42 protein-coding genes and 2 pseudogenes (1 of these 44 only partly in view) are annotated in these 57671 nt (G+C 65.9%); 13 read left to right on the top strand and 31 right to left on the bottom strand.

The features are described from left to right. Positions 1 to 369 precede the first annotated feature (369 nt). The 4 genes from ACYQML_RS01425 to ACYQML_RS01410 form a co-directional block, all read right to left on the bottom strand. Positions 370 to 1461: a TRAP transporter substrate-binding protein gene (locus tag ACYQML_RS01425; RefSeq protein ID WP_461234471.1), complete on the bottom strand. Its 1092-nt coding sequence runs from the start codon at positions 1459 to 1461 to the stop codon at positions 370 to 372. Between the two features lie 79 nt (positions 1462 to 1540). Continuing rightward, on the bottom strand, positions 1541 to 3424 hold the full coding sequence (locus tag ACYQML_RS01420) for a TRAP transporter large permease (protein ID WP_461234470.1): 1884 nt from the start codon (positions 3422 to 3424) through the stop codon (positions 1541 to 1543). A gap of 51 nt (positions 3425 to 3475) precedes the next feature. Then, positions 3476 to 4120, bottom strand: coding sequence for a TRAP transporter small permease subunit (locus ACYQML_RS01415; protein ID WP_461234469.1), 645 nt, complete (start codon positions 4118 to 4120; stop codon positions 3476 to 3478). Between the two features lie 644 nt (positions 4121 to 4764). Further along, positions 4765 to 6255, bottom strand: coding sequence for a diguanylate cyclase domain-containing protein (locus ACYQML_RS01410; protein WP_461234468.1), 1491 nt, complete (start codon positions 6253 to 6255; stop codon positions 4765 to 4767). Between the two features lie 190 nt (positions 6256 to 6445). Here ACYQML_RS01410 and ACYQML_RS01405 point away from each other — a divergent pair. Continuing rightward, positions 6446 to 6898, top strand: a pseudogene (locus ACYQML_RS01405) (hypothetical protein); the annotation flags it as partial. A gap of 94 nt (positions 6899 to 6992) precedes the next feature. On the opposite strand, the gene ACYQML_RS01400 reads toward ACYQML_RS01405, so the two are convergent. Further along, positions 6993 to 8105 (bottom strand): FAD-binding domain-containing protein, encoded by a 1113-nt coding sequence (locus ACYQML_RS01400; RefSeq protein ID WP_461234467.1) that lies wholly within the window; start codon positions 8103 to 8105, stop codon positions 6993 to 6995. A 95-nt stretch (positions 8106 to 8200) separates the two neighbouring features. Here ACYQML_RS01400 and ACYQML_RS01395 point away from each other — a divergent pair. Then, positions 8201 to 8509: pseudogene (locus tag ACYQML_RS01395) on the top strand (integrase core domain-containing protein); the annotation flags it as partial. A 1027-nt stretch (positions 8510 to 9536) separates the two neighbouring features. On the opposite strand, the gene ACYQML_RS01390 reads toward ACYQML_RS01395, so the two are convergent. The 10 genes from ACYQML_RS01390 to ACYQML_RS01345 form a co-directional block, all read right to left on the bottom strand. Beyond that, complete coding sequence (locus tag ACYQML_RS01390; RefSeq protein WP_056454188.1) at positions 9537 to 9938, bottom strand: c-type cytochrome; 402 nt, start codon at positions 9936 to 9938, stop codon at positions 9537 to 9539. Next, a complete protein-coding gene (locus ACYQML_RS01385; RefSeq protein ID WP_461234466.1) occupies positions 9928 to 10863 on the bottom strand; it encodes a cytochrome c oxidase assembly protein in 936 nt (311 codons plus the stop codon). The genes ACYQML_RS01390 and ACYQML_RS01385 overlap by 11 nt, the downstream gene beginning before the upstream one ends. After that, positions 10860 to 11261 (bottom strand): hypothetical protein, encoded by a 402-nt coding sequence (locus tag ACYQML_RS01380; protein ID WP_461234465.1) that lies wholly within the window; start codon positions 11259 to 11261, stop codon positions 10860 to 10862. Before ACYQML_RS01380 ends, ACYQML_RS01385 begins: the two co-directional genes overlap by 4 nt. Continuing rightward, the gene (locus tag ACYQML_RS01375; RefSeq protein WP_461234464.1) at positions 11258 to 11908 is read right to left on the bottom strand and encodes a cytochrome c oxidase subunit 3; all 651 of its coding nucleotides are present in this window, start codon (positions 11906 to 11908) and stop codon (positions 11258 to 11260) included. The genes ACYQML_RS01380 and ACYQML_RS01375 overlap by 4 nt, the downstream gene beginning before the upstream one ends. Then, entirely contained in the window at positions 11905 to 13821 is a 1917-nt protein-coding gene (gene ctaD, locus ACYQML_RS01370; RefSeq protein WP_461234463.1) for a cytochrome c oxidase subunit I, read from the bottom strand. Before ctaD ends, ACYQML_RS01375 begins: the two co-directional genes overlap by 4 nt. Continuing rightward, positions 13818 to 14834, bottom strand: coding sequence for a cytochrome c oxidase subunit II (coxB, locus tag ACYQML_RS01365; protein WP_461234462.1), 1017 nt, complete (start codon positions 14832 to 14834; stop codon positions 13818 to 13820). The genes ctaD and coxB overlap by 4 nt, the downstream gene beginning before the upstream one ends. Then, entirely contained in the window at positions 14831 to 15394 is a 564-nt protein-coding gene (locus ACYQML_RS01360) for a c-type cytochrome (RefSeq protein WP_461234461.1), read from the bottom strand. The genes coxB and ACYQML_RS01360 overlap by 4 nt, the downstream gene beginning before the upstream one ends. Beyond that, on the bottom strand, positions 15391 to 16224 hold the full coding sequence (locus tag ACYQML_RS01355; protein WP_461234460.1) for a substrate-binding domain-containing protein: 834 nt from the start codon (positions 16222 to 16224) through the stop codon (positions 15391 to 15393). The genes ACYQML_RS01360 and ACYQML_RS01355 overlap by 4 nt, the downstream gene beginning before the upstream one ends. Continuing rightward, positions 16205 to 17962, bottom strand: coding sequence for a PQQ-dependent dehydrogenase, methanol/ethanol family (locus tag ACYQML_RS01350; RefSeq protein WP_461235635.1), 1758 nt, complete (start codon positions 17960 to 17962; stop codon positions 16205 to 16207). The genes ACYQML_RS01355 and ACYQML_RS01350 overlap by 20 nt, the downstream gene beginning before the upstream one ends. A 136-nt stretch (positions 17963 to 18098) precedes the next feature. Next, positions 18099 to 18932, bottom strand: a complete 834-nt coding sequence (locus tag ACYQML_RS01345; RefSeq protein ID WP_461234459.1) for a Crp/Fnr family transcriptional regulator — start codon at positions 18930 to 18932, stop codon at positions 18099 to 18101. Positions 18933 to 19345: 413 nt separating this feature from the next. Here ACYQML_RS01345 and ACYQML_RS01340 point away from each other — a divergent pair, with 413 nt between their 5' ends. Then, positions 19346 to 20323 (top strand): NAD(P)/FAD-dependent oxidoreductase, encoded by a 978-nt coding sequence (locus ACYQML_RS01340; RefSeq protein ID WP_461234458.1) that lies wholly within the window; start codon positions 19346 to 19348, stop codon positions 20321 to 20323. 30 nt (positions 20324 to 20353) lie between these two features. Here the strand turns inward: ACYQML_RS01340 and glf are convergent, their stop codons facing one another. Next, positions 20354 to 21511 carry a UDP-galactopyranose mutase gene (gene glf / locus ACYQML_RS01335; protein ID WP_311276713.1) on the bottom strand — a complete coding sequence of 386 codons (1158 nt, stop codon included), beginning with the start codon at positions 21509 to 21511 and terminating at the stop codon, positions 20354 to 20356. Between the two features lie 84 nt (positions 21512 to 21595). Continuing rightward, positions 21596 to 22789, bottom strand: coding sequence for a glycosyltransferase (locus tag ACYQML_RS01330; RefSeq protein WP_461234457.1), 1194 nt, complete (start codon positions 22787 to 22789; stop codon positions 21596 to 21598). A gap of 312 nt (positions 22790 to 23101) precedes the next feature. Here ACYQML_RS01330 and ACYQML_RS01325 point away from each other — a divergent pair, with 312 nt between their 5' ends. Genes ACYQML_RS01325 through ACYQML_RS01315 form a run of 3 tightly spaced genes read left to right on the top strand, consistent with a single transcriptional unit; the run spans position 23102 to position 28250 of the window. After that, on the top strand, positions 23102 to 25267 hold the full coding sequence (locus ACYQML_RS01325; RefSeq protein ID WP_461234456.1) for a family 1 glycosylhydrolase: 2166 nt from the start codon (positions 23102 to 23104) through the stop codon (positions 25265 to 25267). Next, positions 25264 to 26430 carry a beta-glucosidase gene (locus ACYQML_RS01320; RefSeq protein WP_461234455.1) on the top strand — a complete coding sequence of 389 codons (1167 nt, stop codon included), beginning with the start codon at positions 25264 to 25266 and terminating at the stop codon, positions 26428 to 26430. Before ACYQML_RS01325 ends, ACYQML_RS01320 begins: the two co-directional genes overlap by 4 nt. Then, positions 26427 to 28250 (top strand): ABC transporter ATP-binding protein, encoded by a 1824-nt coding sequence (locus ACYQML_RS01315; protein WP_461234454.1) that lies wholly within the window; start codon positions 26427 to 26429, stop codon positions 28248 to 28250. The genes ACYQML_RS01320 and ACYQML_RS01315 overlap by 4 nt, the downstream gene beginning before the upstream one ends. Before the next feature lie 273 nt (positions 28251 to 28523). Here the strand turns inward: ACYQML_RS01315 and cyoD are convergent, their stop codons facing one another. The 5 genes from cyoD to ACYQML_RS01290 all read right to left on the bottom strand — a co-directional run bounded on the left by cyoD (position 28524) and on the right by ACYQML_RS01290 (position 35277). After that, positions 28524 to 28910, bottom strand: coding sequence for a cytochrome o ubiquinol oxidase subunit IV (cyoD, locus tag ACYQML_RS01310; protein ID WP_419951340.1), 387 nt, complete (start codon positions 28908 to 28910; stop codon positions 28524 to 28526). Next, entirely contained in the window at positions 28907 to 29593 is a 687-nt protein-coding gene (gene cyoC / locus ACYQML_RS01305; protein ID WP_461234453.1) for a cytochrome o ubiquinol oxidase subunit III, read from the bottom strand. Before cyoC ends, cyoD begins: the two co-directional genes overlap by 4 nt. Continuing rightward, complete coding sequence (locus tag ACYQML_RS01300) at positions 29590 to 31596, bottom strand: cbb3-type cytochrome c oxidase subunit I (protein WP_461234452.1); 2007 nt, start codon at positions 31594 to 31596, stop codon at positions 29590 to 29592. Before ACYQML_RS01300 ends, cyoC begins: the two co-directional genes overlap by 4 nt. A 2-nt stretch (positions 31597 to 31598) precedes the next feature. Continuing rightward, positions 31599 to 32522 (bottom strand): ubiquinol oxidase subunit II, encoded by a 924-nt coding sequence (cyoA, locus tag ACYQML_RS01295; RefSeq protein ID WP_461234451.1) that lies wholly within the window; start codon positions 32520 to 32522, stop codon positions 31599 to 31601. A 388-nt stretch (positions 32523 to 32910) separates the two neighbouring features. Then, positions 32911 to 35277, bottom strand: coding sequence for an FdhF/YdeP family oxidoreductase (locus ACYQML_RS01290; protein ID WP_461234450.1), 2367 nt, complete (start codon positions 35275 to 35277; stop codon positions 32911 to 32913). 738 nt (positions 35278 to 36015) lie between these two features. On the opposite strand from ACYQML_RS01290, the gene gltX reads away from it, so the two are divergent. Further along, the gene (gltX, locus tag ACYQML_RS01285) at positions 36016 to 37362 is read left to right on the top strand and encodes a glutamate--tRNA ligase (RefSeq protein WP_461234449.1); all 1347 of its coding nucleotides are present in this window, start codon (positions 36016 to 36018) and stop codon (positions 37360 to 37362) included. Between the two features lie 284 nt (positions 37363 to 37646). On the opposite strand, the gene ACYQML_RS01280 is transcribed toward gltX, so the two are convergent. The 5 genes from ACYQML_RS01280 to ACYQML_RS01260 form a co-directional block, all read right to left on the bottom strand. Further along, positions 37647 to 39344, bottom strand: a complete 1698-nt coding sequence (locus ACYQML_RS01280) for a methyl-accepting chemotaxis protein (RefSeq protein WP_461234448.1) — start codon at positions 39342 to 39344, stop codon at positions 37647 to 37649. Between the two features lie 404 nt (positions 39345 to 39748). After that, positions 39749 to 41020: a hemolysin family protein gene (locus ACYQML_RS01275; RefSeq protein ID WP_056434635.1), complete on the bottom strand. Its 1272-nt coding sequence runs from the start codon at positions 41018 to 41020 to the stop codon at positions 39749 to 39751. A gap of 155 nt (positions 41021 to 41175) precedes the next feature. Continuing rightward, positions 41176 to 42405, bottom strand: a complete 1230-nt coding sequence (locus ACYQML_RS01270; protein WP_461234447.1) for an MFS transporter — start codon at positions 42403 to 42405, stop codon at positions 41176 to 41178. Positions 42406 to 42528: 123 nt separating this feature from the next. Continuing rightward, entirely contained in the window at positions 42529 to 44646 is a 2118-nt protein-coding gene (locus tag ACYQML_RS01265) for an OmpA family protein (protein WP_461234446.1), read from the bottom strand. 231 nt (positions 44647 to 44877) lie between these two features. After that, on the bottom strand, positions 44878 to 45888 hold the full coding sequence (locus tag ACYQML_RS01260) for a DUF2865 domain-containing protein (protein ID WP_461234445.1): 1011 nt from the start codon (positions 45886 to 45888) through the stop codon (positions 44878 to 44880). Positions 45889 to 46096: 208 nt separating this feature from the next. Here ACYQML_RS01260 and ACYQML_RS01255 point away from each other — a divergent pair, with 208 nt between their 5' ends. Next, the gene (locus ACYQML_RS01255; RefSeq protein ID WP_419951416.1) at positions 46097 to 46576 is read left to right on the top strand and encodes a CreA family protein; all 480 of its coding nucleotides are present in this window, start codon (positions 46097 to 46099) and stop codon (positions 46574 to 46576) included. A gap of 82 nt (positions 46577 to 46658) precedes the next feature. Here the strand turns inward: ACYQML_RS01255 and ACYQML_RS01250 are convergent, their stop codons facing one another. Further along, positions 46659 to 47000, bottom strand: a complete 342-nt coding sequence (locus ACYQML_RS01250; RefSeq protein WP_461234444.1) for a hypothetical protein — start codon at positions 46998 to 47000, stop codon at positions 46659 to 46661. Positions 47001 to 47368: 368 nt separating this feature from the next. Here ACYQML_RS01250 and cysS point away from each other — a divergent pair, with 368 nt between their 5' ends. From cysS to ACYQML_RS01235, 3 genes are all read left to right on the top strand, one after another. Continuing rightward, on the top strand, positions 47369 to 48751 hold the full coding sequence (gene cysS / locus ACYQML_RS01245) for a cysteine--tRNA ligase (protein ID WP_461234443.1): 1383 nt from the start codon (positions 47369 to 47371) through the stop codon (positions 48749 to 48751). A 231-nt stretch (positions 48752 to 48982) separates the two neighbouring features. Further along, complete coding sequence (locus ACYQML_RS01240) at positions 48983 to 49180, top strand: helix-turn-helix domain-containing protein (protein WP_461234442.1); 198 nt, start codon at positions 48983 to 48985, stop codon at positions 49178 to 49180. A 28-nt stretch (positions 49181 to 49208) separates the two neighbouring features. Further along, positions 49209 to 49442 (top strand): hypothetical protein, encoded by a 234-nt coding sequence (locus ACYQML_RS01235; RefSeq protein WP_156652672.1) that lies wholly within the window; start codon positions 49209 to 49211, stop codon positions 49440 to 49442. A gap of 135 nt (positions 49443 to 49577) precedes the next feature. Here the strand turns inward: ACYQML_RS01235 and ACYQML_RS01230 are convergent, their stop codons facing one another. Next, on the bottom strand, positions 49578 to 52106 hold the full coding sequence (locus tag ACYQML_RS01230; RefSeq protein ID WP_461234441.1) for a caspase family protein: 2529 nt from the start codon (positions 52104 to 52106) through the stop codon (positions 49578 to 49580). A 700-nt stretch (positions 52107 to 52806) separates the two neighbouring features. Between ACYQML_RS01230 and ACYQML_RS01225 the strand changes: the two genes are divergently transcribed. Continuing rightward, positions 52807 to 54918, top strand: coding sequence for a TonB-dependent siderophore receptor (locus tag ACYQML_RS01225; RefSeq protein ID WP_311276618.1), 2112 nt, complete (start codon positions 52807 to 52809; stop codon positions 54916 to 54918). Positions 54919 to 55084: 166 nt separating this feature from the next. On the opposite strand, the gene ACYQML_RS01220 is transcribed toward ACYQML_RS01225, so the two are convergent. Next, entirely contained in the window at positions 55085 to 55300 is a 216-nt protein-coding gene (locus tag ACYQML_RS01220; protein ID WP_018041891.1) for a hypothetical protein, read from the bottom strand. 268 nt (positions 55301 to 55568) lie between these two features. Beyond that, positions 55569 to 56180 (bottom strand): ComEA family DNA-binding protein, encoded by a 612-nt coding sequence (locus tag ACYQML_RS01215; RefSeq protein ID WP_056454339.1) that lies wholly within the window; start codon positions 56178 to 56180, stop codon positions 55569 to 55571. A 219-nt stretch (positions 56181 to 56399) separates the two neighbouring features. Between ACYQML_RS01215 and ACYQML_RS01210 the strand changes: the two genes are divergently transcribed. Next, positions 56400 to 57671 carry the 5' portion of an ABC transporter ATP-binding protein gene (locus tag ACYQML_RS01210; RefSeq protein WP_419951353.1) on the top strand. The gene runs 594 nt beyond the window's last position, so only the first 1272 of its 1866 coding nucleotides appear in the window; it begins with the start codon at positions 56400 to 56402; the stop codon falls past the right edge of the window.

Here is a 57671-nt window from a genome sequence, read left to right as displayed (position 1 = left end):
GGTCATGCTTCGACGCCGATCCACAATCAGGGTATTAGAGGTCGAAACCATCTTGTTTTCTCCGGAGTGTGTCGGCGCGTCACGCGGCGCTCCCGGCAACCGCTACCTCCGCCAATCCCAGGATAATCGATGGCGCGCTTTTGCGCGTCCACATTGAAGGTTGAGGCAGTCTTGCAAAGGTCAAAGGAAAGACCCGCCACGGCGAGAGCCGGGCGGGTGAGTGAGACGTCGTTCCGAAAGTGGAACTTCTTATCGTGGCACACGGTCCTCCAAGTGGAAAGGAAAACCGTCCCGAAATCCTACCTTGATAATCACTGTTCAGGAGAACCTGCCAGCATGTTGTGGCGGTCGTGCAGGCCGGGTCCCATGTTAGTTCTTGGTTCGGTTCCGAATCATGAAGCCGTCGTAGGTATACTCCGCAACCTGGAACCAGAGGTATTCTTCGCCGCGGAAGGCACGCAAAGCATCGATGCCCTTTTTGAAATCGAGGTTCTTGGCCGAGATCTCGGCGTAGACCTCGTTCGTGGCCTTCAGGGCGGCTTCCATGATTTCGTTCGAATAGGGCCGGAGCTGGGCTCCGGTGCCGATGAGGCGGCGCAAAGCGGCCGGGTTCCTGGCGTCGTATTTGGCCAGCATGTCGACATTGGCCGCCATCGCGGCGGCCTGTAGGATGGCCTGGTAGTTCTTGGGTAAGCTCTCCCACTTCGCTTTGTTGATGTAGAAGTGCAGTGTCAGACCGCCTTCCCACCAGCCAGGATAGTAATAGAATGGCGCCACCTTGTTGAAGCCGAGCTTCTCGTCATCGTAGGGGCCGATCCATTCTGCAGCGTCGATGGTTCCGCGCTCTAGCGCCGGGTAGATGTCGCCGCCTGCGACCTGCTGCGGCACGGCCCCGAGCTTGGCCATGACCTGCCCGGCGATGCCGGCGATGCGCATCTTCAGGCCTTGCAGATCGGCGACCGTCTTGACCTCCTTGCGGAACCAGCCGCCCATCTGCGTGCCGGTGTTGCCGCCGGGCAGCGCATAGATGTTCTGCTTTGCCATGAACTCGTTGACGATCTCGTTGCCGCCTCCGTGATAGAGCCACGCGTTCTGCTGACGGCTGTTCAAGCCGAAGGGGACAGCGGCCCCAAGGGCGAAGGTCGGATCCTTGCCCACGTAGTAATATCCGGCGGTGTGAACCATCTCGACGGTCCCGTTGCTGACCGCATCCGCCGCCTGAAAGGTGCCGACGATTTCGCCCGCAGCGAAGGGCTGAATCACAAACTTGCCGTCCGTGGCATCGGAGACGAATTTCGCGAGCACGTCGGCCGCGCCGTAGATCGTGTCGAGGGATTTCGGAAAGCCGGAGCTCAGGCGCCAGCGGATTTCGGGTGCCGACTGGGCGATGGCGGGGGCGGCGATGCTACCGGCTGCGACCGCGCCGAGACCGGCATTCTTCAGGAATTCGCGTCTCTTCATTGTTTCCTCCATTCGTTTCTTCGTTGCACCTCTGCGGTGGAGATCTCACTCCTCCGCGCGGGTCAGCCTGCGAGGCCGATCACTCGATCTTCGGTGGGCCCAGATCGATGGGCGGCGCATCGTCGCCGGGACCGGCGCCCAGCCCCTGAAGATTGTCGAGCTGCTGCTGCACCGCGGCCGGATCGACCTTGGTGCCGCTCGACTTGTAGTGCGTGACCATTCCAGGGAAGAGGATCACCAGGGCGACCATGATGCATTGAATGATCACGAAGGGGATCGCCCCATAGTAGATCTGGCCCGTGGTGATGGGCTCCATGCGCTTGCCGGTGACGCGGTCGAGATAGGGCACCTTGGCAGCGACCGAGCGCAGGTAGAACAGCGCGAAGCCGAAGGGCGGGTGCATGAAGCTCGTCTGCATATTCACCCCGAGCATCACGCCGAGCCAGATCAGGTCGATGCCGAGCTTGTCCGCCGCCGGCCCGATTAGCGGGATGATGATGAAGGCCAGCTCGAAAAAGTCGAGGAAGAAGGCGAGCAGGAAGATCAGGATGTTGACGAAGATCAGGAACCCGACTTGGCCGCCCGGCAGGTTGGTGAGCAGGTGCTCGACCCAGACGTGGCCGTTGACGCCATAGAAGGTCAGCGAGAACACGCGCGCGCCAATCAAGATGAACAGCACGAAGGTCGAGAGCTTGGCGGTGGATTCCGTGGCCTGCTTCACCAGGGAGAGGTTCAGGCGCGCCGGGTTGCGATCAAGCAGGCGCTTGATGCCCGCGAGCACGAGGGAGCCGACCGCGCCCATGGCGCCGCCCTCGGTGGGGGTCGCGATGCCGATGAAGATCGTGCCTAGCACGAGGAAGATCAGCAGCAGCGGCGGCACCATGACGAAGGTGACCTGCTGGGCCATGCGGGAGATCAGGCGCAGGCCGGTCAGGCGCTCTACGACCCCGACGACCAGTGCGTACAGCGCGCCGGCCGCGACGAGTTCGAGGACCAGGCCCCAGGTACCGCCATCGTTGGCCCGCAGGTAGACACTGAGCGCGACGAGGGCCAGTGCCAGCAGCGCGGATGCAACGACGCGCTGCGCGCCGAGGAAGCGGTTCATCACTGCGCAGACCAGCGCGACCACGGTGGCGATGCAGATCGTCAGGATGACGTAATCGGCGCCGCCCTTGGTGCCGGTCTGGGTCATCACCGCCATGCCGATCAGGGCGGAGAACAGGACGAGGATTCCAAGCTGCCAGACGCCTCGGGCACCGTTCGCCTCCCGGTAGCCGATCGCGTCCCGGGGCAGACCGGGTGCGGCCTTTGGCCAGATCAGGGTAACGAGGAGGACGTAACCGGCATACATCGCCGAGAGGACGAGACCGGGAACGAAGGCGCCCTCGTACATGTCGCCCACCGATCGGCCGAGCTGGTCGGCCATGACGATCAGCACCAGGGAGGGTGGGATGATCTGCGCGAGTGTGCCCGAGGCCGCGATCACGCCGGTGGCGACGCGCCGGTCATAGCCGTAGCGCAGCATGATCGGCAGCGAGATGAGGCCCATCGAGATCACCGAGGCCGCGACCACGCCCGTGGTGGCGGCGAGAAGCGCGCCGACGAAGATCACAGCGTAGGCGAGACCGCCGCGAATGGTCCCGAAGAGCTGGCCGATCGTGTCGAGCAGATCCTCGGCCATGCCGGAGCGTTCGAGCACCAGCCCCATGAAGGTGAAGAACGGGACCGCCAGCAGCACTTCGTTCGACATCACCCCGAAGACGCGCTCCGGCAGGGCTTGAAGCAGCGGCCAGGACAGGCTGATCGTGTCAGGCGCGTAAGGCGCGAGTTCGACTGCCACCACGAAGAACAGCAGGCCGTTGGCGGCGAGCGCGAAGGCGACCGGATAGCCGAGAAGCAGGAACACGACGAGCGTCGCGAACATGATCGGCGCGAGGTTGTGGGCGATCAACTCGGCGAACATCGGACCTTGGTGGGTTCGAGAGCTGGGGACGGACGTGTCGGTGGGTCAGGCTTACGGGACTGCCTTCGGCGCGGGTTTAGGGCCCGCCTTCGGATCGGCCTCAAAAGCCGCCTTCGCCGGCTCGCCCGCGAGTTCCGCCACGAGGCGCTCGGCCTCCGACTCGGCGGCGGCGTGGTGACCGCCCGCGCTCGTCGTATCCTCGATCCGGCCGGCGAGGATCAGCAGGCGCTTGGTCAGTTCGGAGAGCCACTGCAGCCCGAGCAGGAAGAAGCCGACGAGGATCAGCCCCTTTGCCGGCCAGATCAGCAATCCACCGGCGTTGGTGGAGACTTCGGCGGAATTGAAGGAGTTCAAGAAGAACGGCGTCGTCAGCCAGATCATTACCACCAGGAAAGGCAGCAGGAAGAACAGGTGCCCGAAGACGTCGACGAGGTCGCGGCCACGCTTCGAGAGCCGGCTTGACACGATGTCGATGCGGATATGCTCGTTGTCCTTGAGTGTCCAGGCGGCGCACAACATGAACACGGCGCCGAACAGGTACCATTGCAGTTCGAGCCACGCGTTCGAGGAGGTGCCGAACAGCTTGCGCACGATCGCGTTCAGGGTGGACACGATCACTGCAGCCACGATCGCCCACGCGGCGGCCTTACCGATCCGCTCATTGAGCACGTCAATCCACTGGCTCAAGCGGAGCATGCGCGTCCTCCTCACGGGGTCGTTATTCGACGCCCTTATAAACTTTCTAGCGCGAAGCTCCGCCGAGATCAGCACGCGTTGTGAGAGTTCACAGTCTTTGTTACAGTCACCTGCGTCTAGGCGCCTTTCCCACGCATACCCGCGTCCGCGATCCGATCGGCGTGGAACGCCAGGATGTCCATGGCAGCCTTGGCCGCCGACGTTCGTCATCGCCCGCCATCGGCGCGTTCGGCCATGACGACGGGCATCCGCAAGGGACACCATCCGCGAATGGCGAAGCTCGCCGCCGAGCATGGGGCGGACATCGAGTTTCGATTGGGCCATTTCCTTGGGCTAGCGAACGGATCGGATTGACGACTGCGATTCCCGAAACGTTTCTGCCTGCCATTCGGCGATCAGACGCTCGGACTACTGCTACGAGTGGACGGTGTTGATGTCCGCTTGGAGCTTCCAGCGACAAAAGCAGTCGCACCGCTTTCCACCCGTTCCTGTCGTACCCTTTGTCCCGCTCTGCGGCCTAAAAGCGGACTTTCCAGAACCTGCCAAGGGTCGAATGTGGTCGCTAGAAGCTGAAGGACCAAGGGAAGAGAAGGCGTTGGTCCGGGACCCTTCGAGTAGCCCGAGGTCTACCAGCATGATGCCGGCTAGTGCCTGCCCGCTCTTTGTTCTGAGCGCAGCATGTCGTGCGGAACGATTGCGCGCCCCTCACCGGAGACGGCAGCGGACCCGCGTTGGTGGTTCTTGGCCCGGTAGAGAGCTTCGTCGGCCCGTTTCATCAAGCCGCTGCGGCTCGCGATTGTCACGTTAAAGTGGCAGGCCCCGATCGTGGCCGACACGGTGATGACTCGTGCTTCCGTTTCTACATCGTGGCGTAACGTGGCGAGGAGATGCCCGAGGCGCCGTTTTAATTCGGCATCGTTAAGGCTCTCGGACAAGACGAGAGCGAACTCGTCGCCGCCTAGCCGAGCCGCAAGCCCGTCCGCTCCGCAGGAGGCCTGGAGCTTCTCGGCCATCACTCGTAGGACGTCGTCGCCGGCAGGATGCCCACAGGCGTCATTCACGGCCTTGAAGTGGTCGAGGTCGATGAGCAGAAGGACGAAGGCACTATCATTCTCGCGTACCAGCCGAATTCGCTCATCGAGAAACAGGTTGAGGCGGCTTCGGCTGGCGAGGCCCGTAAGGTCATCGGTCTGAGCGGCGTGGCGAAGGGCCTGCTCCATGGCGTGCCGGTCTGTGATGTCCTGAAGCACCCCAATCAGGGCCACCGCCTCATCAGCACGGAATTCCAGTTCGCCCTTTAAACGCACGCGCAAGGCCTCGCCTTGAGCATTACAAAAGTCGCTCTCGATGTCGAAGGACTCGCCGCTCGAGATTGCGCGCGAGACCGCCGTCTCGATCATGATGCGTCCTTGTGCCGAGTAGAAATCGAGGACTGCTTCCAGGGACACTTCGTTGCCCACTGGCATTCCATGAATGGCATAGGTCTGATCCGAGTAGGCCATGACCTTCGTGCGAAGGCAGAGTCTCCACGAGCCGATCCGGGCCATCCGTTCTGCCTGACGAAGCTGGCGGTTGCTCCGGTCAAGTGCTTCCAGTGTCCGACGGCGCTCTTCCGCGAGCCGGACGAGCGCGAAGGTATTGCTGCGGGCTGTCAGTAGGGCTTCGGCAAGCTGCGCGAGGTCCCGAAGAACCGTCATGCCAGCCTCATCCAGTTCCCGCGGCTGACGGTCTATAACGCAGAGCGTAGCCACAGCGATGGGGCCGGCACCGTGCGGGCGTTCGACGCGAATTGGCATGCCGGCATAGAAGCGAATGTGCGGGTCCCCCGTCACAAGGGGATTATGGGCAAAGCGCGAATCGACTGTTGCATCGGACACGACAAGCAGGTCGTTGGCCTTGAGTGCATGAGTGCAGAACGCGTCCTCGCGCGGGGTACCGTCGATACTCAGTCCGCAAACGGCTTTGAACCACTGCCGGTTCTCATCCACCATCGTAACAAGGGCGATGGGACATTCCAGCACTTGCCCGGCAGTCCGTACCAGGGTGTCGAACTCATGCTCGGGCGGCGTGTCGAGGATGCCGAGGCCCTTGAGGCATGCGAGCCGTTCGGCTTCACTTACGATTGCGTGCATCATTCCCCACCAATGAATCGCGCAGCTTAACACCCCCCTACCACTATGTACGGCATCTGACCGAACTACATTCAGTCCGGCAGCGACCTGTGGAAGGTCTATTCCTGGTTGTGGTCAGCGCTGCCTGGAACATCCCCTGCAGTTACCGTTTTGCTCTCTTAGTCGTGTTTTGCGGGTAAGGGGAACTTATCGGGTGCAGAGATACGGATCTTCGTTCGGTATTGGAATTGTGGCTGGGATGCGGAGCATGTCCGCGTGCGCTGCCCTGAGCTGGGCGGCATCCCAAGGGCGAACGCGGGATGTACCCATTCCCCATGGTCCAGGCTCGCGCGCAGTTGCGACAGCGGCAGCACTGGCCGAAATGGCGGGCGACAAAATGCCGTTCGCACCTGACCGGCGCATCCCTCCGTCGTTCGCATTACGGCTATGCATTGGTACGGTTGGCGGGTGGGCATTGGCTGGGCAAAGGGCATCGCCAAAAACCGGAGCAATGGCTGGGGTGGCAGGCACGATTGCCGGCACGCTCCTTGGGCGAGCCATGCGGGGGCCAGACTCACGTACGACGGCGGGTCGCTCCAAGGGCCTAGCCGAGGATGCAGCTGCCGCTGTCCTCGCGACATTTGTGGTCGCTTTGGCGGAGCGCCGTTCCGGCACAATCACGACCGCTCCCTCAACCTCCGCTCCGAAAGCGGACCCTCAAGACGAGCGCACCGCGCGACTTCGCCAAAACGTTCAGCGAGTTAACGCAGTAAGAGCTGAGGGATAGCTTTCCGCATCCGGGAATAGCCTCGATTCGACAACGGCCAGGCTGCCTCGTCCCAGGCCCGTCGTAGGCGCAGGCAACCCTCTGGTAGCGCCGTGGCGGATGGCCCGACCGGTGCCCAGGCGGTCACGACTGGTAGGCTGTCCGCCCAACCACTAACAGCAAGGCCAGCCGGGCATCCGAAAAGGGGTTCGGCTCGCGCTAGGGCATCCGCCATCGCGGCTTCATCCGCGGCCTTGACCCGGTCTGAGGCGCTCTCGGCATGGGCAACGAGCCCACCGATACGGACGACCCGCGCGGTGCCAAGGCAGAGGCTCTCCGGGTGCAGGTCGTCGAGGTGCAGGAGGAGCGCGACCTCGCTGTTGGGCATGGCATCGACCAGCGGCAACGGCATTTCTCGGGGCGGCATCGGCTCGTCGAGGGCGTCGGGGTACTCATCGAGGCCGACCGGGTCGAAGCGTCCATCAGTATAGCGACGGATATTCTCGGCGCGGGCAACGTAGTGCTTGCCCCGGGTGTGTAGGCCGGCGACCCAGCGCCAGGAGAGCGTATTGCTCGCCGGATCGCCATCGACGAGGTGGCGCATGAAGAATTCGGCACCGAGGGCCCAGGGCAGGCGCAGGGTGAAGATCCAGGTCGAGGCGAACCACATGCGCGCATGGTTGTGGAGCCACCCTGTCTCTACGAGTTCGAGGGCCCAGGCATCAAAGCAGTCGATGCCGCTCCGCCCCTCAATCGCAGCCTCATAGGTCCGCCGCAGGCCAGGCTCGACGGCGAGACGCTCATGACCCTCGGCGGCCAGCGCAAGGTACCCCGTCCAGGCGGCAAAATGGGTTTCCAAATGCCCCTTGAAGTAGGTCCGCCAGAATACCTCGCTGACGAACTTCTCGGCGCCCTCATCGCCGAAAGCAGCGACGGCCGCACCCACAACCTCGGCCTCGGTGATCAGGCGTCGGCGGAGATAGGGCGAAAGCGTCGAGGTGGTTGGCCGTGCTTCGGGACCCAGGTCGAAATTGCGAGCCCCGGCATATTCGGCTCCCTCATGTTCGAGAAAGGCGGCGAGACGTTCGAGCCCGGCGGCACGAGTCATTGGGAAACTGCGATCCATGACCATGACCTAGCGCTGGGCGGGGAGATGCCGATGCGACCTATTTTCGAGGGTCGGGGGAACTGCTGTGCGTAGGGCCGCACGCGATACAGGTCGATAACGGGCCTGAGTTCGTCAGGAAGGCGCTCGACCGCTGGGCCTATGAGAAGGGCGTCACGCTGGACTTCTCGCGGCTTGGCAAGCCGACCGATAACGCGCTGGTCTAGTCGTTTAACGGTTTGCGCGACGAGTGCCTGAACGCGAACTGGTTCGTGTCGTTGGCCGACGCAAGGAGCAAGATCGAAACGTGGCGGCGGCAGTACAACGAGAGCCGTCCTCACATAGCCCTGGGGTGGCTGGCGCCCCAGGAATTCGCGTTGGCGACGGCCCAGCAGGCCGCCGGATGAGACCCGGAGGCTCACCTTTCGACCGGACCAAGATCCGGGGGACCCTCATTCGATTTTCACGTTCTGCCCAGACTTTTCGCGTCATCAATACTGTTAGGCCTGGGCTCACGGGTTCTGCCGCTCGTCAACCATGCCTCCCCGGCACATTGCTGGTTTGACGGTTGCACCGAAACGCTGCTACGAAGCTTGCATTGAGCGCCTGAAGAAGCCGTTTGTTTATAGGGCATTAAGGGCGGTGGCGGCGAATCCCCCCCTCTCCGCCAAGTCTTCTCGCCTAGGTGAGCTCCTTCCCGGAAAGTGTCTCTGCCCATCATGTGTACGGGATTGCACACGCGTGCCGAGCCGTCACCTTACCCGCAATGGGCGGGGCCCTGTCTTCCAGATCCGGGTACCCAAGGCCTTCGATCCTGGTTTGCGGGTGGCCCCCGATTCGGGTCACGATCGGTCACGTGCCGAATTTGCGGTCGCCCCGGATCACCGATATCCTCACGGGGATGGCGCGTGACGAGTTCGAGCGTATCTGAAATAGCCGATTGAACGCCGCCGACCTGTTGTCACTCGCAGGCAGATCGAGAACCGCCTGACGGGCGCGATTCTGGCGCTGCTTGGTCTCACAGTTCTCGATTAATGCGCGCTGCCCGAGGATACTCGCGAGCCCGCCGTGGACGCCGTCTTCGATGCCTCGAGCCACTTCGGCTGCACGCGCACGATGAGCCAAGTGCCATCGACCTGCGGGCCCTGGATGGAGGTTCCGGTTGCGTCAGCATTTCGAGGCGAAAATACCGCTCGTGCAATGCTTGGCATGAACCAAGTCGTGGCCGTCCCGCGACCCGGCCCTGTCATGACTGAACTCGCGGCTATCAGAGCCATTTTAAGCTGACTGTTTTAACGAAAGAGTACGGCCGGACTGAGCGGGGTTCTGCCCGACTACTTGACGATAAATCATCGGCAAGGCGGACGTAAACGTTGAGCAGATATTTGTATCTTCGCAGCCATTCGCGTCACGGATAGAGCCCCGTTCGGCTCGTCACGGGTTTGCGTAAAGGTAGGCTGCGATGTCCCGAGCCTGCGTTTCCGATATTCCCGTGATGGGCATCGCGGTTCGCGGGTTCAGGGATTTCGGGTCGACGATCCAGCGAACGAGGTTCTCGGGCGTATTCGTGACCACGCCACCGATATAGACGCGCTCGGCCAGCCCGCGCAGAGGCGGGCCAACCCGGCCGCTGGGGCCAGCGACACCCGGAACGTCATGGCAGCCGGCACAGCCATAGGTGATCATCAGGGCCGGTGCACGTGCGGGATCGCCGCCGGTCAGTCCCTTGGCGAGGTCCACCCGAGCTTGCCCGCGCTCGATCCGATGCACGACGATTCCCGCCACGGAACCGATGGCGGCGAGACCGGCGGCAAGGACGATCCATCTACGTCGCATAGGATCGCCGCGTGGGACTTGGGTGCCGTGTGGAACTTGGGTGCCGTATCCAGAGCCCCATCAGGATCAAGGCGGCAGCCGTATAGACCAGACCGGCGGGAACCCACATGACGAGCCCGGCCAGCTGCTGGTCCTCCAGGGGGGTGAGTCCCCATTCGGCGGCGGCAGCGGTTTGGCGTGGATACCAGAGACGGGGCGAGACCGTGAGCAACACGCCAAGCAGACCGGTATGGAGGCTCGTCAGGAACAGGTAGACGAAGGCCGCGCCAAAACCGCGGCGGCGTGCCGGTCCTCGCAACAAGGTCCACCAGAACATCAGGGCCGACATCAGGAAGCTGACATGCTGCAGCCAATGCGCGAGCGGGCTGACGAGAACGAGGTCGTACACTCCCGGCATATGCCAGACCCAGAGCGCAACGGCATGAATGAGCGTCGCCGCCAGAGGTAGGCTGACGACGCTCCAGGCGCCCGCAAGACCAAGCCGTCGCGGCAGTCGAACGACCGGTCCGCGCCAGCGGGCGGGCAAGGCCCAGAGCATAGCGCTTCCAGGCCGCGCCAGCACGATCAGGGGCGCGGCGATCGCCATCAGCAATTCGTGCTCGATCATATGCGCCGTGAACAGGCGCTCGCCGAGCCAATGCAACGGTGAGAGCAGTGCGAGGGCGAGCACCGTCCATCCCGACCAGAAGCACGCGACCTGCCAGCGTCGCACACCGCGCCCGTGGCCGGCCCGGCGCCACAACCGGACGGTCCCGATGAGGAACAGGATGGCGCTGCCATAGAGCGGCAGGATGACCCGCAGATCGCTGGTCCAGGCCGCGCCCGTAGCCCAGAGTTCGCCGAGATCGCCGCCATGAGCGGAGGCGCTGCGCGGAAGGAGCATGGTGGCGAGCCCGAGGCCGATCGCGGCGGCAGGTCGGCTCATCGCTCGCATCCATCAAACACGATCCCGGCGACGCCGTGGACCGCGATGACCAGGGCGAAAAGAAGGGAGACCAAGATTCCGATGATTGCGACCAGGCGATGTGGTCGTCCGCCCTCGGGCGAGTCGAGGGGAGGCACCCTCGACGCATCGGGCGTCGGAACGGTCCCGATACGAGCCGCCCCGGACCGTCCGAACGCTCGCCAGGACAGAAAGGCGCCCGCGAGACTGAACATCATCAGCGGAAAGGCGACGAGCGGCACGGCCCGTAGGCCATGGGCGCAGGTCCAGGGAACCATCGCGTAATTCGCCTGCGTGCTCACGAGCCAGGCCGCCGGGCCCGCATAAAGGCCGGCCGATGGGAGCCCGCGCGCGAGCAGTTTCCGTACGGACGACGTCACCACCTGGGGAGCCAGTACACGACGAGGTAGATCGGCAGCCACGAGGCCACGACGAAATACCAGTAGAAGGCATTGTCGCTCACGTCGCTGAAACGTCGTCCCTTGGCGGGGCCCTTCGCATGGTGCGTGAACATCAGGACGGTGAGGACGAGGGTGTCGCCGGCATCGGTGACGAGATGCGTCAGGTGAAGCGCGAGCAGGACCCAGGTGATCGAGCCGTAGGCGTTCTGGTCCCAGCGGACACCCAGACCGGCGAACTCGTAGAGCCGCAGGCCGAGGGCGGCGAGCGCGATGAGCGACATCAGGATCAGCCCTCGCCGGACGCGGGGAAGATCCTCGTGATGGGCATCGCGATCGACGATGGCGTTGGGCCACAGGCTCGCCAGCAGCAATGCCGTGTTGAGCGTGCCCGCCCAATGATCCGGCGCTACGGGTGCGAGCGGCCAAGCCTGGTTCTGCTGGACGAGGTAGAAGTAAGTCCCCAGCGCCAGTGCGAAGGCCATTCCCTCGGTGACGAAGAAGCCGAGGGTGCCCCACCACATCGGGCTCTTGGGCCCGAACCCATAGGTTGGAAGTTGCGAGAGGTCGCGGACGATGCGCGCCGGCGCGACGGCGGAAAACGGCGGGTCGCGAGGCGGGAGGGTCATTCCTCGTCCTCCGGCGTATCCTTGGGCCAGAACCAGGCGATGAGGGCCGCGGCGATCGGGATCGCTCCCCAGAGGACGGCGTAGGGCGTGAAGATCGACCCGATGAAGGTGGTGCCGACGACGAGAGCGGCGACCAGCGGCCAGATCGAGGGGGCGGGCGAGGTCTCGCGCAGTTGCGGCTCGGCCTCCGACACGCTGGTGACCACCAATTCACGGTAGCGCGTGCTCAGTCCCGTCACCACCGGCAGTCCCTGCCGCTCCGCCCAGAGCGGCTCGCGATGGGTCACGAAGGGAATATGGTCGAAGTTCTGCGGAGGCGGCGGCGAGGCCGTGGCCCATTCGAGCGTGCTGGCGCCCCAGGGGTTCGGGCCCGCCACCGCGCCATGACGAAGGCTCGCGACGACATTCCAGAGGAAGACCAGGAAGCTCGCCAGCAGCAACAGGGCGCCCGCCGTCGAGAGCATCTGGAGGTTCGCCCATCCCATCTCGGGACCGTAAGTATAGACGCGCCGCGGCATACCCATCAGCCCGCTGATGTGCATCGGAAAGAAGGTGATGTTGAAGCCCGTGAAGGCGAGCCAGAAGTTCCAGGCGCCAAGCCGCTCCGACAGCATCCGGCCGGTGAATTTCGGGAACCAGTAGTAGATCGCCCCGAGGAGCGGAAAGACGTTGCCGCCGATGAGCACGTAGTGGAAATGCGCCACGACGAAGTGGGTGTCGTGCACCTGGGTATCGATCGGCACGGAGGCGAGCATGATGCCCGAGAGGCCGCCCGCCACGAAGATGAAGAAGAAGCCCATCACGAACAGGAGCGGTGTGCGCCAGATGGGGCGTCCATCCCACAGCGTCGCGATCCAGCAGAAGATCTGCAGCCCGTTGGGGACGGCGATCAGCATGCTGGAGGCGGTGAAGAAGGCCGCTCCCAGTTGTGGGAGTCCCGTCGTGAACATGTGGTGGACCCACAGCCCGAAGGAGAGGAACCCGGTGGCGACCAAAGAGAGGACGAGGGCGAGGTAACCGAAGATCTCGCGGCGCGCGAAGGTCGGGATGATGGCCGAGACGAAAGCGGTTCCCGGCAGGAAGATGATGTAGACCTCGGGGTGGCCGAAGAACCAGAACAGGTGCTGATACAGCAGCGCGTCACCGCCCTCGGCCGGGTTGAACAGATGCGTTCCGATCAGCCGGTCAAGGATGAGAAACGTCGAGGCGATCATCACCGCAGGCAGCGCGAAGATGATGATGAAGGAGTTGATGAACAGCGCCCAGACGAAGAGCGGAATACGGTCGAGGCTCATGCCCGGCGCGCGCTGCTTGAGCACGGTGACGATGATCTCCACCGCCACGCAGAGTCCCGACAGCTCCGTGAAAGTGATCATCTGCGCCCAGACGTCGGCGCGCTTGCCGGGCGAATATTCGGGACCCGCCAGGGGGACGTAGGCGAACCAGCCGACATCGGGGCCGATGTTGAGCAGGAAGGAGATCCACAGGAACATCCCGCCCGACAGGTAGATCCAGTAGCTGAAGGCGTTGAGGCGCGGGAAGGCGATGTTGCGGGTGCCGACCATCAGCGGCACGAGGTAGACCGCCATGGCTTCCCCGATCGGCACGCCGAACAGGAACATCATGGTGGAGCCGTGCATCGTGAAAAGCTGGTTGTAGGTGTCGGGCCCGACGAACTTGCCCTCGGGCCGCGCCAGCTGCAGGCGCATCACGATGGCGGTGAGACCGCCCAGGAACAGGAACAGGAAGGCAGTGGCGATGTAGCGGCGACCGATCACCTTGTGGTCGACGCTGGAGAGCCAGCCGATGATCCCCTCGCGGGTGCCCCATATCCGGGCAAGCCGAGCGGTGAGGGCCGGGCCCTCGCGCGCCACATCGGGCGGGTCGCCGATGGCGGTGGTGGCCTCGCTCATTTGAGGCCCTCGAGGTAAGCCGAGATAGTGTTGATCTGATCGGGGTCGAGCTTGACCAGAGGCATGTTCACGCCCGGCTTGATGCCGTGCGGGTCCACGATCCAGGCCGCGAGATTGCCGCGGCTCATCGGTAACGTGGCGGCGCCAAGCGTGCTGCGCGAGCCCAGATGCGTGAGATCCGGGCCGATGCGGCCGGCGGCCCCCGTCCCGCGAATCTGGTGGCACATGGAGCAGGGGGCGGCAGTGAAAGCGGCCTCGCCTGCGCTGGCATCGGCGCTCGCCGGCTCGATGCGGGGTCGGACCTGCGCGTCCCGCCAGCGGCCGAAGGCCTCCGGCTCCTGGGCGATCACCAGCATACCCATCTTGGCGTGCTGCAGGCCGCAGAACTCGGCGCATTGGCCGCGATAAGTCCCCGCACGGTCGGCGGTGAAACGGAGGGTGGTGCTGCGCCCGGGGATGAGGTCCATCTTGCCCATCAGGCTGGGGACCCAGAAGGAATGAATGACGTCCGTCGATTCGAGCTTCAGCAGAACTGGCACGCCCACCGGCACATGAATCTCATTGGCGGTGGTGAAGCTGCGGCTGGGATCCGCACCTTCGTATTCGAGCTCCCACCACCATTGATGGCCGAGCACCCGAATGGTCAGGCCAGGGTCCTCGGACGCGGACAGACGCCGCTGCCCGGCATAGCTGAGGCCGGTCAGGACCAGCACGACGAGCCCGGTGGCGACGGCCAGTCCGGCCACGAGGGCGGCTGTCCGGTTTTCACGACTGAGATCGACGCCGAGCGGATCGGCATCAAGAGCGCGGCGCGCCCGCAGGCTCGCAAGCAGCGCCAGCATCACCGCGAGCCAAATCGCGAAGAGGATTCCGGTGAAGACCCAGAACAGCCAGAGCAGGTCACGGGCCTGGGGGCTGACAGGGTTCAGGGGGGACTGCATGAGGTTGCAGCCGGTCAGAGGCAGGATGGAGACCAGGGCCAGGCCATGCCGGGCGGGGAGCGACGCGCTCATTGCGGCATCTGCCCGGACGGCGGGACAATGCCGCCGGAGACCGGTGGGCTCGGGCTGGTCCTGTTCTCGGAAGGGTGCGGGTGCAGAGTGTCGCTCCGGGCGGGTGCTGCGCTCGCCGGAGCGTTGCCGCTCATCGACCGGACATAAGCGGCGAGTTGCCAGATCTGGTCTTCCGTCGCCCGTCCCCGGAAGGACGGCATGCCGTTCGGCCGCCCTTCACGCAGCGTCTGGACGATGTTCTCGATGGAGCCGCCATAGATCCAGCGATCGTCCATCAGGGCGGGACCCATGCCGCCGCCGCCCTGGCCGTGGCAGCCGTTGCAGTTGAACCAGGTGAACAGCTTCTTGCCCTGGCTCATCTGGTAGGCGTTGCCCTCGAATAGCCGGGCCTTGCCGCTCGTCTGGACCATCGGCCCGGGCTCTCCGGGCGAGAGCCCGACGAGGGCGACCTGCTCCTGGCTTTCCGATCCGACCGGGCTCGGCCGAGCCTCCCGCTCCTCGCGTTGGCAAGCCGTCAGAACGAGGGCGACGAGGATCAGCGCGGGCAGACGCGCCGTCATCGCGCCGCGACGGGTTGCGCGACCGCCTCCTCGGCACGGGGCACGTGGTACTCGGCCAGAATCGCGTCGATCTGCTGGCGACGCCCGGCGAGCGACGCGCCGACTTCCTGGCGGAGCGCCTCGTCCTCCCGACGCAGGCCCATGACGATGTCGAAGACCATCGGACGCATCGGGCCGTCGGTCAGCGGCGAGACCGGTGTGACTCGCAGCCGGACATCGGATTGCGCCGCGAAATACCCGGCCATCGGCCCCCAGGCGATCGCCACATCGATCTCGCCCTTCGCCACAGCGTCGATGATCCGAGCCGGCGGGTTGGGCTCGGCGTAATCGCCCGTCAGCACGAAGCCGCGGACGTTGTCGGTGAGGCCGCGCCGGGCGAGGGCCTGGCCGGGCGGAGTGGTCGCCGCATCGTTGCCGGCCAGCTGCACCCCGATCCGGAGGCGGGCCAGGGCCGGGTCGTCCAGGGAGGCGACCGCCGGCCCATCCGCACGCGACACGAAGACGTAGGCGGAACGATAATACGGCCGCGTCGGACGCAGTCCCCCGAGCCCCACCGGCATGCCGGGAACGAGATCGCATGCCCCGGCACGGATCGTGTTGCGTAGGAAGCCGCGCCGCTGCGCCCACCACGTATAGGCGACGGTCGCCTTCAGATCCCTGGCGATGAGTTCGACGATGCGGTTCTCGAACCCTTCACCGCGCTCGTTCGAGAAGGGCAGGTTGTTAGGGTCCGCGCAGACCCGCAGCTCACGCGCCTGTGCGCCGGATGCAGCAACCATCGCCAAGCAGCAGAGGAGGGCTGCTCCGCTCTTATGGGAGGGCGAAATCATAGAGCATTCCCCCCTTGGTGGTGGCCTCCTTGAGGTCTCGCATGGCGTTGAGGAAGCCGAGGGCACCGGTGCCGTCGCGCGGGTCGAGATCGGCGGAAACGACGACGCCCGGCCAGCCTCCGACGCCGGACAGGATCGCCACGTGCTGGCGCCCGTCCGGACCCCGATAGGTGGTCGGCTGCCCGATGATCCCGGAGCCGGTCTTGAACTGCCAGACGACCTCGCCCGTCCTGGCGTTCACGGCTTTGAACCAGCCGTCCATGGTCCCGTAGAAGGAGACGTCGCCGGCGGTGACGAGGGTTCCGCTCCAGACCGGGAAGTTTTCCTTGATCGACCAGGCCGCACGTTCGTTGGCGACGTCCCAGGCGGTGTAAACGCCCCGGTGGCCACCGGGCCCCGGCTTCATCCGCGTCTCGGAGCCGAGATAAGGCGTACCGGCGATGTAGTTCGCCTGCATGTGCTCCTCGTCCATGCAGAGATTGGTATGCGGCATGTAGAGGAGGCCGGTCTTGGGAGAGTAGGCCGAGGGGCTCCAGTCCTTGGCACCGGAGGCGTTGGGGCAGATGTCGCGCATCACCTTGCCCATCTCGGGCTTCTTCTCGGGAATGTATTGCAGACGACCGGTTTTCAGATCGACGCCCGTCGTGGTCGTGATGGCGTGGAAGGGCTTTGCCGAGAGAACCTCGCCGGTCACCCGGTCGAGGATGTAGACGTAGCCGTTGCGCTCCGGCCGGACGAGCACCTTCCTGGGCTGCCCTTGCCAGGTCATGTCGAGCAGGATCTGCTCGTTGATCCCGTCCCAATCGTAGAGATCGTGCGGGCTCCACTGGTAGAACCAGCGCGCCTGACCCGTTTCCGCCTCGCGCGCGAAGATGCCGGACGTCCACTTGTTGTCGCCGGGCCGCTGGTCGGCGTTCCAGGGACCGGGATTGCCGGTGCCGTGATAGAGGAGATCGAGATCGGGGTCGTAGGAGAGCCACCCCCAGACCGTGCCGCCGCCCTGCTCCCAGGCCTGGGGCGGCCACGACGTCACCCCGAGATCCTGGCCCTTGTCCATGTCGTAAAATGGCTTGAACGCAGGCCCGATCAGCACGTCCTTGTCCGGCCCGGTATTGAAGGCCTTCCAGGCGACCTTGCCGCTTTGCTGGTCGAGCGCCTGGATCCAGCCGCGCACACCGAATTCGCCGCCCGAATTACCGACGAAGACTTTGCCCCTGGCGACGAGAGGCGCCATCGTCATGGTCTCGCCGATGTGGATGTTACCGACCTTCGTCTTCCACGCCTCACGCCCGGTCTCGGCATCGACCGAGACGACGTTGCCGTCGAGGGTGTTGAAGAAGACATGGCCATCCGCGAAAGTCGGCCCGCGATTGACCACATCACAGCATGCGACGCCCTGGGCCGCAGCCTCGGGCTTCGGATTGTACTGCCATTTCAAGGGCGCGCCCGGCTTCGTCAGGTCCAGCGCGTAAAGGATGTTGGGGTAGGGCGAGAGGACGTACATCGTCCCGCCGATCACGAGCGGTGACGATTCCTGACCGCGATTGACGCCCACCGAGAAGGTCAACGTGACGCGCAGGTTTCCGACGTTCTCCGGCGTGATCTCGGAGAGTTCACTGTAACGGGTGCTCGCGACATTCTTGGCCGGCATCGTCCATTGGCCGTCGTCGGGAGGCGCTGCGGACGAAGGCGGAACCGGAAATACCTTGGCGGAGCCACTCGGTTGAGCCGATGCGATCGTACCCTGGGCTGATCCAGGCGTCCCCGGCGTCCAGAGGGACACAAGAAGCAGAGCCGAAACGATGCACCTGTTCACTTCAAACTCGCGGGTCTCACGGCGCAAAGAGTATGAGAGATCCTTATGAACGCTGATATTATAGCCTGCATTGACCTTGGTTAATGCCGTTGATGGCGTCTGGAAGGCACCGCTCTCGATTCGCCGGCTCGACGGAGGGCTCCTTCGTGAAGGCCGCTCCATCCGGTAATCCGGTCCGGCCCGCCATGCTGGGTGCCAGGTACAGATAGGTCGGATCGAACCCGACGAGTTCGCTCAAAGATCGCCAGTTCTCGATGACGAGTTCATCACCTGCTAAAGAAATCAGGCCGCGGGCCCTCAATTCTTGCAGGACCTGACCGGCATCGCCCGCCGTGAGTCCGGTGGCATCGGCAAGATCTCCCGTCGTCAGGGGAAACCTGCAGCGACCATCCTGCGCCAAGCCGATGGCGGTGAGCTTCGTGTAGATCTCACAGAGCAGATGGGCGATCCGCCCCGTCGAGGAGCGTCGGCCGATATTGACCATCCATTCGCGGAGGATCGCAGCGTCGAGCAGAGTATCCCGCCAAAAGGCCGCCGCGATGGCAGGAAAATGCTCTGTCAGACCACGCAGAGCGTGATGGGGAATGAAGGCAACCGTGCATTCCGTCAGGGCGCCGAGGCTATGCTCCATCGCCGGCAAATGGAGCTTTTGCAGATCGGGGATATCACCTGGGAGATGCAGGGACAGGATCTGTCGCCGACCGTCCTGCAGGGTTTTGAAACGGCACGCCCACCCGTCGAGGATGACGGAGCATTGCGATGAACCGTGACCCTCGGACGTGATGTCCTCGCGAGCAGCGAGGCGGCGGTATGTCCTGGGTAACCCTTGGATGGCATGGCGCTCATCCTCGGACAAAGTCATGACATTCATGAGCTTGCGGATCAGCGGCATCGGATCACTGGCGGTTTTGACGCTCGACGGAGCGCCGCCTCTGCCACCCGCGGAGAGACAGCGAGCCTGCTCGCACGACCACGCACCGTCGGCGGACAATCTCTACCGACTATCACCCCCGATCCGGCCAAGCGTTAAAATAGATTGGCATCCGCGCAAAATCATCCCTTAACAAGGATAAGAACAAATTTTAATAAGTGTTGTCGCCACCGATCTTTCACCAAGCTTAGCCGCGCCGATTGATTCAGGTTGTTGTTCTGCCCCCGCACCTCCTGAGAATGGCGTTACTTCTCGTGGGCAGGGCTCGGCGATGGCCTGCGATGGAGCCGTGAATCCCTCTCGAATGTGAGGCGGCGATGGGGGATCGAGCGGCGCGGCGCGTATCGGGGGTAACTTTCAGGACGGATGACGGGATGACGATAGCATCACCGGTGAGCCGGGATACTTGCCTCGATTGCCTCGTGATCGGCGGTGGTCCGGCAGGATTGACGGCGGCCTTGTACCTGGCCCGGTTCGAACGCCGCTTCCTGGTCGTCGATTCCGGTCAGGCGCGAACGTCCTGGATCCCGACGAGCCACAATATTCCGTTCTTCAGCGCAGGAATATCTGGCCCGGAGATCCTGACCCGCCAGCGCGAGCACGCTTTCCGCTTCGGTGCGAAGATCGTCGACGGGACGGTCACGAAGCTGGAAAGACACAACGGTCGTTTCATCGCTACGGTCGAGGGCGGGGGCGCCCAACACCAGATCCGCGCGCACCGCGTGCTGCTCGCCACGGGCGCCGACGACATCGAGCCGAACCTGCCGGACCTGCCCGACGCGATCCGGCGCGGGCTCGTGCGGTATTGCCCGATCTGCGACGGCTACGAAGCGAAGGACAAGCGGATCGCCGTCATCGGCTATGGCGACCGCGGCCTCGGCGAGGCCGTCTTCGTCGCTCGAACCTATTCCCGGGACGTCACTCTCCTGACCCTCGGCCAGGGCATGGCGCTCGACGCGCGCCAGCGCGAGCAGGTGGAACGACATGGGATCACGGTGGTGCACGAGCCGGTGCTCGGCCTCGACATCGGGGACGGCCGGATCACCGTGCTGCGAACGGCGGACGGCGCGGAGCACCGTTTCGAGGTGCTCTATTCGGCCCTGGGTTTGACGATCCGCTCCGAACTCGCCCTCGCCATGGGTGCCCGCCATGACGGGACGAGCGCCCTGATCGTCGACGAGCACAACCGGACCACGGTGCCGGGTCTCTATGCGGCCGGCGGCGTGGTGCGGGGCCTCGATCAGGTGGTCGTCGCCATGGGCCACGGAGCCATTGCGGCCACCGACATCCACAACCGCTGCGAATTACCGACCGAAGAAGAAGCGGATGGCGGCGCAGCGGTCTCTGATTGAGCCTCCCATTGGAGGTCGCGATCCGGCCCCTCAGGCGGGGCTCGGCGCGGCCAGTTCATGGCCCGCCGACGGGCGCGCTCGCCCGTCGCGCCGCGACACCTCCGCATCGATCCGCCGGAACGTGGCCAAAGCCTGCCCGACGATCTGGTCCATGTTGTAGTAACGATAGGTCGCCAGGCGTCCGACGAACCAAACCCTCTGCTCTTCCAAGGCTCGGCGCTCATACCGCTTGTAGAGCGCCTGATGCTCGGCGCAGGGGATCGGGTAGTAGGGCTCACCCTCCGCGACCGGATATTCGTAGGTCAGCGCAGTATGCGCGTGCTGCTGCCCCGTGAGATGCTTGTACTCGGTGACGCGCGTGTAATCCTCGGTCTGGGGATAGTTGACCACCCCGACGGGTTGGTGCCAAGGCACGTCTCGCGTGACATGCTCGAAGCGCAGGCTGCGATAGGGCAGCGGGCCGTAGCAGGTGTCGAAGAAGGCGTCGATCGGTCCCGTGAAGATCGTGCGGCAGGCCCGCACGGAACGGCTGAGGCTCCGGTAATCGGTATCGAGAGCCAGGGTGATGTTCGGATGATCGAGCATGGCGGTGAACATCGCCGTGTAGCCATGCTTGGGCATCGCCTGGTAGATGTCGTTGAAGTAGCGGTCGTCTCGGTTCGTCCGCGTCGGCACGCGTGCCGTCACGGATTTGTCGAGCTGTGAGGGATCGAGCCCCCATTGCTTGCGCGTGTAACCACGGAAGAACTTTTCGTAGAGTTCGCGCCCAACTGTGGAGACAACGACATCCTCCGCCGTCCGGATCTCCTCCACCGGCTCCGCCCGTGCCGCGAGCCACGCTTCGAGCTGTGAGGAATCGAGATCGAGCCCGTAGAGCCGGTTGATCGTGTCGAGGTTGATGGGGATCGGAACGCGCTGGCCATCCACTTCGGCCAGTACACGGTGCTCGTAGGGGCGCCACGCGGTGTAGCCGGAGAGATAGTCGAACACGGATTTCGCGTTGGTGTGGAAGATGTGCGGCCCGTATTGGTGGATCAGCAAGCCATCTTTATTCAGGCAATCATAGGCGTTGCCGCCGATGTGGTTGCGCCGGTCGACGAGGAGGACTCGCTCGTCGCGCTCCCGTGCGATCCTTTCGGCCAGGACACTGCCCGCGAAACCCGCTCCAACGATCAGCCAGTCATACATCGCTTTCAAGCCCTCATGCAGCGGCCCGACGCCGTCGCCCGGGCGGCGGCGTGGAGAGGCGCGCGACAAAGTGGAAAAGGAGGATCAGGCCGTCTCGCGGAGCGGCGGCGAATAGGAAGCAAGTATCGGGATGCCCAGGGCGGCCATGATTTTCGCCTCCATGTCGGCCCAGGTCCGCTCCCAGGAACCGCCCGCGAGGCGAGTATCGACCTGGGTGAGCCAGGGCTCTAGCGGGCGCGCCATCAAGGCTTCGGCTGCGAGGACGGCCTGGATCGGCGTTTCGGCAATCTCGACGAGACCGATCTCGCCGTAGCTGCGCACCACGTCGACGATCGGCGTCGAGACGACTGGCAGTCCGGCGGCCAGGAACTCAGGCGTCTTCGTCGGGCTGATGAAGCGTGTCGAGGCGTTGAGGGCGAAGGGCATCAGGCCGAGATCCCAATGCGCCAAGTAGTCCGGAAGCTCGGCGTAAGACTTCGGCCCGAGCCAGTGGATGTTCGGCCCTCTCGGCAATCCGGCCGGATCGATCTTCACCACCGGACCGAGAATGACGAACTGCCAGTCCGGCCGCAGGTCGGCGAGTTCGGCAAGGAAATCGGCGTCGAAACGTTCATCCACGACGCCGAAGAATCCCAGGCGCGGATGCGGGATCGCAGCCTGATCGGCAGGGTCAGCCGTGACGCTTCCCCGAGCGCGGGCGAAATGCGCCGCATCGACTGAGGATGGGAAGCAATGGATGTTCGGATGTCGGTCGCATTTCGCGGCATGGAGGCTGTGCCCGCCGGTGAAGACGAGGTCGGCCTGTCCCAGCAGAGCCGTCTCCTGAGCGACCAGCGTATCCGACGCACCCTTGAAGGCCGACAGCTCATCCATGTTGTCGTAGAGCGTCAGATCGCGCGGTAGTTCGGAAGTGAAGGCGATGGCTGCCGGCGTATAGTACCAGAAGATCCGCGTCGTATGGCCGAGGGCGTCCAGTTCTTGTGCGAGGAGGCCTTGCAGGATCGAGACGGCCTCACGTGCATCCGCGGGATCGATGACCGGGACGAGGAGCTGCAGGGACGGCCCAATACGCTTGCGCTCCAGCCGCGCCATGGCTCCCGCCTCGAAGATGGGCTCCTCGACGAAGACGACATCGAACCGTTCGGACGCATGGCTGAGAAGATGCTGTGGACGCTGCCAGACGAAATTCCAGCGTAGATGTGAGAAACAGGCCAGCAATGGGCGAGCATCGCTCTGCGACGCGCCCCGATACTCGAAGTCGAGGCATGAATGCCGCAACGTCGGGATCGCATTGATGGCGGAAAGTCCCTGTCCAATAGATGAAGGCGGCGTCGGTCCAGCTTCGTGCTTCACAGATGAATTCCCTCCTCAACTCCGCCAGCCATCGCTCAAGCGAAGCAGCACAGGCAGATCAGGATCAATAAAAAACCAATATTTTCAGCTAAACATGCCGTCTATCGCATAAGTTAATGATATTACCGTGGCCGATGCATATTATTATTCGAATAACATGTGACATCTTTTCAGATATCGGGTCATGATTAGTATGAAACCCGACAAATGCCTAAACCGGCGGTCGCGGATTGGACGATGAATTCATCAGCCGCACCCCCTGAACTGTGGGGTGGTTTCGAATGTACGGTTGCCCGGATTCAAGACCGGTTCCGCGATCAGATCCGCGAGACCGGTCACCGCTGGCGCATGGGGGATATCGATGCCGTCGCGCGGCTCGGAATCCGTACCCTGCGCTATCCTCTTCTGTGGGAGACGGTCGCCCCGCATGATCCGGATGCGCGGGATTGGTCCTGGCACGACGCGCGGCTGGCCCGCCTGCAGCGCCACGGCATCGTCCCGATCGTCGGCCTGCTTCATCACGGTAGCGGCCCGCGCTACACCAGCCTCCTCGATCCGGCCCTGCCTCGCCTGTTGGAGGATTATGCCGGCTCGGTCGCCAGGCGCTTCCCCTGGCTACGCGACGTCACGCCGGTCAACGAACCGCTGACCACGGCGCGATTCAGCGGTCTCTACGGCCATTGGTACCCTCACCTGCGCAGCGAGGCCGCTTTCCTGCGCATGGTCGTCAACCAATGCAAGGCGACCCTCCTCGCCATGCGGGCGATCCGCCGGGTGATCCCGGATGCCCGCCTCGTCCAGACCGAGGATATCGGGCGGACCTTCAGCACGCCCGCCCTCGCCAACCAGGCGGCCTACGAGAACGAGCGACGCTGGCTCAGCCTCGATCTCCTCTGCGGGCGGGTCGATCGTACCCATCCCTGGTTTCGACGCCTCATCGATCATGGCGTCCCGTTGGACGATCTGGCCCTTCTCGGCGAGGGGGAAGGTGCGCCCGACATCATCGGTGTGAACCATTATCTCACGAGTGAGCGCTATCTCGACGGTCGGCTCGGCGCGTACCCGAAGGATCTGCGGGGCGGAAACGGCCGCCAACGCTACGCCGATGCGGAGGCCGTACGCGTCGCCCTCTGCGACGGCGGTACGGGTCCCGCCGCCCGCCTCACCGAGGTCTGGCAGCGCTACCGCACGCCCATGGCGATCACCGAGGCGCATCACGGTTGCAGCCGGGACGAACAATTGCGCTGGCTGGCGGAGCTTTGGAATGCCGCCACGGCTCTCCGTGTGAAAGACATTTCGGTCAAAGCCGTGACCCTATGGTCCCTCATGGGAGCGGTGGACTGGAACAGCCTGCTCGTCGCCCGGGCCGGAACCTACGAGCCCGGCGCCTTCGACATCCGGGCACCGCTGCCCCGCGCGACGGCCTTGGCCAAAGCCGCGGCATCGCTCGCGCGCACGGGACGGTTCGATCATCCGGTCCTCGACATGCCCGGCTGGTGGCGCCGACCGTCGCGCTATTACGACAAGCCGGCCGAAGCCTCTCCGGTTGCCCATACGGAGCGGGCCAGGCCTGTCCTGATCCTCGGTTCCGATGGCGCGCGGGCGCGCGGGCTGGCTCGCATCTGCGAAGACCGTGGTCTCCGTCACATCGGCACTCCGGCCGCGTCCGGAGAGGTCTCGGCCCTCGCCGAACTGATCGCCCTGCACGGAGCCTGGGCGGTGATCGACGCCACCGGCCTCGATATCGATGCGGCGGCAAGGCGTTATCCCGGCGGAACGCTTCTCGTCGATGCCGGCCGGGCAGGGCGGGTCGCCTCCGCCTGCACCTCAGCGGACATTCCACTCCTGGTTTTTTCCAGCGACCGGGTTTTCGACGGCAGCCTCGGTCGCCCCGCCTGCGAGGCCGATCCGGTCAGGCCCGAGGGCCTCTATGCGCAAAGCGTCGCCGAGGCCGAAAGGCGCATCCGGTCCCACGCCCCGCGCAGCTTGATCGTGCGGCCCGGCCTCGTCTTCGATGCGCCCGAACCGGCCAGCGGATCGGAGCAGTTTCTCGGAGCCCTCGGGGAGAGCGGCGGAAGACTGCCCCGGCCGACCGAGATCCTGTCCCTGAGCTACCTGCCGGATCTCGCCCATGCGGCGCTGGACCTCCTCATCGATGGCGAGGCCGGGCCCTGGCATCTCGCCAATCGCGGTGCGGTCCTGCGAGACAGCTTTGCCGCGGAAATCTCACGCCTTCTGTCGAGTCCTGCGCCGCCTGCCATCCAGGGTGGAGCGCCGACCACCAACCGAGCCCTGACGAGTTCACGGGGCCTCCTCATGCCGACCCGGATCAGCGCCATGCAGCGCCTTCGCGACGCCCTCGGTGCCACTCCGCCGCTCCCCGCGCGCCAGGCCGCGGAATGACCGGCGCCGTGAGCGCGTTCCGCGAGGAACCGGCATGCGGGAGGGGGTACGCGATCACCCCGCCGCCGTTCCTCGGCGGGTTCGAATGTTCGACCCATCGCCGCGCCGATGGACGCCGCCTCGACCTGATCGCCGCCACCGGCCACGACATCTGGGCGGCCTCCGATTATGCGGCCCTGCGCGCTCGCGGGCTGGGCGGCGCCCGCGATGGCCTGCGTTGGCACCGGATCGAGGTCGCCCCTGGCTGCTACGACTGGTCGAGTGCCCTGCCGATGCTAAGGGCGGCCCGTGACAGCGGCCTGCGGGTGATCTGGGACCTCTGCCATTACGGCTGGCCCAACGACATCGACATCTGGTCGGATGCCTTCGTTGCCCGCTTCGCCGACTTCGCCTCCCACGCCGCACGGGTCGTCGCTGCCGAGACCGACGGGACACCCGCCTTCTGTACCGTCAACGAGATCTCGTACTGGGCCTGGGCAGGAGGCGACGTCGCCCGCATGGCGCCCCTGGCACTGGAACGGGGGCCGGAGCTGAAGCGACAACTCGTGCGAGCCTCCATTGCCGCGACGAGGTCCATCCGGGAGGTCGTGCCGGACGCACGCTTCCTCCATGCCGAACCCCTGATCCATGTGATTTCCGGGCATCCCGAGGGCGAGGCGGCCGCGAACGCCTACCGGAGCGTGCAATACGAAGCTTTGGACATGGTGAGCGGACGCCTCTGTCCGGAACTCGGCGGTGATCCTGGCTGCCTCGATATCGTCGGCGTGAACTTCTATCCGGACAACCAATGGGTCCATGGCGGGGGGACGATCCCCCTCGGGCACCACGCCTACCGGCCCCTGCGCCACATGCTGGCCGACGTGCATGCCCGGTTCGCACGCCCCATTCTGGTGGCCGAGACGGGCGCCGAAGGCAGCGCCCGCCCTGCCTGGCTGCATTACGTCTGCGGCGAGGTCCGGGCCGCCCGCCGAATGGGCGTTCCGGTGGAGGGAATCTGCCTCTATCCGGTCGTCGACTATCCCGGATGGGACAACGAGCGGCCCTGCGCGGTCGGTCTGTTCTCGACGCCCGATCCCGATGGACGACGGTCCTGCGACCCGGACTTCGCCGCGGAACTCGCCCGCCAGCAGGGCCTGTTTGCGGACATATCAGGTACCTCATGACGGACGCTCCCTTCGTCTCCCCGCACCTGTCCGGTCCCGGCCGGTTCATCCTGCATCACATCTCGCGCTGGCGTTGGCATTTCGGCCTGCTCTTCGCCCTCGTGATCGCCTCGGCGGCCTGCGGCGTCGGCCAGCAATACGTGCTCAAGCGGTTCGTCGATGCGATGACGCTGCCATCCGACGCCGCGTCGGCTGTTACCGGGGTGCTGATACTGTTTCTCGGCCTGATCGCCGCCGAGAGCCTGCTCGCCCGGCTGACCGGCTGGCTCGCCTGCCGCACGACGGTCGGGGTCGGGGTCGGCCTGCGCCTCGAACTCTTCGACGAGCTCAGCGCGCAATCGATGCGTTACTTCGCCGAGAACCTCGCCGGTTCCCTCGGCCAGCGCATCACGGCCACGGCCGGCAATTTCGGAGCGCTGATCAACACCCTGATCTGGCGCATCATTCCGCCGCTCGTGGATGTCGGCGGGGCCGTGATCATCTTCTCCACCATCGACCTCACGCTCACGGCGGCCCTCCTCGTCTTCGTCACCGCCGTGACCCTTGGCCTGATCGTGTTCGGGGAGCGCGGCCGGCCGATTCATCGGGCCTATTCGGGGGAGGCGGCGACCGTGGCCGGCGACCTCGTCGACACGATCACCAACATGTGGACGGTCAAGGCCTTCTCGGCGCGCCGCCGCGAATGGCTGCGCCTGCGGACCGGCTTCGAGGCCGAGGCCGCCGCCCAGCGACGGAGCTGGATGTATCTCGAGATCGCCCGTCTCCTCCACGACCTCGCCCTCTGGGTGATGGCGGCCGGCATCCTGACCTGGGCGATCGTTCTGTGGGGGCGAGGGCAGGCGAGCCCCGGCGACATCGTGATGGTCGCGAGCCTGACCTTGCGCATCCTGCACAGCTCGAAGGACATGGCCCTCTCGCTCGTGGACGTGGCGCAGCAATTCGGCTTCATCGAGGAAACCCTGGCGGTCATCGCCAAGCCCCGGACGGTACGCGACGCGCCGGGCGCTCCCGCCCTGCTTTGCAGCGCCGGCCGGATCGAATTGCGGGATGTCTCCTTCGCCTATGGACCGGGTGCGCGCGCGCTCGACGGTGTCAGCCTGACCATTCCGGCCGGGCAGAAGGTCGGGATCGTCGGCCCTTCCGGCGCGGGCAAGTCGACGCTGATTCAACTCCTGCAGCGCCTGCACGACGTGGAGAGGGGGGCCATCCTCATCGATGGGACGCCCATCGACTCCATCACGCAGGATTCGCTTCGCGATGCCCTCGCGGTGGTGCCCCAGGACATCAGCCTCCTCCATCGCAGCGTGATGGAGAATATCCGCTTCGCCCGCCCGCATGCCGACGACGCGGCCGTCTTCGCCGCCGCCCGGGCCGCGGCCTGCGACGGTTTCGTCCGGCGCCTGCCGCAGGGCTATCACACGATCGTCGGCGAGCGCGGTGCCAAGCTCTCGGGCGGCCAGCGTCAGCGGATCGGCATTGCACGCGCCTTCCTGAAGGATGCTCCGATCATCCTGCTCGACGAAGCGACCTCCGCCCTCGATACCGAATCCGAGATGGCGATCCAGGCCGCCCTGGTGCGGATCATGCGCCACCGGACGGTCGTCAGCGTGGCCCACCGGCTCTCCACCCTCACGGGTTTCGACCGCATCCTCGTCATCGACCAGGGCCGTGTGGTCGAGGATGGCAGCCCCGCCTTCCTGCGCCACGCCGGCGGCGTCTTCGAGCGGATGTGGCGGCTACAGGCCGAGGGACTTCCTGGCGACCACCATGACGCCGGCGGTGCCGAGGCGGCGGTGGCGGAACACGCCCATCCTGCCTGATACCCCGTCTCGGTGAGGCCCGGCGGACGGGCCTCGACAAGTCAGGCTCGTCGAAGCGCGGTGCGAGCCGGATCGTCGAACGCAGACCGGTCCGGGCTTTCGTCGCTCAGATCAGCATCCAGAGCAAAAGGTCGGCCGCGATCGCGGTCACGACACCGAGCGTGAGGCCGAGGCCGAACTGAAGAGCGGCTATGATGGGACGGTCGCCGTTCACGTCCTGTCCAACCTGCTGCGTGGTTGCGGGATCGGGCGCATGGCCGAGCGGCGGTGGACCTAATGATGCTTCGGCGCGGAAGGGGTCTGGGGCATCATGTTGTGGTTCATGTTGTTCATGATCCAGATCGAGCCCCCGAACAGAAGGATGACGATCAGGACGCCGAAGGCCAGGGCCATCACGTTGTTGGTGTTGTCCGGCCCGGTGGTGATGTGCAGGAAGAAGACGAGGTGGACACCCATCTGGGCGATGGCGAAGACGAGGAGCGCCACCGGAATGGCCGGGGCCCAGACGAAGTTGGCGCGCAGGATCGCGAAGGACGCGGCGGTCAGCAGCGAGGCCAGGACGAGCCCGATGAAATAGCCGCGCAGGCCCTTGCCGATATCCTCCCCACCGAACTCGTCCCCGGGCGCGGTATCCGTCTCGTGGCGATTCTCGGCGCTCATGCGATCGACCCCATCAGGTAGACGACGGTGAATACGGCCACCCAGACGATGTCGAGGGCATGCCAGAACAGGGAGAAGCACATGACCCGGCGCAGGATGTCGGGCCGGAAGCCTTTGGTGGCGACCTGCGCCATCATGGTGAGGAGCCACAGGAGGCCGGCGAAGACGTGCAGGCCGTGGCAGCCCACGAGCGTGAAGAAGGCCGAGAGGAAGGCGCTGCGGGTCGGCCCCGCGCCCCGATCGATGAGGTCCGCGAATTCCCGGAGTTCGAGGGCGAGGAAGGCCGCGCCGAACAGGAACGTCACCGCCATCGCGGCCTGGAACATCAGGTGCCGCTTGGCCGTGAGCGCCAGGCCGGCGACGCCGCAGACGAAGCTGGAGATCAACAGAAAGGCGGTCTCTATCGCGACGTTGTCGAGGTCGAAGAGTTGCGCCCCGGTAGGGCCGCCCGCGGTGCCCGTCTGCAGCACCGCGTAGGCCGAGAAGAAGGCCGCGAACATCACGATGTCGCTGAGGAGGAAGATCCAAAACCCGTAACCGACGACGATCCGCTTGGGAGAAGGACCGCCGGTTCCCCGGCCCGTGGCCGTCGCGTGGCCTTCACCCGACCGGGCATGGTGGCCGAGATGGTGAGGGTCTGTCCGGATCCGGGCCTGTGCCGGGAGAGCGAGGCCGTCCGTCATGCGGCTCTCCGCCGTGCGTTTTCCAGGGCCTGCATCCGGGTCGCGCGGTTGGCGCGGTTGATCCGTGCGACGCTGTCGGCCGGGATCTCGTATTCGAGCCGGTCGCGCCAGGCGAAGACCACGAAGGTCGCGAAGGCGCCGGCGATTCCGAATCCGGCCAGCCACCAGATGTGCCAGATCATGGCGAACCCGATCAGCGTCGCGAAGAAGGCGCAGATGAAGCCGGTGGGGCTGTTGAGCGGCATCTCGACCGGCTCGTAATCCGGCTCCTCGCGCAGGCGCGCCTGCTCGCGGGCTCGCTGCTTGATGGTCCAGTAGGCTTCCTCGCCCTCCACCCGAGGCATCACCGCGAAGTTGAACACCGGCGGCGGCGAGGCCGTCGCCCATTCGAGGGAGCGTCCGTCCCAGGGGTCGCCGGTGAGGTCGCGCAGGCTCTCCCGCCGCCGGATGCTGACCACGAGCTGGACGATCTGGCAGATCACCCCGATGAGCATCACCGCGACGCCGAAACCGGCGATCAGGATCCAGGGGCGCCAGCCTTCGATGTCGTAATGCTGCATGCGGCGGGTCATGCCCATCAGGCCGAGCACGTAGAACGGCGTGAACACGATGACGTAGCCCGCCACCGAGAACCAGAACGCGACCTTGCCCCACCATTCGTCGAGCTGGAAACCGAACGCTTTCGGGAACCAGTAGGTGTAGCCGGCGAACGCCCCGAACAGCACGGCGCTGACCATGACGTTGTGGAAGTGCGCCACCAGGAACATGCTGTTGTGAAGCACGAAATCGGCGGGCGGGATCGCCAGGAGGACGCCGGTCGCACCGCCGACCACGAAGGTGATCATGAAGGCGAGCGACCACAGCATCGGGGTCGTGAGACGAATTCGGCCGCCATACATGGTGAAGAGCCAGTCGAAGATCTTCACGCCGGTGGGCACCGCGATGATCATCGACGTGATGCCGAAGATGCCGTTGACGTCGCCCCCCGCGCCCATCGTGAAGAAGTGGTGCAGCCAGACCATGAAGGCGAGGACGAAGATCGCCATGGTGGCGCCGACCATGGAGCGGTAGGCGAAGAGCGGCTTGCCCGAGAAGGTCGAGATGACCTCGGAGAAGATGCCGTAGGCCGGCAATGCAAGGATGTAGACCTCCGGATGCCCCCAGGCCCAGAAGAGGTTCATGAACATCATCGAGTTGCCGCCGGACTCGTCCGTGAAGAAGTGGAAGCCGAGGTAGCGGTCGAGGGTGAGCATCGCGAGCGTCGCGGTCAGGATCGGGAAGGCCGCGACGATCAGGAGGTTCGAGGCGAGCGAGGTCCAGCAGAACATCGGCATGCGCAGGTAGCTCATGCCCGGCGCCCGGATCTTCAGGATCGTGGTCACGAGATTGACGCCGGACAGCAACGTGCCGATGCCGGAGATCTGGATCGCCCAGAGATAGTAATCGACCCCGACGCCGGGTGAGTAGGTCGTCTCGCTCAAGGGCGGCGAGGGCCACCAGCCGGTGCGGGCGAACTCGCCGACGACCAGGGATATGTTGACGAGGAGCGCCCCTGTCGCCGTGAGCCAGAAGCTCACCGAATTCAGCGTCGGAAACGCGACGTCGCGCACGCCGAGCTGCAAGGGGACGACGAAATTCATCAACCCGACGATGAACGGCATCGCGCCGAAGAAGATCATGATCGTGCCGTGCGCCGAAAAGATCTGATCGTAATGCTCGGGCGGCAGATAGCCGGGGGATTGGTAGGCCAGCGCCTGCTGCGTGCGCATCAGGATCGCGTCCGAGAAGCCGCGGATGAGCATCGCCAGGGCCAGGGCGCAGTACATGACGCCGATGCGCTTGTGATCGACGCTGGTGATCCATTCCCGCCAGAGATACGGCAGGTGTCCGCCGATCACGATCCAGGCCAGGACGCCCAGGACGAGGAGGGCGACCACGCCGGAGGCGACGAGGGGAAGCGGCTGGCTGAGGGGAATGGCCTCCCAGGTGAGCTTGCCCAGCATGTCTACGATCCCCCCTTGGGCCGGACGTTCGGCGGCGCACCGTCCGCTTTCTCAGTCGGCCCCGGCCCCGGAGGGACGGTCTGGTCGACGATCCCCTGAAACAGTTCGGGATCGATGTCGCCGAAGGTCCGGGGCTTGTCCGCGATGCTCTGCTGGGCCAGCGCGCCGTAGGCCGCCTTGTCGAGGCTCGAACCGGCGCCCCGGGCCGAGGCGACCCATGCGTCGAAACCGGCGGGCGAGACCGACTTCATGGAGAAGTTCATGTCCGAGAAGCCGTCGCCGCTGAAATGGGTCGACAGGCCGAGATGGTCGCCCTCGCGGTCGGCCAGCAGGTTGAGCCGGGTGACCATCCCGCGCATCGTGTAGATCATGCTGCCGAGGCCGGGGACGAAGAACGAGTTCCAGACGCTGCTCGAGGTCAGGTGGAACTGGATCGGCGTATCGACGGGGACGACGAGCTGGTTGACCGCGGCGACGCGCTGTTCGGGGTAGATGAACAGCCATTTCCAATCGAGCGACACGACCTGGACCTGGATCGGCTTCTTGTCCGAGCGGATCGGAACGGCCGGATCGAGATCATGGGCGCCAATCCACGCGATCCCGCCGAGGAAGATGATCGTCAGCAACGGGATCGACCAGACCACGAGTTCGATACGCCCCGAGAAGGCCCAGTCCGGCCGGTAGCGCGCCTTCGGGTTCGATTCCCGGTACCACCACGCGAAGATGACGGTGGCGATCATCGTCGGCACGATGATCGCCAGCATGATGACCGTCGCGATCAGCAGGATGTTGTTCTCGGCGGCGCCGATGGGTCCCTTACTGTCGAGGATGCTCGGCTGGCAGCCCCCGAGGAGAAGACCTATTCCGATGGCTGGTGAGGCGGCACGGATGCGCCGTCGGATCGTCGGCGAAGGGAGCTTCGCCATCATGCGCATGCCGCTGAGTCAGCCAACGATCAGCCTCGTCCTTGCCGGAATTCAACGAAGACTTGCGCAGTTCAATCAGGCATACAACAACATGTGTTGAGGCCAAATGAGTGCTGCTAAGTATTTGAATTAACCCTCATTACTTTCTTCGAGGTCGGATCAGGTCCTCATCGGGGCGATGCCGTGAGCGAGGCCCGGACGCCGGTCGGTCCCGGCAGGATGTCGCGAAACACCCCCGTCATCCCGGCGCGTGGCCGAGCGGCATCGGGGCTCGCTGGCCGCAGCCCACGACCGAACGTCGCGCGGCTGCGGTGTTCTCTCGCGGGTCTTATCCGTCGAAGGTCGCGATGCTCGGGGGGCTTGGCTGGGAAGCGGGGCGGGGCCGCCCTCAACCGGTGGCGTATTCGAGTTGAGGCGCCAGCACGCGGTCGTCATCGGCATGCAGGGTGACCGGGATGGTCTTGGCCGCCGGAGTCTTGCTGTCGATGGCATAGTGCCAGATCGGCATCAGCACGTTGCATTCCGGATAGTAGCCACCGATGCAGCCGATGGGGATGTCGTAGGCGACGACGAGCATGTCGGAGAGCCGGCGATCGATCCCGTCATCGGCGACGGTCTTCAACGTCACCGCCTGTCCGATCTTCAGCCCGAGTCTGTCGATGTCCGAGCGGTTCATCAGCACCACTTTGCGGGTATTCTTGATGCCCCTGAAACGATCGTCGTAGCCGTAGACCGTGGTGTTGAACTGATCGTTCGAGCGTAGCGTCATCAGGCGCAGGACGCCGTGACCGACGTCGGGCATGTCGGCGTCCTCGTCCAGGCCGGTCGGCGTCACGAGGTTCGCCCGGCCCGTATCCGTATGCCATTCGCGCTTGTTCGCAGGCAGGTGACGCTGGAAGCCGCCCGGCTCCCACATGCGCCGCTCGTAATCCCAGAAAGAGTCCGGCAGCGTCTCCGCGATTTCCTTGCGGATCTCGGCGTAATCCTCCTGATAGGCGTCCCAGCGCACGCGCGGATTAGGCTCCAGCACCCGCCGGGCCAACTCGCAGATGAGACGGACCTCGCTGATGAGGTGGGGCGAGGCCGGGCGGCGCAGGCCCCGGTTGCCGTGAATGCAGGCGGAGGTGTCCTCCATCGAGAGGACCTGCTGCCCCGCTTTCGTCTCGTCGATCTCGAGGCGGCCGATCACCGGCAGGATGTAGCTGACTGCGCCCGGTAGCAGGGCCGATCGGTTGAGTTTGGTGATCACGTTGACGGTGAGCCGCAGGCGGCGCCAGGCCGGCTCCATCTGGCCGTGGTCGGGGATGGCCCGCACGAAGTTCCCGCCCAGCATGAAGAAGGCCTGTACCTCGTCCTTCAGGATCGCTTCGCAGGCCTCCACGGTGTTGTAGCCGGCCTCTCGCGGTGGCTCGAAGCCGAACTGCTCGCCCAGCCGGTCCAGGGGAAAGAGTTCGGGCTTTTCGGTGATCCCCACCGTGCGCTGGCCCTGCACGTTGGAATGTCCGCGAATTGGACAGATACCGGCACCCACGCGGCCGAGATTACCGCGCATCAACAGGAGGTTGACCAGCATCCGCACGGTCTCGACCCCGGCCCGGTGCTGGGTCAGCCCCATGCCGTAGACGCCGATCACGGTGTGCGATTGGCAATAGACGCGCGCCGTTGCTTCCATATTCGCGCGGTGGAGGCCCGAACGGCGCTCCAACTCGTCCCAGTTCTGGAGGCGAAGCCAGTCGGCGAAAGTGTCGAAGCCGTGGGTGTGCTCGGCGATGAAGGCCTCGTCCAGCACGGCCGGGCCGCCCGCTTCCCGTGACGCCTCGTGCGTGTCCAGCACCGCCTTGCAGATGCCCGCCAACGCGGCGAGATCGCCGCCAGCCTTGACCTGGTGATACTGCGAGCTGATCCGGGTATCCTTGCCGGTCAGCATCTCGGTGGGCGATTGCGGATTCAGGAACCGTTCCAGCCCGCGCTCCCGCAGCGGATTGTAGGTGATGATCGGAACGCCGCGCTCGCTCGCCTCCTGCAGCGGGTGCAGCATGCGGGGAGCGTTGCTGCCCGGGTTCTGGCCGAAGAACAGGATGCAGTCGGACTTGCCGAAATCCTCCAGGGTCACCGTCCCGACGGCCTGTCCGATGCTGGCGGGCAGCGCCACCGAGGTGGTCTCGTGGCACATGTTGGACGAGTCGGGCAGGTTGTTGTTGCCATAGAGCCGGGCGAAGAGCTGGTACAGGTAGCTCGCTTCGTTCGACAGGCGGCCCGAACTATAGAACACCGTGCCCTTGTGACGGTCCTCGACTGCGCCCAGCTCCCGGGCGATCTCCTCCAGGGCATGCCCCCAGGAGACGGGCACGTACTTATCGCTGGCGGCGTCGTAGCGGAGCGGGTGTGTCAGGCGGCCCGGCTGTTCGAGGTGGAAATCGTCCCAGCCCCGAAGTTCGGTGACGGTGTGCTCGGCGAAGAACTTCGGCGTGCAGCGATGCGCGGTCCGCTCCCAGGCGACCGCCTTGACGCCGTTCTCGCAGAACTCGAACGGCAGGGGGCTCGCGGGCTTCACCCAGGCGCAGCTGTTGCACTGGTAGCCGTCGACCTTGTTGTGGCGGGTCAGCGCGATCGGCACGCTCGCCAGCACCCCTTCGCGCCGCAGGATGTTGCCGACGGAGCGGGCCGAGCCCCATCCCCCTGATGGAAGGCGGTACGGCTTGTAGGTGGGCTTATCCAATGAACGATCTCCGTGCCAATACAGCTGCGGGAACATCGGCCGTCTCGTCAGGTTCTACGTCCGGCCCATGCATCCATGTATAGTTGCAAAATCAGGTGCGGCATTATCGGAGGTTACGATGATGATTGATCGAGATTACCTTCTAAAGAAGCCGGCTGGACCGTCGGCGCCGAAGTTTTTCTTGGATACGACCATCGTGCCGCTTGTCGCAAATCTCGCCGGTGGCTTCGAAGTCGCCTTGGATCGCTCGGCCAGGCGCATGGGAGTCAGACCCTCACGGATCCTGGCAGGGGCAATGAGCCTCGCCGCATTGGGCACTCTTTGTCTGATGCGCCGGCGCGGCGCGACCCGTCATCCTATCGCGACAGCAATGAAACCTGCAGCCTGCGATGTATAAGCTTGGACTTATCGGGTTTGGAGGGGCCGTGGGGCCGGAACACCGAGCAAGCTTCTGCGCCAACGGGCCGGTCCGGTCTCCCGCAACGTCCAGGCTCCATCGGATACTGGGACTAGACTCAGACTGAGGTCCAAGCCGTGGCCACCTGACCCAGAGTAGAGAGCAAGGCGCAGGTCGGCCGCGACTTTGCCTCCTGATGACATGCGATCAGGACCGGAATTCGTTCTGGTCGCGATCGTGTTTGGGCCGGGCTGCAAGCGCGCTCGGGCGGAGCTCGCCGAGGCTCCTGCGACGGCGGCACCTATCATGTGCGACCTGCCCCGGTCTTCCCGAAAGCCGGTTCCCACCGTTCGGGTCGATGCTGTAGACGGGCAGGCATGACATCCGCCCCTCTCGTCCGCTTCGCGCCCTCGCCCACGGGGTATCTCCATATCGGCAACGCCCGCCCGGCGCTGTTGAACGCCTTGTTCGCGCGGGCGCATGGCGGGCGCTTCCTGCTGCGCCTCGACGACACCGACCGGGAGCGCTCGACGGAGGAATTCGCCAACGCCATCGAGGAAGACCTCGCCTGGCTCGGCATCGTGCCCGATCTCTTCGCCCGCCAGTCGGACCGCTCCGCCATCCACGACGCGGCGGCAGAGCGCCTGAAGGCGGCCGGCCGGCTCTATCCCTGCTACGAGACGCAGGAGGAACTCGAGCGTCGACGCCGGCGCCAGCTCGGCCGTGGCCAGCCGCCGATCTACGACCGCGCCGCGCTCAGCCTGACCGATGACGAGCGCACGGCCTTGGAGGCCGAAGGGCGCACGCCGCATTGGCGCTTCAAGCTCGACGCCCGCACCGTCGCCTGGGACGATCTCGTGCGCGGGCCGGCGCATGTGGATTGCGCTTCCCTCTCGGACCCGGTGCTGATCCGCGCCGATGGCAGCTACCTCTACACGCTGCCCTCCGTGGTGGACGATGCCGAGATGGGGATCACCCATGTCATTCGCGGTGAGGATCACGTCACCAATACCGGCGTGCAGGTGCAGATCTTCGAGGCCCTGGACCAGCCGGTGCCGATCTTCGGCCACCACAACCTGCTCACAACCGCCGACGGCGAAGGTCTGTCGAAGCGCCTCGGCCACCTCTCTCTCCGGGGCCTGCGCGAGGCCGGCTATGAACCCGGCGCGGTGCGCTCGCTTGCCGTGCTCACCGGCTCGGCCGAGGCGGTGCGCGCGGTGCCTAACCTCGACGAACTCGCCGCCCTGGTCGATCTCTCCCACATCTCGCGGGCGCCGGCGAAATTCGATCCGCAGGAACTCGACTGGCTCAATGCCCGCCTGATCCATGCCATGCCGTATGAGGAGGCACGCGAACGCCTCCTCGGAATGGGCATCCCGGAGGAACGGGCGCAGGCGTTCTGGGCGGTGATCCAGCCCAACCTCACCAAGGTCGGGGACGCCGCCGAATGGTGGCGGATCGTGGCCGGGGAGGTGACGCCGGTCATCGCGGATTCGGGCTTCGCCGCCGCCGCCCTGGACGTGCTGCCGTCCGAGCCCTGGGACGGCCAGACCTGGAAAGCCTGGACCAATGCAGTGAAGGAGCGGACCGGCGCCAAGGGCAAGGCCCTGTTCATGCCGCTCCGCCTCGCGGTGACAGGGCTGGAGCACGGCCCGGACCTCTCGAGCCTGCTGCCCCTCATCGGCCGGGACATTGTGGCGGCGCGGCTCGGCGGTCGCGACTGACAGAATCGGCCCGAAAAGCGGATCCCGCTTCTCCTGCCAAGCGGCGCTGATCCCGACCGATGGTCGTCTTCAGCGCGTTCGGCGGACGCCCGCCGCCGCGCAGTCACGCGGGCGGCCGACGATGAGTTCTCCTCATCGTCGGCCGGTCTCAGACCGATGCCGGTCGGCCTCATACCCCCTCCGGTCGGTCGCTTCGGTCAGGTTGGCCGGAGCCGGCTCCCTCTCCCGTGTGGGAGAGGGGACCCGTGCTCGCCGGACACCGAATGCAGCAGCCGGAGACGGCCTCAGGCCGCTCTTACGCTGTCGAGGAAGCGGCGGACCTCGGCGTTCAGGTGCTCGGATTGGCGAGAGAGCTCGCCCGCCGAGCCGAGCACCTGGGATGCGGCGGCCCCCGTCTCTTCGGCGGACCCCGCGACGCCCGAGATGTTGCTCGTCACTTCGCTCGTTCCCGTCGCGGCCTGGGCGACGTTGCGGACGATCTCCTGGGTCGCGGCCCCCTGCTGCTCCACCGCCGCGGCGATGGTGGTCGCCACCGAATCGATCTCGCGGATGCGGGCCGTGATGGAGGCGATGGCCGAGACCGCCTCGTCGGTCGCCCCCTGGATCTGGGAGATCTGACTGGAGATGTCCTGGGTCGCCCGAGCCGTCTGGCTGGCCAGTTCCTTGACCTCGGTGGCCACCACGGCAAAGGCTCGGCCGGCCTCTCCCGCGCGGGCTGCCTCGATGGTGGCATTGAGGGCGAGAAGGTTGGTCTGGGCGGCGATGTTCGAGATCAGGCCGACCACGTCGCCGACGCGCGAGGCGGTCTGGGACAGTGTCTGCACCAGGGCCGCCGTCCGATCGGCTTCCGATACGGCGCCCTGGGCGAGATCGGCCGACCCGCTGACCTGCCGTCCGATCTCCTGGACGGAAACGCCGAGCTCCTCCGCCGCCGCCGCCACGGTGTTGACGTTGGTGGCGGCTTCCTCGGCGGCGGCGGCCACGGTCATGGATTGGCTCGCCGTTTCCGTGGCGGTGGAAGTCATGGTCTGGGCAGTGGCCTGGAGTTCGGTCGCCGAGGCCGACACCATCTGGATGATGCCGCCCACGGCGCCTTCGAAGCTGTCGGCCATGGCGATCATCGTGCGCTGGCGCTCGGCCTGGGCGACCTCCTCGGCGAGACGCCGGATGTCGGCTTCCTCGGCGGCCTTCCGGGCGACCATGGCCTTGATGCCTTCCACGGCCTTGCCCACGGCGCCGATCTCGTCCCCGCGTCGGGCCTCCACGATCTCGGCGTCGATGTCTCCCTTCGCCATCCGCTGCAGGACAAGGACGAGGCTTGCCAGCGGACGGGTGATGCCGAACATCACGATGAACCCGCTGAGGGCAACAACAACGGTCAGTCCGAGCGCCGCGATGACAATGAGGCTCTGCACCGTATTGGATACTTCCAGTTCCAGGGCGTGCTTACGGGCCTGCATCTCATCCGTGACCCGCTGGCTGCGCTCCTCGATGAGGGCGTATAATTTGGCCCGCGCCGGCCGCCCCTCGTCCTGGATCACCTTCATCGCCTTGGCGGCATCGTTCTGTATCGCGAACACGATGGAACGGTCGAGAATGCCGAAGTAAGTTTCGAACATCTGTCGTAGGTCGTGACCGATCTTGCGGCGTTCCGGCGTCTCGGCCAAGGCGATCAGCTTGTCGACGTAGACCAGCGCCGTCTTGGTCGCTCCGTCATAACGCGCCTTGTACTGGTTCATCACCTCCTGTTGCGTCTCCACCACGATGTTTCGGCTGAGTAAAGCGGCGTCCGTGGCATGGAGCTGCGCACGGAGGTAACTCTCCTGCCGGACCGTGGCGACGTCGGCGAAGTGATTCGTCTGCTCCAAGACGCTGTTTAGCGAGGCACGGGCGTAGACGACGAGACCTATCGCCATAAGGCCCATCAGAGTCAGCGGGACGGCAATTTTGAGCATCACGCTCAGATGTCCAATGAACTTCATTGCATGCTCCGATGCTGTGTGAATTATTATACAGATGTTAGCCACGGATGTTATAAGGTATATTAGATAAAGAATTATTACCCTCAAATCATAAGAAGTATATACAGTCTATCTCAACCTCTATCCAGAGCACCTCGCGGCGGCGGTGCCTTCTCGGCGATAAAGCTGTTCGGTTCGATCGTTCAGGTACGGCTGCGATCTGATGCGCTTCGACCAAGGTCGAAGTCATGCGGCTCGGCAAACGCCGACGGCCGTCGAAGTCAAGATGCGACGTCGAGCCAGTCCGTGCCGTTGGGCATAGGCTCCGCGGCACGGCCTCGTCTGGACGGGGATGGACGGGACGCAGGCCATCCACCATTAGTCCGTCGCGAGAACGGTCCGAGACCTTCGGAAAGGCGGGACGGTCAGGCGATCCGCGACACCAGGATCTTGTCCACGCGGCGACCGTCGAGATCCACCACTTCGAAGCGCCATCCGGCGATGTCGCAGGTCTCGCCCGTCTCCGGCAGGCGCTGCAGCTTGGCGATGACGAGGCCGGCGGCGGTCTCGTAGTCGCGGCTCGATTCGAGCTTGATGCCGAGCTGGTCGGCCATCTCGTCCACCGGCATCCAGCCGGCGATGAGCCAGGACCCGTCCTGGCGCTGCACCGCCTCGGGTTCCGAATCCTCGGAATGGAATGCGCCCGCGATGGCGTCGAGGATGTCGGCCGGCGTCACGAGCCCGTCGAAATGGCCGTATTCATCGTGGACCAGGGCCATCGGAACGTCGGCCGCCTGAAGGGCCGTGAGTGCGTCGAGGGCGTCGAGCGTATCGGGCAGGACGGGGGCGCTGCGGATATAGGCGCGCAGATCGAACCGTTCGTTCTCGATGAGCGCTTTGACCAGTTCCCGGACCTGCACGACGCCCAGCATGTTGTCCGGGTTGCCCTCGCCGACCGGGATGCGCGAATGCGGGCTCGAGACCAGCATGGCGCGGATCTCCTCCGGCGCCTTGTCGAGGTCGATCCAGTGGACGTCGGTGCGCGGGGTCATGACGCCCCGCACGGCGCGGTCGCCGAGGCGCAGCACGCCGGCGATCATCTTGCGCTCGTCGGTCTCGATCACGCCCGCCGTCTCGGCCTCCGCGACGATGGTGCGGATCTCCTCTTCGGTCACCGCGCTGGCGCTGGAGGCTTCCTGGCCGAACAGCCGGAACACCGCGCGCGTGGAGGCGTCGAGGAGCCAGACCGCCGGAAGCGCGATCCGCGAGATGAGACGCATCGGGCGCGCGACGAAACAGGCGATGCCCTCAGGGTCGCGCAGGGCCACGTGCTTGGGCACCAATTCGCCGATGATCACCGAGAGGTAGGTGATGATGGCGATGACGATCCCGTATCCGAGAGGATCGGCCACGGGTTTCGACAGGCCCGCCTCGAATAGGATTTCCGTGAGGCGCTCGCCCAGGGCCGCGCCGGACACGGCGCCCGACAGGATGCCGACGAGGGTGATGCCGATCTGGACGGCGGAAAGGAAGCGCCCCGGATTCTCGGCGAGGGTGAGGGCGGCCTGGGCGCCGGGCCGGCGCGCCTCCACCATCATCCGCAGCCGCGACTTCCGCGACGAGACGACGGCGAGTTCGGACAGCGCGAAGGCCCCGTTGAGGGCGATCAGAGCGACAGCGACGGCGAGCTCGAACACGTTCGGTTCCGTAAGCCGGAGCCGCTTGGACCAAGCGAGCCGGACTTCCTCAGTTGTCGGCGATCGCTCGCCTGTTGCCCTGTCGGCGGCGATTGCTCGCCTGTCGCTCCGGTGAGCGACGACGATCGCCTAGATGGGCCGTCGCGGCGGGCGGGTCAACGGTCGTGGCCGGAGGATGTGGCCGGGATGAGGGGCGGCAGTCGCGAAAGACGGAGCGCGATGGCCAGCGCGAGCCCGTAAAGCCCGCCGAAGAAGGCGACGACCCCCGTCCACCCCGCATGATCGAAGAACCAGCCTCCCGCCGTCCCGAGCACCGACGAGCCCAGATAATACAGGGACAGGTAGACCGAGGAGGCTTGCGCCCGGTCGCGCAGGGCGCGTCGCCCGATCCAGGAACTCGCCACCGAATGGGCGCCGAAGAAGCTCACCGTCACGACGACGATGCCGGCGATGATGACGGGAAGGTGCTCCGACAGGGTCAACAGAATACCGACGATCCCAAGCAGGATGGCGAGCCACAAGACCCGGCGGCGTCCGAGCCGGCTGGCGATCTCGCCGGTCACCGCCGAACTGAACGTGCCGGCGAGATAGACCACGAAAATCGCGCCGATGGCCGACTGGCTCAGGTTGTAGGGCGGATCGAGCAGGCGGAAGCCGATGTAATTGTAGACGCTGACGAACCCGCCCATGAGCAGGAACGCCTCCGCAAAGAGCCAGGGCAGGCCCGGATCGCGGAAATGCTGGCCGAACGTGCCCGGCACCTGGCGCCAGCGCATCCGGTTGGCGAGGAAGCGCCGCGATGGCGGCAAACCGCGCCAGAACAGGATGGCGGCGACGAGCGCCAGGATTCCGATGGTGCCGAGACCCACGCGCCAGGACAGATGATCGGTCATGATGCCGGCGATCAGCCGCCCGACCATGCCGCCCATGGCGTTTCCGCCGATGAGGAGCCCCATGGACAGGCCGATGGCGCGGGCATCCATCTCCTCGCTGAGATAGGCCATGGCGACCGCCGGCAGGCCGCTCGCCGCCAGCCCGGTGAGCGCGCGCAATGCCAGGAAGCCATGCCAGCTCGGCACGATCACGGCGATGAGGGTGAGGATCGCCGACGCGAAGAGGGAGGCGACCATGATGGGTTTGCGCCCCCAGACTTCGGAGAGCGGGCTGACCACGAGGAGCGCCACGGCCAGCATCGCGCAGGGGAGCGACAGTGACAAGCTGCTCTCGGCCGGCGAGACATGGAACTCGTCGGCGAAGACCGGCATCAGCGGCTGCACGCCGTAGAGTACGGCGAAGGTAGAGAAGCCTGCGGCGAACAAAGCGAGGGTGGTCCGACGAAAGATCGGCGTTCCCGCCGTGATCAGGCGGTCGCTCTCCTCGGCCATGATCGCCGGTCTCCTCGATGTCGCGCGCTCGCGGGAGTGTTGGAGAAGCACGGAACGGCGCGGGCCACACCCCTCTTTCGAGACATGCGGCCCGTGACGTCACGACAATGCAGCTAAGCCGACTTACTTGGGCGGAGCGTCCGCAGCCTCGCCCTGCTGCTGGATCAGCGGGGTGATGCGGCGCACCGTGACCCGGCGGTTCTCCCGCGAGGCGTCCTGGGTGTTCACCTTCAGGGATTGCTCGCCATAGCCCTGGGTGGTCAGGTTCTCCGGCGGCACCTGGAAGTTCTGGCTGAGCACCGTGGCCACCGACTGGGCGCGACGATCCGAAAGCGACAGGTTGTCGACCTCGCTGCCCACCGCATCGGTGTAGCCCTCGATGAGGAAGACTTCCTGCGGGTTGGCCTTCACCGCCTGGTTGATCGCCGCCGCGATGTTGCCGAGCCGCGAGGCCTGATCGGGTGTGACGTCGAACGAACCCGTATCGAAGGTGATCGTATCGATGTCGACGCTGCGCATCCGTGCCCGCAGCTGCGGGCTGTAGCGCACCTGATCGAGCGTGTAGCGGCGGTCCACCGCCACCACCGGCGGAGCGGACAGGGCCTCGTAGACCTGCCGCTCGTCGGCGCCCTCGTAATTCACCACATAGCGCTCGCGGGGGATGCGGATGTCCGGCGGCGGCAGGTCGACGACATCCTCGTAGATCGGGCGCTGGGGACCGCCGAAGCCGTTGTCGATGATCACGACCTCGCGGCCGTCGCGGAAGCGGCGCGAACGGCGCACGAGGCGGCCGTCATCGTCCACCACGGTGACGATCTGAATACCGCCCGGACGGTCGAGATAGGTGATCGTGTCGCCGCCGCGGCGCTCGCTGCGGTAGGCACCGCGGTCGAGGTACCGGAAGCGCTCGTTCTCGTCGTGACGGATGAAGTAATTGTCACGGTCCCGCACGATGATGCGGCCCGGCTCGCGGATATAGGTCCGGCCGCCCTCGTTGAACTCGCGCCGGTCACGGCGGACTTCGTCGTAGCTGCGGACATCGTTGCCGCGGAACCCACCCTCGACATAGCCGGGCCGGCCTGGACGGTTGAAGACGTCACGGCGATCCCGCTCGTCCTTGCGCTCGAACGCTTCGCGGCGTTCACGGTCGCGCCGCTCGATCTCGCTGCGCCGATCGGAATCGCCCACCGCCGGGGTGCGGTCGGTATTTCCGGGACGGTTGGGCGTGCCGGGCCGGTTGTCGTCCGACGTGCCGCGCCGGTCATCCGGGCCGCGCCGGTCGTCGGAGCCACGCTTGTCATCGGAGCCACGTCGATCGTCAGGGCCCCGCTTGTCGTCCCCGCGGCTGTCGTCACGGTCGTTCTTGTCCTGCGCCTGACCCGGCGGGACGAACGGCTTTCCCGGAACCCCGGGACGGGCATTCGGAGCAGGCTTCGCGTCCGGCGCCTTGGTGTCAGGAGTCCTGGCATCCGGCGCCTTGGTGTCAGGCGTCTTGGCATCCGGGGTCTTGGCATCCGGCGTCTTGGCATCCGGCGTCGCGTCCGGTCCGGTGCGGCGGCCTGGCTCGGGCTTCTCGTTCCGGTCCGGCCTTTCATTCCGGTCCGGCTTGTCTCCGCGCTCCGGCCGGTTCTCCCGGTCGGGCCTCTCGGCGCGCTCCGGCTTGTCGCCGCGCTCGGGTTTGGCGCCCGTATCGGGTTTCTCGTTCCGGGCAGGACGGTCCGGGCGGGCGGGACGATCGGGTGTCGCGTCGCGCTCGGGAGTGGCGGGGGCACGCTCGCGGGGAGTCGGAGCCTCCTTGGGTGCCGGACGGGCGGGGGCCGGGTCCGCATCGCGCTCACGCGCGGCGGGAGGGGTCGGCCGTTCGGCCGGCGCGCGGTCGGGCTTCTCGGGACGATCAGGGCGCGCGGGCCGCTCGGCCGGGGCACGCTCCTCGCGGGCAGGGGGCTTCTCCTGGCGCGGCTCGGGACGTTCAGCCCTCTCCGGGCGTTCGGCGCGCTCGGGACGCTCCGCTTTCTCGGGCCGCTCCGCCCGCTCGGGCCGCTCGGCTCTCTCGGGCCGGGCCGCGCCGCCACGGGGAGCATCGCCGCCTCCGCGCGGATCACCGCGTTCGGCACCGGGACCTGCCTGCGCGAGCAGCATCACGCCCGGCCCACCATTGTCGGGGCTGGCCGAAAGGGGGCCCGATAGGATCAGGGCCGGCAGCATGGTGCCGGTCAGAAAGAGCAGGCGGAGGTTCCGCATGGATGGTCACTCACAAAGGTTGATGTGGCCATCGGAACCGAATGGAGCCGGGATGGTTCCAAATTCATTCCCGGATCATTCGCCCGTACTCTGCCGCCCCGCGCGGCTTCAAAGTCGTGGCAGACGGAGAAAACCGTTCACCGTCAGCGAGTTGCGCCCATGACGCTCGGTGCGATCGACGGCTCCGTGGGGGAATGCTCCCTCGTTCGTTCGGCGTTTCGGCGATGGCCTCTAGGGTGCTATGGTCCGAGCCGGCGTCGCGATCATGTTCGGCGCGATAATGCGGATATTGGCGCGCTCTTCGCCGCTAGGGGGGGGCGTCTGCGTCGTGGCTCCGTCGCGAACCGCGCCGGATTCGGACAGGATGGCCCCGTTCCGGGTCGCCGCATCGGCGGCGATGGCGGCCACGGTCTTGTCCGCGCGGCCCGCGAGGGTGACGCGTACCTTCGGTCGCGACATGGCCTCCGCCTGCATCGGCGTCACGAAGATGTCGCCCTTGTGCCGGACGAGCATGCTCTCGGCCTTTACCAGGGACTGCGCCCAGGTCTGGTTCGCCTTCTTGCACGAACAATCGGGCGTGAAGCTCTTCTGGAACTTGAACGCGTTGGCGAGGGAGACGTAGGCACGGCTGCCCTTGATCGACGCGGCCTGTTTCAGGCCGTCATCGCCATGAGGCATCGAATAGGCCACCGCCTCTGTGCCGGGGCAGAGAGCCTGGCACAGTTCGTTGGCCCCTTCGCGACCGTCGGGCAGATTGTTCATCGGGAAGTAAGCGCCGTCGCAGGTCCGGACACAGACGACCTGCGCCCCGCCCCGTCCGCGCTGCTCGCCCGCGGGGCCGTCCACGAGCTTCTGCCCGGTCTCGGCGCAGGAGGATGCAATGGCCGCCGTGAGTTGACGCCGCCGGGCGGCGGTGACTTCGCCGTTCTCCGCGCCGTACCCGGCCTGGAGCGCCCGGATGCGCTGCTCCACCGCGCCGCATTGCGGGGGGCGCGAATCGAAGAACAGGAACTTGCCGCCCTCGCAGCTCAGCGTCCGGTAATACGCCTCCAACCGGCCGATCTCGTTCTGCAGGGCGCGGGCGGTGTTGGCGCCGTCGCTGAGATTGGCGAGCTCGTAGCGGTATCGCTGGCACTGGGCGTTGGGCGCCTGTGCCTGCACGGCTGTCCCGAACGTGATGGCGGCCATGGCGGCGCCGAACGTTGCGACGAGCTTGCGGATCTGTGGAGGGATCAGCGGCATGACCTGTCAGGAACGGGTGTGAAGCTGGGCGGTTCCGGCCCTCGGACAGGGTACGGAAGAGCGCTTTAGCAAAGGTTGTCTAACCGCCCTCGCGAGAGCGGGACAGTGTTCCCACATGCCCATCGACAAACTTGAGGGGAATGGTGTGATGATGTGTCTTCGGAGTCTCACAAGCAGGGCGGTGGCTGTGGGGTTGGCCGGGCTGGCGATGGGCGGAGCGGTGGCCCGCGCAGACGATACGGACCGGATCTTCGATAAATCCACCGTGTGGCGTCCGCTCACCCCCAACGACAAGCTGGTGGTCTACGGCATCGACGACCCGGAGGTCTCCGGCATCGCCTGCTGGTACACGCAGCCCGAGAAGGGCGGCATCAAGGGCACGCTCGGCCTCGCGGAGGATGTCTCCGACATCTCCCTCGCCTGCCGGCAGGTCGGCCCGGTGGCGTTCAAGAATCCGAAGGACAAGCTGAAACAGGGCGAGGTGGTCTTCAGCGAGCGACGGTCACTGATCTTCAAGTCGATGCAGATCGTCCGCGGCTGTGACGCGAAGCGTAATACGCTGATCTACATGGTCTATTCCGACAAGGTGATCCAGGGTTCGCCCAAGAACTCCACCACGGCGGTGCCGCTGATGCCCTGGGGCACCACCGACGCGCCGCCCCGCTGCGGCGATTTCTTCAAGAGCTGATCCGGCTCCGGAGGCGGCCCCGGCATCGGGCCGGGCCGCCTCGAACGAGCGGGATCGATCCTTGCGGATCAGTCCTTGCCGATCAGTCCTTGCAGGTGATGCGGATCGGCGGCTCGACGGGCTTCGGCGCAGGCGGCTGGTCGATGGTGCCGGTATAGTCCTCGGGAGCGGCCACGCCGAAGGAGCCGGCGACGGCGAAGCCTTGCGCCTCGCACCAGGCATCGGCCACGACCTGTCCGCAGGAACCGCTGCCCGCCACCAGGCATTCGCCGACTCCGTAACCCTCGCCGGCGGGAATCAGGAACGTCTTCTCCACCTGACCGGGCACGCGGGCCGGCTTCTCGCCGTCATCGACGGCCAGGGCGGCGGAGGAAATGAGCGCAAAGGCGCAGAGAGCGCCGAGACCGGCAGCCGAGTGTCGCATGGGCAAGACCTTGATGACGGGATCCACGAAAGGCGGGATTCACCGGATGGGAGGATTCGCGTTTGGGAAAATCTCGGCCTCGTCGGTAAACAAATCCTTTCCGGATTGTCGCGACCTTGACCGAACCTCTCCCGGCGTCGTTCTCGAATTCATCACCGTTTTGGGGTAGCCCAGTTGCTCGGCAGGGTCCGTCGCCTCCGTGCAACACGCAGGGAGCTTGGCATCCGGCCCGTCCGATCACCTCGGTTCGGGGGCACGTGCCTCGCGAATCGTAAAAGTTGATCGGTTCTCGGGATTTAGGGCATGGGGACGGGCGGCCTCCACAGGTGGCGGCACGGTCGCGTTCCAGGGTTACGAAAGACGGTTTCATGGCGCCGATGTTGCGGCTCTACAACACCCTGACCCGCGAGAAGGCGCCGTTCGCGCCGATCGATCCGACGCATGTGCGGATGTATGCCTGCGGGCCGACGGTCTACGACGCGGCCCATATCGGCAATGCCCGGCCGATCATCGTCTTCGACCTGCTGTTCCGGCTGCTGCGCCATCTCTACGGCGAAGCGCATGTCACGTATGCCCGCAACGTCACGGACGTGGACGACAAGATCAACGCCCGCGCGGCCGAGCGCGGCATCACCATCCGCGAACTCACCGACGGGACGCTCGCCGCCTTTCACGGCGATATCCGCGACCTCGGCGTGCTGATGGCCGAGGATGTGAACGTACCGGGCGAGCGCCCGCGCTTCATCGAGCCCCGCGCGACCGACCACATCGCCGAGATGCACACGATCATCGAAGGGCTGGTCGCCTCCGGTCATGCCTATGTGGCGGAAGGCCATGTGCTGTTCGACGTGCCTTCGATGCCCGATTACGGCGCGCTCTCGAAGCGGCCCCTCGACGAGATGGAATCCGGCGCGCGGGTCGAGGTCGCCCCCTACAAGCGCTCGCCCCTGGATTTCGTCCTGTGGAAGCCTTCGAAGCCCGGCGAGCCGTCATGGCCCTCGCCGGCCGGCATCGCCGAGCCGGGGCGGCCGGGCTGGCACATCGAGTGCTCGGCCATGTCGTGGAAGCATCTGGGCAAGACCTTCGACATCCATGCCGGCGGTCTCGACCTGATCTTCCCCCATCACGAGAACGAGGTGGCCCAGTCGCGCTGTTGCTTTTCGACGGACGTGATGGCCAATGTCTGGCTCCATAACGGCTTCCTCCAGGTGGAGGGGCAGAAGATGTCCAAATCGCTGGGCAACTTCGTCACCCTGCGCGAAGTGCTGAAGGATTGGCCCGGGGAGGTCGTGCGCCTCGCCATGCTGAAGACGCATTACCGCCAGCCCATCGACTGGACCGTGCGCGGGCTGGAGGAGGCGGCGAAGATGATCGACCGCTGGTACGGCATCGTCGGCGACGTGACCGCCGGACCCGAGGCGCCGGCCTCGGTGGTGGAGCCGCTCCTTGACGACCTCAACACCGCCGCCGCCCTCGCCGAGCTGCACCGCCTCGACGACCCGGCCGCGTTGAAGGCCGGTGCGGGCCTGCTCGGCCTGCTCGGAGGGACGAAATCCGCACGGGAAGACAAAGCCATCGCCGCTGCCGGCGTCGACGTGGCCGCCGTGGAGGCCGCGATCGAGGCCCGCCGCGCCGCCCGCGCCGCCAAGGACTGGCCGGCCTCCGACCGCGCCCGCGACGCGCTCGCCGCCATGGGCGTCACCGTGAAGGACAACAAGGACGGCACCACCACTTGGACGGTGTCGCGGTAGGCGTGGACGCCGATTTCGAGAACACCGCATCTTATCGTCGACGGAAGAAATCCTCCGCGATAGAAAAGATACCTTCATCTAAGCCGCCTGAGATGCAGTGATGGTGGCAAGACGAACGAACGCTCGGCACATGCGCCCTTCGAGGTTTCGGAGGGTCTTCGCGAGATCAAGCAGGCCATCAGGGCCGCGCGATTGCGCCGACGTCAGCCCGCATCCGACCTCGCGTCCCGCGTGGGGGTCTCCCTCCCGACCTTGCGTAAGCTCGAGAAAGGCGATCCTTCGGTGTCGCTCGGCGTCTTCGCCAGGGCCGTCCGGACCCTCGGCCTGTTCCCGGCCGTACGGGCGCGGTCAGCCCCGAGAACGACCACCTTGCCGCGTCCATCGAGACCAGCCGCCTTCCCAGCCGTGCGCGTCGCCTGCGCGACGTGAACCTCGATGACCTCTGAGGTCTATGTCCATGTCCGCCGCGAGGACGGGGCCACGGACCTCGTCGGCCGCCGGAAGTCACCCGACCACCGGCAACTGCCTGACACGGGTCGAGGATTTCGACCTCTCGCGGGACGAAGCCCGAGACATCGTCGCCACCCTGGCCATCCGCATGCGCTCCTGGCGTGCCGACTTCGTCGCCGACGGCGTCGACGATGCGACGGTCGAGCGGCTCGCCCGCGCATTCTCGAAAGACCTCGACTGACCTCAGGCGCGGCGGGATTCCGCCGAACGCGCTGAGGACGGTCATCGGCTGGGATCAGCGCCGCTGGATGCAAGGCGATCTTATCGAGGCCCGACACGAGGTCCGGGCTCATCCTCTCGCTTCATCGCCTCCGCCTCAGCGACAGGGCCGGCCCGGATGGCAGTTCGGGTTCCCGCCCGATGGCGGAGCCTGCCTCTGCTGGCGCTGAGCCGCCTGTTGTTGCTGTTGCTGCTGCATCATCTGTTGCCGCTGGGCGGCCTGTTGCTGTTGTTGCTGGGCCTGCATCTGCTGACGTTGCATCATCTGCTGTTGCTGCTGCATTTGCTGCCGCTGGGCCTGTTGCTGCTCCATCTGCATGCGCTGTTGCTGGCGGTTCTCCTGGATCTGCTGACGCTGCATCATCATCTGCTGCTGGGCCTGGCCCTGCTGGCGCCGGGCGGCCTGTTGCTGCTCCATCTGCATCCGCTGTTGCTGGCGGGCCTCCTGGATCTGAAGCCTCTGCTGCTGGCGTTGCAGGGCATCGGAATCCGGGCCGCGTCGCGGCGGCTGGCCGGGCGCTTCGCGATTGGGGTTGGCCGGCTCCCGTCTGACGCGCTCTGGGCCGTTCGGCTCGAAACCCGGCCGGGCCACCCGATCATGCCCCGGACGCCCCTCGCGGGCGCGGTCACTGAGCGGCTGGTCGAGGGCGGGACGCAGCTGCGGTCGTTCGGCTTTGCCGGCGGCGCGGGCCGCCTCCCGGCGCTCGATCCGTTCCCGGCGCAAGGCGGCGCGGTCGGCGGGATCGGCGTTGCCGCGCCCGGCTCCGGGTCCGGCGGGGTTCACCGCATCGGGCGGGGCACGACGGTCGATGGCGGCTTTCCGGTCGGGCCCGGTCTTGCCGTCCCCCAGGCGCACGCGGTCGGGCGGTGCGCCGACGTCGCCGGACGGGCGCGTGTTCGCGACCGGCCTCGGCTCGGGCAAAGCCTTCGGGGCCGGCCGCGCGGCGCGCGGGTCTGGGACGCTCAATGCGGGGAGCGGGCGGCCGATGCGGGGATCGTTCGGTCTTTCGTCGCGGGCGCCCGGCGGCAGGCCGGGGCGGTCGCGGCGAGGGCCGTCGGCGTTGTGACCGGCGTCATGACGGCCGGCGCGGTGCGACAGGGAGGGCGGCAGCGCCACCCGGGCGGCCAGGGCAGCAGCGCCGAGACCGGCCGCATCTCCGATGATCGCGGCGGCCGAAGATCCGCGAGGCCGCTCGATGACGCGCCGGTTGATCTCGTTGATCACCACCGTGTTGTGAATGTTCTGGTAGATCACGTTGTCCGGCGGCGCGACGATATAGGCGGGTGCGCTCACATAGGCCGGGACCGGCTCGAAGAGGGGGACGGGGAGTGCGAACAGCTCGTCCTCGGGCGGCGGCGCCGCGATGTCGACGATATAGGCCGGACGGGGTGCCAGCACGCCGGGCGGCGGCGGGGGCAGGGCATAGGCCGGGTCGTCGAAGGCGACGACCTGCCGGTCGAAATAGCTCTCTTCCTCAGGCGGCGGCGGGGGTAGGTCGAAGGAGAGTGCGGTGAAGGCTTCGGGCGGTCGCGGCGGGGCGGAGAGGCGGGCGAGGCGGCGGCGCGCATCCGCCGCGTGCGGTCCGCGCGGGTAGCGCGAGAGGTAGGACCAGTAGGCGTCCTGCGTGCCGGACGACAGGGCGCGACGCCAGGTCGTCGCCTCGCGCCGGGCGGCCACGATGGCGCGCACGCGCTTGGCCATCGGGTCGTCGGGATAGGCCCCGAGGAAATCCTGGTAGCCCTGCAGCGTGTCGCGCTCGACCGCCACCGAATAGGCCTCCCGCGCGCCGATCTCGCCTAATGGGCGGTCGCGGAGGGACGCGATCGGCTCGGGCTGCGCCTGGGCGGGCGCATCGACATTGCGCTCGAAGAACACGAACGGTGCCTCGATCCGGGCGTCGTCCCAGGGCATGGCCGCGCCTTTGGTGGTCTCGTTCACCCGCAGGCGCACCCGGTCGAAGAGGGCCGCCGGCTGGAGGCCGCCCTCGCGGATCATCTCCACCAGGGCCTGCGCATAGGCGCCATAGGCCCCCGTCTCGCCCGGCGCCACGGTGCCGGGCGCCGCGTTGTAGGCGATGAGGCTGCCGGGTTCGGCCTCCACCAGGGCGAGACCGCCGGCGAGCGGTTCGCCCGTCTTCACGAACGGGTTGGCGCGGGCCGCGTCGAGCACCACGAACCGGGCCTTCAACGGCACGGTGGAGAGGCGCTTGATGTAGTCCGACACGCGCAGGGCCGCGACCGGGACGTCGATAGCGGTGGGTATGCGGGCATCCACCGGGGCGAAGAAGGTCTCGCCCTCGAGCTGCAGCCCGTATCCGGCAAGATAGACGAAGGCCACCGTGTCCGGCCCCGTCGCCGCCGCCTTGTCGAGGAAGTCGCGCAGGGCTTTGCGCAGGGCATCCTCGTCGAGGTCGCGCGCCCCCACCACGTCGAACCCCGCCGCCTGCAGCGTCTGCGCGATGAGGCCGGCATCGTTGGCGGCGGTGGCGATGGGCGCCCGCTCATAGGCGCCGTTGCCGACCACGAGGGCGATGCGCGTCTCGGCCTGCTGCGCGGTCGCCGGAACGGAGATCAGCAGGGCGGCGAACAGGACCGCGAAGACGGCGACATATCGTGACAGGACCATCGCCGGGAACCTCCGCCGCCGCATCACGCTGCGAGCGACATCATACGGAGCATCGCGGACGACCAGAACGCGAGCCATCGCACAATCGTGCAGAAGGGGACCCTCGTCCAGGGATGACCGGAATCGGCCTTACCAAATCCTCGCTCCGAGCGGCGACGATCGCGACGCAGGGATGCGCCTGTCCGCTGGGCCGGTGATCGAAGATCTACGTTCGATGTCCGCTCTTACTCGGCACGATCGATCGGTGCCCGGAGTGCTTTCGCCACGCTCGGTGACGTTCCGGCGGCACTTTCCATCACCGAGCCGACCGTTGTGCCGAATGTCGTGTTCCTTATCGGCCCACGCGTCCTTTCAACGTACGACATTGTCGGTCATGGAAGTCTTCGCTAGGCAGATGGCGTCGCGCTTGGTGCTATTTTTGGGAAAAATATTTACTTATATAATACAATGAGCATCTTTAATTTGTCGATAAGGAATAGTTTGGAGCTTTTCCAGAGAGTAGTGAAATTACAACAGGTGTTTAAGAACTTGATTACGCACACTCATGATGAATGAGGCGTGCTTGTAGCGAACAGCTTTGTCCTTCTACAGATCTCGATGCCGGCCAAGACATGCCGAGACTTGAGACGACGACATCATGAATAAGCTAAAAGAAGAATTATATTGCAGCACAGTGCTGCGCCCGCTCGTCGTTTTGAAGATGACGACCATCCTGGCGATCGGTGTCGTGCCGTTCTCCGGTGCGCGAGCCCAGGTGCTCCCGGCCGAGAGCGCGGTGGTGTTGTCGGAATTGTCGGTGATCGGCAGTGGCGAGCGGGCGAACGGCCCCGTCACCGGCTACCGGGCGAGCCGTTCCGCGACCTCGACCCGGACGGACACCGCCCTGCGCGACTCTCCGCAATCGGTCCAGGTCGTGCCCCGTGACGTGCTCCTCGACCAGCAGGACGTCCGCCTGACCGATGCGCTCACCAATGTGAGCAATGTCCAGCCCGCCGGCACCATCCAGGGCCGGTCCGACACCTATGTGCTGCGCGGCTTCAACACGCAGACCTACGCGATCGACGGCGTGCTGCTGAACCCGGCCAATACCTTCCAACCGACACAGCGCGACCTCGCCAATGTCGAGCGCGTGGAAGTGCTCAAGGGCCCCACCTCCGTTCTCTATGGCAGGGGCGATCCCGGTGGCCTGATCAACATCGTCACGCGCCAGCCCATGCTCACGCCCTCCGCGGACCTCACCCTGCAGGGCGGGTCTTATGCCTTCCGGCGGCTTCAGGGCTCGGTGACGGGTGCCGTTCCAGGGACGGAAGGGCTCGCCGCCCGCTTCAGCTTCGCCACGCAGGACGACCCCACCTTCCGGGATTTCGGTGGCCCTTCCAATTCGCGCCATTTCTTCGCGCCGTCCCTGCTGTGGACGCCCGATGCATCGACGCGGATATCCCTGAGTGCCGAGTTCTCGCGCCAGCACAGCCAGTATGACGAAGGTCTCACGGCTTTCCAGGGTCGGGTGCCCCTGGACAACATCCGCCGTTACTATGGCGAGTCATGGTCCCGGTATTATGGCGAATCGAACTCCATCACCCTGCGGGCCGAGCATGACGTCAACGAAAGCCTGACCCTGCGGCAGGTGATCAACGGTCAATGGGGCCAGTTCGATGTGTTGGCCACCCGCGCCACCGGGGTGAGCGCGAACGGGGCGTCGCTGACGCGGCGTCTCTCCGAGGTCGAGTCCATCTACAACTCGATCGACAGCCAGACGGAAGCCGTTGCCCGTTTCGACCTGTTCGGCTTCCGCCACACGGCCCTGTTCGGCGTCGAAATCGTCGACGGTTATCGTCATCCCTATACGCAGCAGGGGACAGCAAGCGCGGTTTCCTTCCTCAACCCGATCCGGGGATCGATCCCGCAGATCGGAACGCTCGCCCTGCAGAGTGACCTGCGGCAGAACCTGTTCATGGTCGGCACCTACATGCAGGACCAGATCGAGCTGGCCCAGGGGCTGCAACTCGTCCTCGGCGTCCGCGTGGATACGGCCAACCAGCTGTATTTTCAGCGCACCCTCACCAACAACACCGTGCCTCCCACTCAGGACGTCACCGGAACCTCGCCGCGCGTCGGCCTGGTCTGGCGGCCGATCGAGCCGCTCACCGTCTACGGAAGCTACACGACCTCTTTCACCCCACAGACCGCCAACGTCATCGGTGGCCTGACGCCGGCGCCGGAGACCGGGGAGCAGGTCGAAATCGGCACGCGTGTCGATCTTATCCCTGATCGCCTCACCCTGAGCGCTGCGGCCTTCCGGATCGTTCGGGCGAACGTCGCCGCGGCCGACCCAATCAATACCGGCTTCTCCATCATCACCGGCGAGCAGCGTTCGCAGGGCGTCGAGGCCGACATTGCGGGCGAGATCCTGCCCGGCTGGAGGATCATCGGCGGTATCGGCTATCTCGATGCAAAGGTGACGCAAGATACGACGATCGCCATCGGCAACCGGCTCCCGGCTGCCCCGACCTTCAGCACCAGCCTGTGGTCGACCTACCAGTTCCAGAGCGGCCCGATGCGGGGCTGGGGCTTCGGCGGCGGCGTCACCTATGTGGGCGAGCGCTTCGGCGACATCACCAACAGTTACAAGGTCGGCGCCTATGCGCGCCTCGACGCGACCTTGTTCTACGAGATCGACCCGACATGGCGTTTCGCCGTGAACGGCCGCAACCTCACGGATCGCCGCTACATCGAGCAGCCCTTCAATCAGTTCAACAATCTCCCCGGCGCACCGCTCACCGTCCTCGCCAGCGTGACGGCCCGCTACTGAGGTAAGGCTCGTTGCCTGCCGCAAGTCACACCTCGCGCCCGGCCGGTCGCGGGATGTGACGCGGTGCGGCGACCGAGATCGGCGGCCCCATCACCGGCCCCGGCAGGGCCGATCCCGCCCGCGGCGCGGCGGTCTCCTGCGACGGTGGGGCCTGACGCCGTCGCGCCTATTGCTTGGCGCGATTGATCAGCGCCTGGAGCGCTCTCGCCACGGGCTCGGTGACGTTCTTGCGGTACTTCTTATGGACGAGCTGGCCGTTGTGATAAATGTCGTGCTCGACATAGAGCCGCTCGCCATCCCACCGCACCACATTGTCGGTCTCGGAGGTCTCCGTCACCCCGAGATCGTCGCGCAGGGTGATGTTGCTGGGCTGTGTCAACATATCGGGTCCTTTCAAGCGTTTCCGGTGCATCGGGCGCGTGGGATGCGGCTTTGTCCCGTGGATGGCGGAGCGGGCTTTGCCAAAACGGTCCGCGCAATGCCGGTGAACCGGGCTGTCCCTCGCCGAGCCATCATGGCACGCACCTCACCCATCCGGCCCCGACGCCTCGTTGTCCCTCTGGCGGGTCGCACGGCTGCAACCCACCGTCGTTTCGCCGATCTTACGGAGCGGCGGCGTTCGATGCCAGCACGAAGCCGGCCTCCATCGCTCAACGCACGGTCACCTGGTTCTTGATCCGCTCATAGGTCGACCTGCTGAGGACGCGTTTCGAGAGAAGCTGATCCACCGAGGCGTAGGGCCTGCGCTGGGTGATGGCGCGGCCGATCATGCCGCCACCCTTGAGGCCGTTGAGTTCCGCCACCGAGGCGGTGTTGAGATCCACCACGGAGACCGCCGCCGGCCCCGCATTGTCGATGGCCTGTTGTGTTTCCGACGGGGTCGCGTTCAGCGGAGGGCTCTCGGCCAGGGGCGCCACGGGGCCGCCATAGGGGAGGGGGGGCGGGTTCAGTGCGGAATTCCCCGTTCCTTCCGGCGAGCCGGCCGGCGCGGACTGCCGGGGCAGCGGCCGGATCGGCGAGGGTGGCAGGACGGAGGCCGGTGGGGCTTCCTGCGGGGCGGCGGGTGCCGGTTCCGCGCGAGGTTGCGGCGCAGTCGCTACGGTTCTCGGTGGGCTGGCCTTGGTCGGCTCGGTGCGCTGCACCGTCGGCGCGGGGGGCGGAGCGTCGGCACCCTGCGGCCAGAAGGCCTGGACCAGACCCGCCAGCGCCGCCGCCGCGACGAAGAGCACCACCACCCGTAGAAGAGTCGAACCGCTGAGCATCCAACCCGCCTCACGCGCACAATGCAGGCGAGATTCTAACATGGGACACAAAGCAAAGTCTTGCCGTCATGCCCGATGTCCTCAGGCGTGTGCACAATGAAGCGGATCGATTGAGACCGCCGGTCGCCTCAGGCCGTCGCGCCGACACCGCGTGGGAATCTTATCGTGCACCCTACGACGCATCGACGGGCGCGGTCGCTCCCGTCATGGTCCGCCGCGATGTCCACCGCCTCCCTCGCCCCCTTGCTGAACCGGTTCGTCGTCGAGCGCGTGGGCGCCCTGCGCTACCTGCCGGCGCTGTTTCGCCTCGTCTACGCGGCGAGCCCGCGCCTGCTGATGGCGAGCATCGCTCTGCGTCTCGCGCGGGCGAGCCTGCCGGTGCTGATGCTCTATCTCGGCAAGCTCATCCTCGACGCCATCGTCGCCGAACATGCCCGGCCCCATCCCGCCGGAACCGGGATCGCCGGCTGGATGGCGGACCCGGCCCTCGCCCGATTGGCCGGTCTCGTGGCGGTGGAGCTCGGCCTCGCCATCCTGTCCGATCTGCTCGGGCGGCTGAGCACCCTCACCGATGGGCTGGTCGCGGACCGCTACGCCAATGCCGCCACCCTGCGGCTGATGCGCCACGCCGCCGCCCTCGACCTCGAGCAATTCGAGGACAGCGCCCAGCAGGATCGGCTCGAACGCGCCCGCCGGCAGGTGACCGGGCGCTCCAACCTGCTGTTCCAGCTCTTCGGGCAGGGGCAGGACCTCATCACGCTCGTCGCCTTCGGGATCGGTCTGGCCGCCTACGCTCCCTGGCTGATCCTGCTGCTCGCCGGCTCCCTCGTGCCGGCCTTCCTCAACGAACTCTACTTCAACCGGCAGGGCTATCGCCTCGCCTGGACCCGCACTCCCGAGCGGCGGCAGATCGACTATCTGCGCTATCTCGGGGCCAGCGTGGAATCGGCCAAGGAGGTCAAGCTCTTCGGCCTCAACGCCTATATCGCCGAACGCTACCGGATCGTGGCCGCCAAGCTCCTGGACGACAACCGCTCCCTCGCCATCCGCCGGGCCGGCTGGGGCGGCCTCTTCGCGGCCTTGGGCACGCTCGCCTATTACGCGGCCTATGCCACCATCGTCTGGCGCACGGTGGCGGGCGTCTTCTCCATCGGCGACCTCGCCTTCCTCGCCGGTTCGTTCCAGCGCCTGCGCAGCCTGATCGAGGGCCTGCTGCTCGGCTTCTCGCAGATCTCCTCGCAGGCGCAGTATCTCGAAGACCTGTTCTCGTTCTTCGAGGTGGTGCCACTGATCCGCTCGCCGGAGCGGCCCGTGCCGTTCCCGCAGCCGATCACCGAGGGCATCGTCTTCGAGGAGGTCGGGTTCCGCTATCCCGGCACCGAAACCTGGGCGGTCCGGTCCTTGAGCTTCCGCCTCGCCGCCGGGGAAGTGCTGGCCCTGGTGGGCGAGAACGGGGCCGGCAAGACCACGATCGTCAAGCTCCTGACCCGG

The organism is Methylobacterium sp. CM6244 (genome assembly GCF_054817885.1).
The sequence above is the reverse complement of the archived record's forward strand: the minus strand, read 5'-3'. Positions and strand labels throughout refer to the sequence as shown.

What these genes read in the sequence shown, in the direction of transcription:
- ACYQML_RS01410 (WP_461234468.1), bottom strand. Translation starts at nt 6,255, where the DNA reads ATGATGCACGCAATCGTAAGTGAAGCCGAACGGCTCGCATGCCTCAAG.
- ACYQML_RS01385 (WP_461234466.1), bottom strand. Translation starts at nt 10,863, where the DNA reads ATGAGCCGACCTGCCGCCGCGATCGGCCTCGGGCTCGCCACCATGCTC.
- ACYQML_RS01355 (WP_461234460.1), bottom strand. Translation starts at nt 16,224, where the DNA reads ATGATTTCGCCCTCCCATAAGAGCGGAGCAGCCCTCCTCTGCTGCTTG.
- ACYQML_RS01255 (WP_419951416.1), top strand. Translation starts at nt 46,097, where the DNA reads ATGGGCGGAGCGGTGGCCCGCGCAGACGATACGGACCGGATCTTCGAT.
- ACYQML_RS01340 (WP_461234458.1), top strand. Translation starts at nt 19,346, where the DNA reads ATGACGATAGCATCACCGGTGAGCCGGGATACTTGCCTCGATTGCCTC.
- cyoD (WP_419951340.1), bottom strand. Translation starts at nt 28,910, where the DNA reads ATGAGCGCCGAGAATCGCCACGAGACGGATACCGCGCCCGGGGACGAG.
- ACYQML_RS01270 (WP_461234447.1), bottom strand. Translation starts at nt 42,405, where the DNA reads ATGGCCGAGGAGAGCGACCGCCTGATCACGGCGGGAACGCCGATCTTT.
- ACYQML_RS01320 (WP_461234455.1), top strand. Translation starts at nt 25,264, where the DNA reads ATGACCGGCGCCGTGAGCGCGTTCCGCGAGGAACCGGCATGCGGGAGG.
- cysS (WP_461234443.1), top strand. Translation starts at nt 47,369, where the DNA reads ATGGCGCCGATGTTGCGGCTCTACAACACCCTGACCCGCGAGAAGGCG.
- ACYQML_RS01260 (WP_461234445.1), bottom strand. Translation starts at nt 45,888, where the DNA reads ATGCCGCTGATCCCTCCACAGATCCGCAAGCTCGTCGCAACGTTCGGC.
- ACYQML_RS01360 (WP_461234461.1), bottom strand. Translation starts at nt 15,394, where the DNA reads ATGACGGCGCGTCTGCCCGCGCTGATCCTCGTCGCCCTCGTTCTGACG.
- ACYQML_RS01290 (WP_461234450.1), bottom strand. Translation starts at nt 35,277, where the DNA reads ATGTTCCCGCAGCTGTATTGGCACGGAGATCGTTCATTGGATAAGCCC.
- ACYQML_RS01250 (WP_461234444.1), bottom strand. Translation starts at nt 47,000, where the DNA reads ATGCGACACTCGGCTGCCGGTCTCGGCGCTCTCTGCGCCTTTGCGCTC.
- ctaD (WP_461234463.1), bottom strand. Translation starts at nt 13,821, where the DNA reads ATGAGCGAGGCCACCACCGCCATCGGCGACCCGCCCGATGTGGCGCGC.
- ACYQML_RS01225 (WP_311276618.1), top strand. Translation starts at nt 52,807, where the DNA reads ATGACGACCATCCTGGCGATCGGTGTCGTGCCGTTCTCCGGTGCGCGA.
- ACYQML_RS01235 (WP_156652672.1), top strand. Translation starts at nt 49,209, where the DNA reads ATGTCCGCCGCGAGGACGGGGCCACGGACCTCGTCGGCCGCCGGAAGT.
- ACYQML_RS01325 (WP_461234456.1), top strand. Translation starts at nt 23,102, where the DNA reads ATGAATTCATCAGCCGCACCCCCTGAACTGTGGGGTGGTTTCGAATGT.
- ACYQML_RS01375 (WP_461234464.1), bottom strand. Translation starts at nt 11,908, where the DNA reads ATGACCCTCCCGCCTCGCGACCCGCCGTTTTCCGCCGTCGCGCCGGCG.
- ACYQML_RS01400 (WP_461234467.1), bottom strand. Translation starts at nt 8,105, where the DNA reads ATGACTCGTGCCGCCGGGCTCGAACGTCTCGCCGCCTTTCTCGAACAT.
- ACYQML_RS01315 (WP_461234454.1), top strand. Translation starts at nt 26,427, where the DNA reads ATGACGGACGCTCCCTTCGTCTCCCCGCACCTGTCCGGTCCCGGCCGG.
- cyoC (WP_461234453.1), bottom strand. Translation starts at nt 29,593, where the DNA reads ATGACGGACGGCCTCGCTCTCCCGGCACAGGCCCGGATCCGGACAGAC.
- ACYQML_RS01230 (WP_461234441.1), bottom strand. Translation starts at nt 52,106, where the DNA reads ATGGTCCTGTCACGATATGTCGCCGTCTTCGCGGTCCTGTTCGCCGCC.
- ACYQML_RS01300 (WP_461234452.1), bottom strand. Translation starts at nt 31,596, where the DNA reads ATGCTGGGCAAGCTCACCTGGGAGGCCATTCCCCTCAGCCAGCCGCTT.
- ACYQML_RS01215 (WP_056454339.1), bottom strand. Translation starts at nt 56,180, where the DNA reads ATGCTCAGCGGTTCGACTCTTCTACGGGTGGTGGTGCTCTTCGTCGCG.
- ACYQML_RS01220 (WP_018041891.1), bottom strand. Translation starts at nt 55,300, where the DNA reads ATGTTGACACAGCCCAGCAACATCACCCTGCGCGACGATCTCGGGGTG.
- ACYQML_RS01420 (WP_461234470.1), bottom strand. Translation starts at nt 3,424, where the DNA reads ATGTTCGCCGAGTTGATCGCCCACAACCTCGCGCCGATCATGTTCGCG.
- cyoA (WP_461234451.1), bottom strand. Translation starts at nt 32,522, where the DNA reads ATGGCGAAGCTCCCTTCGCCGACGATCCGACGGCGCATCCGTGCCGCC.
- ACYQML_RS01265 (WP_461234446.1), bottom strand. Translation starts at nt 44,646, where the DNA reads ATGCGGAACCTCCGCCTGCTCTTTCTGACCGGCACCATGCTGCCGGCC.
- glf (WP_311276713.1), bottom strand. Translation starts at nt 21,511, where the DNA reads ATGTATGACTGGCTGATCGTTGGAGCGGGTTTCGCGGGCAGTGTCCTG.
- ACYQML_RS01425 (WP_461234471.1), bottom strand. Translation starts at nt 1,461, where the DNA reads ATGAAGAGACGCGAATTCCTGAAGAATGCCGGTCTCGGCGCGGTCGCA.
- ACYQML_RS01345 (WP_461234459.1), bottom strand. Translation starts at nt 18,932, where the DNA reads ATGCCGCTGATCCGCAAGCTCATGAATGTCATGACTTTGTCCGAGGAT.
- coxB (WP_461234462.1), bottom strand. Translation starts at nt 14,834, where the DNA reads ATGAGCGCGTCGCTCCCCGCCCGGCATGGCCTGGCCCTGGTCTCCATC.
- gltX (WP_461234449.1), top strand. Translation starts at nt 36,016, where the DNA reads ATGACATCCGCCCCTCTCGTCCGCTTCGCGCCCTCGCCCACGGGGTAT.
- ACYQML_RS01280 (WP_461234448.1), bottom strand. Translation starts at nt 39,344, where the DNA reads ATGAAGTTCATTGGACATCTGAGCGTGATGCTCAAAATTGCCGTCCCG.
- ACYQML_RS01415 (WP_461234469.1), bottom strand. Translation starts at nt 4,120, where the DNA reads ATGCTCCGCTTGAGCCAGTGGATTGACGTGCTCAATGAGCGGATCGGT.
- ACYQML_RS01390 (WP_056454188.1), bottom strand. Translation starts at nt 9,938, where the DNA reads ATGCGACGTAGATGGATCGTCCTTGCCGCCGGTCTCGCCGCCATCGGT.